The sequence below is a fragment of the Polynucleobacter sp. MG-5-Ahmo-C2 genome (genome assembly GCF_018687735.1).
In the GTDB taxonomy this organism is placed as follows: Bacteria; Pseudomonadota; Gammaproteobacteria; order Burkholderiales; family Burkholderiaceae; genus Polynucleobacter.
On sequence record NZ_CP061304.1, the window covers coordinates 1,136,489 to 1,194,159 of the forward strand.

A 57,671-nucleotide genomic window follows, 5' to 3' on the forward strand; every position below is an offset into this window, starting at 1 on the left:
AGACACAGAAAAAATCTTCGTAAACAAAATGATCAATTTCACTGGCACGCAATACAGGTGGAGTGATGTAACACATTCCCAAGGAAGCCAAATTGGTGGAGATGCTCGTTTCTGCAAAATTAGTCTCAACCCTACTTGGCACTGCCATGATGGCTTGTTTATTTTTGCTGATCAAGGGGCTGTTGCGCAATACATATTCCAAGATAAAAATTTCAGTGCTGGCTAATTCAAATTTTGAGGTTGAGGTTGGCACCAGAATGACATCAAAATCATGCATAAAATTTTCCGCCATATTTGGCGTCCAAGTGAGGTCAGAAATGCTGACATCAAAACCGGTTGAAAATTTACGCAAGGAAGATCTAGCGCTCAATAAAGTCATGCCAGCACTTTGATAAGACATTTCAGCGCGATAGGTCTCTATGCCAATATTTGGAGCCTTCTTAATCCAAGCAGAAGATGAGCTTTGTTCATCGTAATCAATCAATGAAACCTTCAAACCTTTTTGGAGTGCGAGGTACGCAGCAAGATTGGCGGCAATCGTACTTTTGCCAACCCCACCCTTGCGATTTGTTACCAAGACTTTTATTGTTTCCATGACAATCACCCGTTCTGCTTTGCTGAAATTGGACATTCATCCTATTGCTATGCATCACAATTTGCAACAAATTTCTCATAAAAATTAAGCAATTGCAGATCAAACTTCAATATAAAAACCAGCATCGAAGAGTTCAACCATGTAAATGTCAGCATTATCCTTACATAAATCCAATGATCAGGATATTTGCTCGATAAAAATCAGCGCTCTATTACTTAGTGGATGGAAAAGAATCTAGCTCTTGATGACTTACAAAAAACATTTCTTGTTTACTAATAGGATCTACAAAATACAGCTCTTTGGCTAAGAGCTGCAAAGGCTTGGAGAAGTCTAAGTCGTACTCTTGATAAGGGGTAAGAAGCGGATAGATTTGATCATTTCGAATGGGAATGCCTAATGCATTTAAATGACTGCGCAATTGATGTTTCTTGCCACTACCCGGAATTAAGCGATACCGGGCCCAAGGCTTGTCGACTTCAAGTAACTCGATATAGGTATCTGTATTGGGTTCACCCGGCACTTCTTGCATCTGTAAAAAATGCTCAGACTCTACCAATCTACTGCGGTAAGTCATTGGCAATTTGAGGGCTTGTTCCTCGCTATAGGGTGCAATGGCTTCGTATACCTTCTTAACAGCTCGATCTCTAAACAGATTTTGATATTGCGCTCTTTCTTGTGCTTGCACGGAAAAGATTACCAGGCCGGCAGTGTCTCGATCAATGCGATGAATTGGGCTTAAGGTTTGAATGCCAGTTCGCCTTTTGAGTCGATTGAGTAAAGTTTGGTGCAGGTAAAGGCCGCTGGGTGTCACTGGTAAAAAATGGGGTTTATCGGCAACAACAATATGCTCGTCTTGATAGAGAATTTCTTCTGTGAAAGGAATTTCAGGTTCACGGGCTAAACGCCTGAAATACATTAAATGGGTGTTTGCTTGATAAGGATCGCCAGCTCGCACTGGTTCGCCATCCATGGTCATGACTAAACCTTCAGCAAAACGTGCTTCCCACTCACTTGACTGAATGTGCGGAAATGTATGGATAAAGAATTCCAGTAAACCTTGGAATTGTTGATCGCCCGGTAAAAAGACTCGCGACGACGAGACCCCCTCAGCATTGACTTTCATAAATCAGATAGAGAACGGGTAATTGCCATAAGGGGAAACTAGGGGTATTTTAGGTCGTAGATATATCAGGAGAGACTGTCACCCAATGATTCTATTGCATGCTTATACTTAACCCTCATCCAAAGATAAGTGAATCCGTAAAATGAGTCCCATCCTACCAATACGTCTTAGCACTTTTGCAATTTGCGTTGCTGGAACAATAATTAGCGCGGTTGGCCTTTTTATAAATCCCGTTGCATGGTATCCCTTGGCTATTTTTGGTCTCCTGACGATTCTTGGAATTCATGATCGCCTGCAAACAAGACATGCTGTTTTGCGCAACTACCCCATTTTGGGTCACATGCGTTTCTTATTGGAATTTATTCGACCCGAGATTCGTCAATACTTTATTGAGGGCGATAACGACAAAACGCCTTTCTCCAGAAGTCAGCGGACTCTGGTGTACTCACGCTCTAAAGCAGTTTCAGATAAACGTCCATTTGGTACAACGCTTGATGTGATGGCACCTGGTTACCAATGGATTAACCAGTCATTAGCCCCAACCCATCTATCTAACTATGACTTTCGAATCGAGATTGGCAGCAAGGATTGCACTCAAAAGTACTCAGCCAGTATTTTTAACATCTCAGCCATGAGTTTTGGAGCCTTAAGTGCCAATGCAGTCATGGCGCTTAACTTAGGCGCGAAGAAGGGAAACTTTGCACACGACACTGGTGAGGGCTCAATTTCTCGTTATCACCGCTTACATGGTGGCGACCTGATTTGGGAAATTGGCTCTGGGTACTTTGGTTGCCGTACCGAAGATGGCCAGTTCGACCCCAAAAAGTTTGCGGAGAATGCCCTTAAACCCCAAGTCAAAATGATTGAAATCAAACTCAGTCAGGGCGCAAAGCCTGGTCATGGCGGCATCTTACCGGGACCAAAAGTAACCATAGAAATAGCTGAAGCACGAGGAGTAAAAGTAGGCGAAGCCTGCGTCTCGCCATCTTCCCATAGCGCCTTCTCTACCCCATTAGAAATGATGGCGTTTATTCAGCAATTACGCGAACTGTCTGGCGGAAAGCCAGTAGGCTTTAAATTGTGCATTGGCCATCCTTGGGAATGGTTTGCGATTGTGAAGGCCATGTTGAAGACGAAAATTTATCCCGACTTCATTGTGGTAGATGGGACAGAAGGTGGGACTGGAGCATCTCCCGTTGAATTTAGTAACCATGTAGGCACACCATTACAAGAAGGTTTGCGTCTGGTGCATAACTCTTTGGTTGGGGTTAATCTACGTGAGCAAATTAAAATTGGTTGCTCTGGAAAAATTATCAGCGCCTTTGATATGGCGGTTGCTTTTGCTTTAGGAGCTGACTGGTGCAATAGCGCTCGCGGATTCATGTTCTCAGTTGGCTGCATACAGGCACAAGTCTGTGATACGGGCTTCTGCCCTACCGGCGTCACCACACAAGATCCCGATCGACAAAAGGCATTGGTAGTTACCGATAAATCAGAGCGGGTGTATCAATTTCATAAAGAAACACTCAAAGCTCTCAAGGAAATCGTTGAAGCAGCAGGTCTTCAACACCCCGTTGAAATTAACACTCGCCATATTATGCGGCGCGTTAGCGCCAATGAGGTGCGCCTCCTAGAAGACCTCTTGCCAGATATTCCTGCGGGCAGCTTACTGTCAGAGGAAGAAGGCAGCACTTTACCGAAAGTATATGAGTTGTATTGGGATGTCGCTCAAGCGGAGAGCTTTGCTGCCAAACCCCACTAAGCACTGATTGGCCATTATTTAAATTCATGAAAAAAACCGCCCGAAGGCGGTGTAGTGCTGACGCATACCAACTGCTTAGTCTGCGTAGATACCAGCTGCTTTAATAATTGGTGACCATAAATCAATCTGTGCCTTGAGATGTTTTTTCAAGCCTTCAGGTGTTGCATTGGCTTGAGATGGAATCTCTACACCCAATTCAGCCATATGTTGCTTATAGAGCGGATCTTGAATAGCGCCTTGCAATGCCTTAGCAAGCTTATCCATTTCTGCTTTTGGGGTGCCTTTAGGTGCATACACGCCATGCCACACTTTGACCTCAAAGTTCTTTAAGCCCTGCTCATTCAAAGTTGGAATCTTGTCAAACGCTTTGATACGCTGCAAGGTGGTTGAGCCATATGGCTTCACAGCGTTAGTTGCCAGCTGACCAGAAAGGTTGGTAGTCTGATCACACATAAGTTGCACTTGACCACCAATCAGATCTGTCAATGCAGGTGCTGTGCCTTTATATGGCACAGTCGTTAAGTCCAACTGTATACGGCTCATAAAGAGTAGGCCGCACAAATGGCTTGCAGAACCCACTCCGGCATTTGCATAAGCAATCTTGCCCACGTTTGCTTTCATGTAAGGAAGCAGTTCTTGGAAGTTCTTCGGAGGCAGATCTTTGTTGCCAACCAAAATCATTGGCACGTCAGCAACCTGGCCAACATACTCATAATCAGTCATTGGGTCAAACCCAAGGTTCTTATATAAGGCTGGCGCAGTGGACATGCCGATGTGATGAATGAGTAAAGTGTAGCCGTCATTCTTAGAATTAATTACGCGCTTCGCTGCAATCGTGCCGCCCGCACCAGGACTGTTATCAACGATTACCTGGCCTTTCAGTTGCTTGCCCATTGCAAGAGCTAACTCACGCGCCACTTTATCGGTTGGGCCACCTGCTGAGAATGGAACCACCAAAGTAATTGGTCGATCTCCAGGAAAATCAGCGGCATTTGCTGTAGTAGCACCAATACCTAAAATACAAAGCGATATCGCAGCAATGCGAGAAATTGAAAGAGACATTTTCACGGGAATCCTTACTATTCGTGGTTAAAAATACAAACTTAGAGTTTAAAGAAATTTTTTAATTGATGGGAGCTTTTTGCTGGAAAGAACCCATTTAGACATAAAAAAGGCCACCCGAAGATGGCCTTATGGTGCAGCTTCAGCTCCTACTCGCGTGAAGCCTTCTTACGATCATGCTCCTTCAAGTGGCGCTTACGAACACGCACGCTCTTAGGGGTAACTTCAACCAACTCATCATCGCTGATAAATTCAACAGCGTATTCCAAAGTCAAATCAATAGGAGTTACTAAGCGAACCGCTTCATCGGTGCCAGAAGAGCGCACGTTGGTGAGTTGCTTACCTTTAATGGGGTTAACAACTAAGTCGTTATCACGACTATGAATACCAATCACCATACCCTCATATACAGGGTCACCATGCTTGACAAACATGCGGCCTCGATCTTGCAATTTCCAAATAGCATAAGCAACCGCTTCACCGTCATCCTGGCTAATCAATACACCGTTATGACGCTCACCTAAGACACCATCCTTAGCAGGTGCGTAGGCATCAAAGGTATGGCTCATCAAACCATTACCACGAGTCATGGTCATGAAATCGCCCTGAAAGCCGATCAAGCCACGTGCCGGAATGCGGTACTCAAGACGAGTGCGGCCTTTGCCATCACTCACCATATCCTGCAACTCACCCTTACGCTTACCTAAGTCTTCCATCACTGCGCCTTGAGTAGAGTCCTCTACGTCAACTGTTAAGTTTTCGTACGGCTCCATCTTGACGCCATTCTCTTCATGGAAAACTACGCGTGGACGTGAGACAGCCATTTCATAACCTTCACGACGCATGGTCTCAACCAAAATAGTAAGGTGCAGTTCACCGCGACCCGATACTTCAAAAACGGTATCGTCATCTGTTTCTCTGACACGCAAAGCCATATTAGATTTGAGTTCGCGATCTAAACGTTCGCGAATCTGACGACTGGTTACAAACTTACCTTCACGACCAGCCAATGGGCTAGTGTTCACCATAAAGTTCATGGTCAAGGTTGGCTCATCAATCTTCAGCATTGGTAATGCGTCTGGTTTGTCAACCGCACAAACTGTTGTACCAATCGCTAATTCTTCAATACCATTGATCAAGGCGATATCCCCAGCGATTGCCTCTTCAACAACTTCGCGCTCTAATCCCTTGAACTTCAATACCTGATTTACACGACCTTTAAATGGCACACCATCTGGACCATTCATGCAAATCACTTCCATGCCGGACTTAACGCGACCACGATTTACACGGCCAATACCAATTTTTCCTACATAACTGTTGTAGTCAATCGAAGAAATCTGGAACTGTAAGGGACCATCTGGATCATCGTCACGAACAGGAACGTGCTCTAAGACGGCATCGAATAATGGGCGCATATCGCCTTCACGAACATCTTCACTCATACCCGCATAGCCATTTAAGCCCGATGCATAAATGATTGGGAAGTCGAGCTGCTCTTCTGTAGCGCCAAGTTTGTCAAATAGCTCGAAGGTTGCGTTAATCACGTAATCACAACGAGCGCCTGGACGGTCAACCTTATTAATCACAACGATTGGCTTTAAGCCAAGAGCCAATGCTTTCTTGGTCACAAAGCGGGTTTGTGGCATTGGGCCCTCGACCGCATCAACCAAAAGCAATACACCGTCAACCATAGAGAGCACACGCTCTACCTCGCCGCCGAAGTCCGCGTGTCCCGGGGTATCAACAATGTTGATATGCGTGCCGTCGTATTCAACTGCACAGTTCTTGGACAAAATAGTAATGCCACGCTCTTTTTCCAGATCGTTTGAGTCCATGACGCGTTCGGTCATTTTTTCATTAGAGCGGAATGTGCCAGATTGGCGTAAAAGTTGATCAACCAAAGTAGTTTTACCGTGGTCAACGTGGGCGATGATAGCGATGTTACGAAGTGCGCGTTTAGTCATGTGAAGCTTTTGAGGTTAAAAATAGGGTTGGAATAAGGTTAGTAAATAAATAAGTCAGTTTGATTTAATGGACCTGAGAAATCAGACGCCTCGGATGCAAAACCCCAGAGCGCCAGTCAGCAGTTCCAATAAAGTTATGGGGAGCAGCAGTGGCACGGTAAATACGTACCAAAGCCTCAATAGAGGGTAAGTTAAGCGGTACGCGTTGCCCCATCTCTAGACGCTTTGCTTGTTGCTCATCCACTGTCAGGTGGGGCAAGGTTTGGAGTAAAGCATCTACCGGCAAGATGTAACTGGAGCTATTTTGTAAGCCGCTCTGAATCGATTCAATCGTAAATGACTGCTCTAAATTTAAATGCCCTACTTCAGTACGGCGTAAGCCAACCAAATGAGCGCCACAGCCTAGAGCATTGCCAATATCCTCAGCCAAGACGCGGATATAAGTGCCTTTGCTGCAAGATACTTCCAAGGTCGCTTCTGGCCACTGGATATTAGTCCAACGAATGTGATGAATGGTGATATCACGAGCAGTACGCTCTAACTCAACACCAGCACGCGCATATTCGTATAAAGGTTTACCGTCACGCTTGAGCGCTGAATACATTGGCGGAACTTGAGAAATCGGACCAGTAAATTTTGGGAGTAATGCATCTAATCCTTTTTTAAGCTCTACTTCACTTGCAAAGACGGGTAAAGCTAGCTCTTCAATGATGAGGCCTTCCGCATCGCCGGTATCAGTTCGTGACCCAAATTTCACCTGAGCAATATACGTTTTATCAGCTTCCAGTAAATCTTGAGAGTACTTAGTAGCTTCACCCAAGCAAATTGGCAAAAGACCAGTCGCCATGGGATCTAAGGTACCCGTGTGGCCTGCTTTATCAGCATTTAATGCGCGCTTGACAGCGGTAACCGCACCCTGAGAGCTCATTCCCGCAGGCTTATCTAGCAACACTACGCCGTCGATCCGAGTAGCCATGAAATTATTGAGTCTCATCTTGATGATCGCTGCGATCACTATCTACTGCTTGATCGATCAAACGAGACATCTCTATGCCATGCTCCACTGAGCTGTCATAGTGGAAATGTAATGTCGGCACGGTATGAATATGCAAACGCTTAAACAATAAAGAGTGTAGATATCCTGCTTTTTCTTGAAGTGCTTTTAAAGCATGCTCAGGCTCTGCACCTAACACCGTAAAGAAGACTTTTGCATGCGCCAAATCTGGCGTCAGCTCAATACTTTGCAAAGTAATTAAGCCTAAGCTAGGACTACGTAACTCACGGGGAATCAGCTCAGCCAGGTCTCGCTGAATTTGATCGGCGAGACGCTGGTTACGATGCGGACTAGTCTTATGCATGGGGCTGATAACTTAGAGTGAACGTGCTACTTCTGTAACTTCGAACACTTCAAGCTGATCGCCTTCTTTAATATCGTTATAGCCTTTTAATGACAGACCACACTCAACACCGGCACGAACTTCTTTGGCATCATCTTTAAAGCGCTTAAGAGAATCCAACTCGCCAGACCAGACAACCACGTTGTCACGCAAGAGTCGAACGCTTGAAGAGCGTTTAACAACGCCATCAACCACCAAGCAACCTGCAATAGCACCAACTTTAGATACCAAGAAGACTTGACGGATCTCAACGAGACCGGTGATTTCTTCTTTCTTATCTGGAGTCAACATGCCGCTCAAAGCTAATTTCACTTCGTCAACAGCGTCATAAATAATGTTGTGATAACGAATATCGACACCATTATTCTCAGCTAGCTTACGAGCCGCCGCATCTGCACGTGAGTTAAAGCCAATGATGACTGCTTTAGAGGCAACCGCCAAATTGACGTCGGTTTCCGTAATGCCGCCCACAGCCGCGTGAACGATTTGCACTTTCACTTCAGGTGTAGAAAGCTTCATGAGAGATTGTGACAAAGCTTCTTGTGAGCCCTGCACGTCAGCCTTGATGATCAATGGCAACAGCTTCGCCTCAATTGCACCCTCTTCCATGTTTTCCATCATGGTTTCGAGCTTGAATGCTTGCTGCTTCGCCAACTTCACGTCACGGAACTTACCTTGGCGGAAGAGCGCAATTTCGCGAGCTTTACGCTCATCAGGAACTACCTGCACAGACTCACCAGCAGCGGGCACTTCAGATAGACCTTGAATCTCTACCGGAATAGAAGGGCCAGCCTCATTACATGGCTTACCGTTTTCATCCATCATCGCACGCACACGACCGAAGGTTGAGCCTGCCAAGAGCATGTCGCCACGTTTAAGTGTTCCAGATTGAACCAAGATCGTTGCGACCGGTCCCTTACCTTTATCTAAACGCGCTTCGATCACTAAGCCTTGAGCTGGAGCATCTTTTGCGGCCTTGAGCTCCAAGATTTCCGCTTGCAAAAGTACGTTTTCTAACAATGCGTCAATACCCTCGCCAGTTTTTGCAGATACTGGTATGAATGGCACATCTCCACCGTATTCCTCAGGAACTACCTGCTCTGCTACCAACTCAGTTTTTACACGATCAGCATTAGCTTCTGGCTTATCAATCTTGTTAATAGCAACAACTAAAGGCACGCCGCCAGCAACCGCATGGTGAATCGCTTCTTTAGTTTGTGGCATCACACCGTCGTCTGCAGCTACAACCAAGATCACGATATCCGTTGCCTTAGCACCACGAGCACGCATTGCTGTAAAAGCTTCGTGACCTGGGGTATCTAGGAAAGTAATCATTCCACGCGGAGTTTCTACATGGTATGCGCCAATGTGCTGAGTAATACCACCCGCTTCACCCGTAGCGACTTTAGCTGCACGAATCTTATCGAGCAAAGAAGTTTTACCGTGGTCAACGTGACCCATGACAGTTACGACTGGTGGACGTGGTAGCAATTCTGCATCATGACCATCGGTGCCAAGATCTAAATCAGGATCATCCAATTTAGCAGCATGCGCGGTATGACCCATCTCTTCAACGATGATCATTGCGGTATCTTGATCCAGTACCTGGTTGATAGTAACCATCTGGCCCATACCCATTAGCAGCTTAATCACTTCAGCGCTCTTGACGGCCATTGCATGAGCCAACTCAGCAACCGTAATCGTTTCAGGAACATGCACGTCACGCACCACTGGTTCCGTTGGAACCTGGAAGTTTGTATCTACGTTAGCTTCAGCGATTTGGCGTTGTTTTTTGCGACCGCCGCCTGAGCGCCAACCACCAACACCACCAGATGAATCACCGCGAGTTTTCAGACCACCCGGTTTCTTGGCGCCTTCTTCTTGCCAAGTAGAGGATGTCTCTGCAGACTTAATGGTTTTACCCCCAACCTTAGCTGGAGATTTTTTCTTGTCATCTGCACCTTCTGCTTTAGCAGGTTTATGCAAAGTACCCTTTTTCGCTTCTTCAGCGGCTACTTCGCTTGGCGCTTTCAGAACACGGGCAGGCGCACTCATCATGTCACGAATAGCCAAAGCTTCCGCTTCAGCAGCAGCGCGACGAACACGAATCTCAGCCAACTCTTTTTCTTTACTTGCCGCTAGCTCTTTAGCAGCTTTATCGCTCTGGGCTTTCTTTTCAGCGGCAGCTGCGGCTGCGGCAGGAGCCTTGTCCTCAGGTTGAGCTTCAGCAACAGGCTGTGCCACTTCTTTTTGACGAGCCTCTTCAGCCGCCTGCATCTCTGCCTCTTGACGAGCCAATAATTCCGCTTGACGAGCTGCTTCAGCTGCGCGTTTTTCTAATTCCTCTTCAGACAGAATTGACTTAGCTGGTGCAGCAGGTGAAGCTGCTTTTGCTGGCGCCTCTTCGGCTGCAGGCACTTTTTCTCCCGCCTTCACTAGCACACGCTTTTTGCGTACCTCAACCTGAACGGTACGTGTTCGTCCAGCAGAATCCGCCTGACGAATCTCAGAGTTCTCGCGCTTGATTAAAGTAATCTTTTTACGAGCTCCAGCCTCGGTATTACCGTGTGCCTTTTGCAAATGCTCAAGCAGAACAGTCTTGTCCTTCTCGGTAATGCTCTCATCCTCAGAATTCTTATCGATACCAGCCGACTTCAATTGCTCCAAGAGGTCAGCCGCGGTTCTTTTAAGTTCCTTAGCGAGTACTTTTACTGTTGTTGTTGCCATGCACTACTTCCTCTCATGAAGTAAACCAATGTTCGCGCGCTTTCATGATGAGCGTTTTCGCAGTTTCTTCGTCAATTTGTGTCGCCTCAACTAGCTCATCAACAGCTAGTTCAGCAAGGTCGTCACGGGTATGAACTTGATTGTCAGCAAGCTTAGCAATCAACTCAGTTGTCATTCCTTCTAAAGAACGTAAATCTTGAGAAACCTCCCCAATACGCTCTTCTTTTGCTAACTCCATAGTTAACAAGGAATCACGAGCGCGAGTACGCAACTCATTCACAGTATCTTCATCGAATGAATCAATTTCTAACATCTCAGACAATGGCACGTATGCCACTTCTTCCAATGTATTGAAACCTTCTTCAATCAAAATATCAGCCACTTCTTGGTCAACATCCAATTTGTCCATGAACAACTGACGTACAGAAGAAGCTTCTTTTTCTGTTTTCTCAGCAGACTCTTCTGGAGTCATGATGTTGATCTGCCAACCAGTCAAATCGCTTGCCAAACGAACGTTCTGTCCGCTACGGCCAATCGCAATTGCCAAATTCTCTTCATCAACTACTACGTCCATCGCATGACGCTCTTCGTCAACCACGATTGAAGAAACTTGTGCGGGAGCCAATGCACCAATCACAAACTGCGCTGGATCTTCAGACCACAATACGATATCGACTGCTTCTCCAGCAACTTCGTTACGCACTGCAGTAACACGTGTTCCGCGTACACCAACGCAAGTACCAATTGGATCAATGCGTTTGTCGTAAGTCACAACGGCAATCTTGGCACGAATACCAGGATCACGGGCTGCACCCTTAATCTCTAATAAGCCCTGCTCCATCTCTGGAACTTCGTTCTCAAATAACTTGATCAAGAAGTCTGGGCAAGTGCGGGAGAGTTCAATCTGTGGGCCACGTGCTTCACGATCCACTTTCAGGATATAGGCACGAACACGGTCACCGGAACGCAAGTTCTCTTTCGGAATCATTTGATCGCGACGCAATAAAGCTTCAACACGACCTGACTCAATGATCAATCCATTCTTATCAGCGCGCTTCACGGTACCGGTCATGACTTTTTCGCCACGCTCAAGGTAGTCGTTCAAAATTTGCTCACGCTCAGCATCACGAATACGTTGCAAGATCACTTGCTTGGCAGCTTGCGCACCAATACGTCCAAATGCTAAGGATTCAATCTGCTCTTCGATGTAGTCGCCAACTTCCATATCGGCAAGTTGTTCTTGAGCTTCAAATTGCAAAATCTCTTTATCAGGCTCTTGCAAACCAGCTTCATTAGGAACAACCAACCAGCGACGGAAGGTTTCGTATTCGCCTGACTCGCGGTCAATCGATACACGAATATCCACATCTTCGTTGGGATAACGTTTCTTAGTGGCTGAGGCCAACGCCATTTCTAGCGCCTCGAACACAATAACTTGATCAACGTTCTTTTCACGCGCTAGGGCGTCTGCCAACATGAGAACTTCTCGGCTCATGACTTTCTTCCTTTGAAATCAATAACAGGGACCAACCGAGTCTTATCGACCTCGGCTAAAGAAAACTCCAATTGAGAGGGCTGACCATCAGCACCCTCAAACACCAAACCAAATTTCGCATCAGGTGAATTCAATTCACCAGTCAGCAAACCTTGCAACACACCACGAAAATTTTTACGGCCGCCAACGGCAACACGCAATTTCAAATCCACTTCCATTTCAGCAAAACGCTCAAAATCTGCTGCACTCTTCACGGGGCGGTCTAAGCCCGGCGAAGAAATCTCCAAGCGCTCATAAGGAATGTTCTCAACTGGCAAGGTGTAGCTCAATTGATGGCTCACCTTCTCGCAATCGAGGACGGTAATCAAACGCTCATAATCGGGGTTCTCAATCGTGACGCGCAGCAGACCACCGGCTTCACGCTCGATATCCACTAACGTGTAACCTAAGTTTTCCAGCTCTGCAGAAATAACCTGCTGATCCTTCACGACTACCCTTCATACCAAAATGGCAAAAAAAAATGGGCTTCAAAGCCCATATTCTCGAAATTCAGAACAGGCCGACTTACGTTGATCGCAACATCAGTCGGTAATAACTAAAACAAACTAAAAACAGCAGAAACCTGCTGTAAGACCAAAATTATAGCTGATTTTAAGGGAAAACTGTTAGAAATCAGAAGCTTTCGCCTGGATTACGGGGTTTTCTAGGGCCTTTGTTAAAAGGTTTTCGCCCTTTTGGCGCGCCCCGTTTAGGTCCATTCCCAGGAGTTTGAGGGCTTCCAGTTACAAAGGCAGACTGGCCATGATGTACTTTTTTGCCCTTGTTGCGGTTCTGGCCTTGACCATTTCCACCCTGACCACCTTGTCCGGGCTGACCGCCACCCTGACCAGGCCTACCACCTTGGGTGCGACCCCGGAAAGGACCGCGCCCCTCAGCAGAAGTACCGCCACCGCCCGGTTTACCGCCTCTACCCTGATGCGTTAGGCCGTTATGGCCACTAGCAAGGGTTAAGGCATCGCGAGAACCCCAGTAAGAAACCGAGGTTTGCATTGGATCAGGCTGGAAATCTTCTCCCGTAGGACGACGATCGCGATTATTTGGATTAGGGCCACGACCCTTATCTTGCGGCTGCGGCATTTTTAAGCCTGCAGACTTCATCAAGTTATAGATACCGCCGGCCTCAATCTCCTCCCATTTCCCCCGCCTTAAGCGTGGAGGTAATAAGAAAATGCCATAACGAGTTCGGATTAAGCGAGATACTGTATGACCAACCGCTTCAAACATCCGACGCACCTCGCGATTACGACCCTCACTTAATGCAACGTGATACCAACGGTTAGCACCGTCACCACCACCCATTGCTAGGCGTAAGAATTTAGCTTGGCCATCATCAAGCGTAATACCGCTCTTTAGTTGCGCTGTGTTTTCTTGACTCAACTCACCCAAGATACGCACTGCGTATTCACGTTCAACACCATAGCGGGGATGCATTAAGCGATTTGCTAACTCGCCAGAAGTAGTGAATAACAACAAGCCTTCAGTATTGAAGTCTAAGCGACCTACTGCAATCCAACGGCCCTGGCGCGGCTTTGGCAAGCGATCAAATACAGTTGGGCGACCTTCAGGATCGGACTGACTCACGATTTCGCCAGCAGGCTTGTGATACATGATCACACGCGGTGGCTTAGTCTGAATTTTGCGATGCACTGGCTTGCCATTAATACGAACTTGATCAGTTGGTCCAATCCGTTGACCAATATGCGCAGGCAATCCGTTAACCGATACTCGCCCTTGAATAATCAAATCTTCCATATCGCGACGGGATCCCATGCCAACGTCAGCTAATACCTTATGCAACTTAACGGTATCTTCATCATCAGCATCATCATCTAAACCATCGAGGTCAGACCAAACTTCATCACGCAAACTGAGTGGTAAATCATCAACGTTCGCAAACTGCAGGCTACTCATTTCTTCTTCTGTTGGCGCGTCAGGATCTTCATCTTCACGCGAACCTTGTGCGCGTTGCGCACGACGTTCTGCGCCAGTTTGGTGAGAGATATCACTCTCATTCACACCATCAGGATTTTTTACCTCCAAGGCTTCAGGAGCATCCAAAGCTGCATCAAATTCACCAGAAACTACTGAAGCAAATAAGGCTTCGCTTTCTGCTGGATTTGGGGCTAATTTGGCAGCTTGATTGCCTTGACTATTGCCACCCTCACGCGGGCCATTGCTTTCACCGCCTGCGCGACGAGGCCGATCCTTATTGAAAGGGCGCTTCTTATTAAAAGGGTGTTTACTGCCGCCTGCACCTTGACGACGGGGGCGACGCTCTCCACGCTCGCCACCTTCAGTCTTAGGGCCATCAGTATTTGATGGCACAGCATCTGAATTGGGGGGAGTTGCCGATGAATTTACTACCGGGGATGAATCGTTTTCGTTAGAGCTTGTCATTAATTATTATTTTGTTTCGTCTGATGGTTCTTCAGACTCAGGAGTAACTTCTTCTACTACTTCATTGATTGAATCTTCTGCGTTGATGATTACGGTTTCTACAGTGGCATCTGCATCAAATTGAATGATTGCTTGACCTAACTGCTCTGCAGCAGCCATTGGTGCGGCATCCTCCAACATCGGCAGGCTTTGCAAGTTTGTCAAACTCAAGTCATCTAGAAATTGTTTGGTGGTGGCATACAGGCCTGGACGACCGATAGTTTCTTTATGACCAATGACTTCTACCCAACCACGATCTTCCAACTGCTTCATGACGTTGCTACTCACAGCAACACCACGAATCTCTTCAATCTCTCCGCGAGTAACCGGCTGGCGGTAAGCAATAATCGCTAGAGTCTCCATCACTGCACGAGAATACTTAGGCGGCTTCTCAGGAGTGAGACGGTCTAAGTACTCGCGCATTGATAAACGACTCTGGAAACGCCAACCAGTCGCAATATGTACTAACTCCATTCCTTTGTTGTCCCAGGCGCGCTGCAACTCTAGCAATGCCTCCTCGATATCTGCAGTGGTGATGTCCTCAACAAACAAGCGAGACAAATCAGCAACACTGAGTGGTTCCTGTGCGCACAGGAGGGCTGTTTCAATAACGCGCTTGTTGTGATCGTCCATAAAAGTCGGGCTACCAGGAATCTTCCTGATGAGGCTTTAAAAAATGTATTTCAGTAATGGGTTTGTGGTGTTCTCTAGCTACTACGAACAATCCATCTCATTAATTCTAGTTGGGGGATTGGTTCGCGCCGAAACGAAGTCCTTTTCGTTCACCGTGGATCCATTATAAGGTAGGCTCAATACAATAGCCATATGCACAATATTTCATCAAAACCGCAGAATGGACCACTTATGGAGCCAAACTCCCCAGAGCGCCGTCGCCTAATGGGTCTGGGTATAGGTATTGGCGCTCTGATTGGAACAACAGGCCTCTCCTCATGCAGCCTCATTGGAAACAAAAAGCCAGTGCTTGGATTAGTGCTGGGCGCAGGAGCGGCAAGGGGTTTTGCCCATGTGGGCGCCATTAAGGCCCTCGAGGCTCAGGGTATTCGACCCGATATCGTCGTTGGCAGCAGTGCTGGTAGCGTGATTGCCGCCCTTCTGGCTTCAGGCGCTACCGGTAACGAACTCAATCGCCTCGCCTTAAATTTGGATGAGGCCACGATTGCTGACTGGGACTTACCGTTTGTTGGGCGTTTTGGAGGTCTCATCAAAGGGGATGCCTTGCAAAACATGGTCAATCGAGAAGTACAAAACAAAACTATTGAGCAAATGCGCATTCCACTCGGAATTGTTGCCACTGAGTTGCAATCAGGCAAAGGGGTAATGTTTAGAAGTGGCAATACTGGCCAGGCTGTTCGGGCATCGTGCAGCGTACCTGGCGTCTTTCAACCTACTGTAATTGGTGGAAAAGAATATGTTGATGGTGGATTAGTGGCACCAGTACCGGTCAGTTTCGCAAGACAGATGGGTGCAACCATCGTCATCGCGGTCAACATTTCTTCTGAGCCAGTGCATCAAGATGCCAGCGGTACCTTTGGCGTCTTGCAACAAACCATTTCCATTATGCAAAGAAGTATTAACCAATATGAATTGAAGAGCGCTGACATTGTGATTACCCCTCAACTCAAGCAAATGAGCGGCGGTGATTTCAAATCCAGAAATGCAGCCATTCTTGCTGGAGAGGCTGCAGCGCAGGAGCAAATGGTTTTAATTAAGGAAAAGCTAAAGGGCTAGAGAGCCCCTGTCTTACAGGCTGCGCGACTTACGCTTGAGGTTTTTGACTTCATTCAGCAGCTCTTTACGCTCTGCATCACCCAAGTTATCACTGCCATCTAAGCGACGTGCGCCATCAAAACGCTTATCCCAATAGAGACTTCCAAGATCATCAACACGAACAGCTGTTCCCTTGGAGGGAGAGTGAATAAATTTGTTGTCGCCAACATAGATCCCAACATGTGAAAAGGTTAGGCGCATCGTATTGAAAAATACAAGATCACCGGGCTGCAACTCATCACGATTGATCGGTTTACCAACACTGCTCATTTGTGTTGATTTGCGTGGCAGCAAAAACCCGAGCTTGTCTTTGAATACGTAGCCAACAAAACTACTGCCATCCAATCCAGACTGGGGTAACTCAGAATCCCAGCGATAGCGTACGCCAATGACTTCCATGGCGCGATTAATTAACTCTTCTGATTTTCCAGAGACGGTATCAACGAAGCGATCAGAAACACGTGAGATATAAGAGCGCCCTGCCTGAAACATGCTTTCCTTAGGCACCACCACCGCTTCAACAGGGGCGTCATTAGGCGCGTCGACTGCATAAGTCGAGATGGAAACAGTTAAGCCCAGGGCAAGCCGAAGGAACTTAATGAGTAGCGCTTTTTTTAGAGGCATCGAACCAGTTTAACAAAGAATTCTTAAACAACCAAGTCAGACTGTAGTCTTAAGTCCATGTTTATAAACATAATTTATCCTTAAAATAGGGCAAATGCACCAAATTAGCCCATCTAAGGTGGGTTTTGCCGCCCAATTAAGTCAACTCAGCTGCAGCAAAAAGTTCCCGTGTGTAGGTCTGACTTGGGTGCTGAATCAAGGTTTCAGTATCTCCAAACTCCACCACTTTGCCATCCTTGAGCACCATGACCTCATGGGACATTGCCCTTATCACCGCCAAATCATGACTAATCATGAGGTAGGCCAAGTTGTACTTCTTCTGTAATTCAGCAAGCAAGGCCAAAACCTGTTTTTGTATTGAGACATCTAAAGCAGAGGTGGGTTCATCTAGCACCAAAATTTGTGGACGCAAGATGAGCGCTCTCGCAATTGCAATACGCTGTCTTTGTCCGCCAGAGAATTCATGTGGGTAGCGAGTGAGTGCTGAGCGATCAATGCCAACCTCTTTCAAAATATCTACCACACGATTTTCTCGTTCAGTTGCCGAGAGTTTGGGAAAGTGAATATCCAATCCCTCGGCCACAATTTGCATCACATTCATACGGGGAGATAACGACCCAAATGGATCCTGAAAAATGACTTGCAAGCTTGCGCGCATTGCACGGCGCTCTACTGGTTTTAGCTGTTGCCAATTACTCCCTAAAACATCAACCTCTCCAGAGACCAGCGCTGCAGAATCACCTAGCAAACCCAACACTGCCATACCAAGCGTGGTCTTGCCAGAACCTGATTCGCCAATCACACCGATCGTTTGCCCCTGCTTTAAAGAGAAGTTCACCTTTTTTAATACTTGATGGGGTGGCGCTTTTTTAAACCATGAGCCGGTTTCAGAGCTTGGATACGCTACCGATAAATCTTCTGTCTTGAGAAGCACTGGGGCTAGCGGCATGAGAGGAGCTAAGTTACGAACAGGCTTGCTATTAACGAGTGCCTTTGTATAAGGGTCGCTTGGTTGAGTAAAAACCTGTTTAGTTGACCCTGACTCCATTAAGTTGCCTTGGTTTAAAACTGCTACACGCTGGGCAAAGTATTTTACTAAATTCAGATCATGCGTGATCAATAAAATACCCATACCCCCTTGATCTTTAGATTCCTCTTGGAGCTCCTTGAGTAAATCCAAAATCTGCAAACGCAAACTGACATCTAGCGCGGTAGTTGGCTCATCGGCAATTAAAAGGCGGGGCTTACATGCCAATGCCATCGCAATCATGGCGCGCTGTCTTTGGCCGCCTGAGAGTTGATGGGGATAGGAATGAAAACGACGCTCTGGCTCAGGGATGCCAGTCTTTCTGAGTAAATCAATCGCCGCATCGATACACTCAGATTTAGAAATCAAGGGTTGATAAATTTGCACTGCTTCAATAATTTGATTGCCGACAGTAAACAATGGATTTAACGCAGTCATTGGCTCCTGAAACACCATTGCAATTTCTCGGCCCCGGATTTCACGGATATCTTGTATCGGCATTGCAAGTAAATCCACTGTGCCCTGCCCATCCCTTCGATTCCACAATATCTTCCCAGATACTTTGGCCCCTTCTGGCTCTAAACGTAATGGTGCAAGTGCAGTTAAGGTTTTGCCAGAGCCAGACTCGCCAACGAGAGCAACGCGCTCGCCAATACCAATCTCTAAATCGAGATGATTCACGGCAAACTTTTCACGGCGCCCCGATCCAAATGAAATGCAAAGATCTTCGTAACGCAGCAAACTCATGAACGGCCTCCGCTCATCGCGCCTGATTTACGAGAATCAAAAGCATCCCGTAATGCCTCACCCATAAAAGTGAGCAATAGCAAAGTCGCCACTAAAACTACGAATGTTGATAGTGAAATCCACCAAGCATCCAAGTTACCCTTACCCTGAGAGAGTAGCTCACCAAGACTTGGCGTACCAGGCGGCACACCCAAACCCAAGAAATCTAGACTTGTCAGCGACAAAATAGCCGCACTCATACGAAATGGTAGAAAAGTAATCACTGGGGTCAAGCTATTTGGCAAAATATGCCGCCACATGATTTGCACATTAGTTAAACCTAGCGCTCGTGCCGCTCGCACATACTCTAAGGCACGATTACGAAAAAACTCTGCACGCACGTAGTCAGATAAGCCCATCCATCCAAATGCAGCGAGCAGAATAATCAATAAGGAAACGCTAGGATTAAAGATCGAGGCAAAAATAATCAGCAGGTAAAGCTCTGGCATTGCTGACCAAATTTCAATCAACCGTTGTGAAACTAAATCAAATTTACCGCCAAAGAATCCCATCAGAGATCCAGTAATGATGCCCACACTCACACCCACAATTGTGAGCGCCAGACCAAATAAGATTGATAAGCGGAAACCATAAATCAGACGTGCCAGTACGTCACGCCCGCGATCATCCGTACCCAACCAGTTTTCCCACGAAGGCGGCGCTGGATTGGGAACTTTTGAGAAGTAATTCAGAGTCTCGTAGCTGTAGTGCACTGGCGGATAGATTGCCCAATTGCCATTACTGGTAATGTTTTGACGAATATCGGGATCCAAGAAATCAGTTGGGGTCGAGAAGTCGCCACCAAATACAGTTTCCGCCTGGTTCTTGGCAATCGGAAAATAAAAATGCCCCTCATAACGCACCACCAAGGGCTTGTCATTGGCAATGAGCTCTGCACACATTGATAAGCCAAATAGGATTGTGAAGATCCACAAGCTCGCATAGCCGATTCGACTCTGTTTAAAGCGCTGCCAACGACTCATGACCCGCCCCCTGCGCCAAACTGAATGCGAGGATCAATATAAACGTAACAAAGATCTGAAATGAGCTTAGTAAACAAGCCAATCAGCGTAAATAAATACAAAGTACCAAATACCACTGGGTAATCTCTGCGCATCACAGACTCATAGGAGAGTAAGCCAAGTCCATCCAATGAAAAAAGCGTCTCAATCAGGAGTGAGCCAGTAAAGAATGCGCCAATGAATGCTGCAGGAAAACCTGTCACAAGGGGTAATAGCGCATTACGGAATACATGCTTCCAAAGAACTTGTTTTTCAGTGAGTCCTTTTGCTCTAGCGGTCAAAACATATTGCTTGCGAATTTCTTCCAAAAAAGAGTTTTTAGTGAGCATGGTGACAACAGCAAAACTACCGAGCACAGAGGCTGTAATTGGCAGAACCAAATGCCACAAATAGTCCATTATTTTGCCAATTAAACTGAGATCGCTCCAATTATCAGAAGTAAGACCTCGCAAAGGGAATATCTGCAGGAAGCTGCCTCCACCAAAAACCACCAGCAATAAGATACCTAAGACAAATCCGGGAATGGCGTAACCAACCAAAATGATGCTGCTGCTAACAGCATCAAAGCGAGAGCCATCACGTACTGCCTTCGCTATGCCCAAAGGAATAGAAACTAAATAGGTGATGAAGAAAGTCCACAAGCCAATACTGATAGACACCGGCAATTTAGAGACCACTAAACCCCAAACGCTTTCATGTTGGTAATAGCTTTGGCCTAAATCGAATCTTGCAAAACGTCCGAGCATCATGAAGTAACGTTCTAACGGTGGCTTATCAAATCCATAGAGCGCCTTGACCTCCTCTAGGCGTTGCCCATCAACGCCTTGGCGCCCACGATAGGTTGCTCCAGCACCAGATGACTCAGATCCTCCAGTTGCACCAGCACCCTTCCCCTTTAATTCGAGCACCATTTGCTCCACTGGACCGCCTGGGACAAATTGCACTACTGCAAAGGTCAGAGTCAAGACGCCCAATAGGGTTGGGATCATCAAGAGTAGCCGCTTAAAAATATAGGCGCGCATTTGACCTTGCATTATTTAGACTCTTCTTTCCACCAATTTTGCATAATCCAGGGCTCTGCTGAATAGTACAGAGGAGGCTCGGGGTAATGCATCTCTTTGCGATATGCCACGCGATGAGTTGGGTTGTACCACTGTGGAATAACGTAATAGCTATTCCAAAGAACACGGTCTAAGGCTCTTGTTGCAGCCCGTAACTCGTCACGATTTTGTGCCTTCGTAATCTCCTCAACCAAGGCATCTACCACTGGTGATTGCACTCCAATGACATTATCAGAGCCTTTTTCCTTGGCCGCTTGACTACCAAAACGATCCCACAGCTCGTTGCCAGGATTTTGCGAATCTGGAAAGCGAATAGTTGTCATATCAAAGTCGTACTCATCCATACGCTTTTGATGAAGCGCGAAATCACTTGTCCGAATATCAACCTGAACACCCAACTTCTCCAAATTACGGATGTAAGCGGAAATGACTCTTAAAAAGAATCCTCCGTCTTCAACAATCTCAAAACGAAATGGTTCACCCTTTTCATTACGCAGAGCGCCATCACGATACTGCCAGCCAGCATGCATCAAGAGCTCGCGGGCTTTCTTTAAGTTCTGGCGCAAAGTCGCTGGTGGCTTAGTAGATGGCGCTGGAGGCATTGGACCGAATACAGCATCAGGCACCCATTGTGGGTACCTTGCCTTTAATGGTCTCAACAGCTTCAACTCGGCTTCAGTAGGTTTGCGTGGACCGTCAAAATTTGCACTCAAATCGCTATTCTGAAAATAGCTGTTAATACGACTATATTGATCATAAAAAATTTGACGGTTGAGCCATTCAAAATCTAGGGCATAACCCAAAGCTTCGCGTACTCGCACATCTTTAAAAATAGGGCGGCGCAAATTCATTGCAAAGCCTTGCATCCCAGCCCCATTGTGATTTAGGAATGCCTTCTTTAGCAAAGTGCCCTTGTCAAACTTCGAGCCAACATAACCCTTAGCCCAGATTTTGGCGCGATACTCGACGATGGCATCGAACTCCCCTGCCTTAAAAGCCTCAAGGCGGACAGCGTCATCACTGTAAAGTTTGTAAAGCACGCGATCAAAGTTATAAAAACCCACACGCACATTGAGGGGGTTACTTAATTGATCAGCCCAGTACTCAGGGTTGCGCTTGTAGACAATCGATTTGCCTGCCTTAAAAGATTCAATTAAGTAGGGGCCGCTGCCAATAGGAGTCTCAAACGCAAGCTTATCAAACGCAATCATCGTGCCGTCAGGACGCTTACCCCAGTTTCGAGAGAAGATGGGGAGCGTTCCTGCCAAGATCGGTAGTTCAGCATTGTTATTCTTGAAATCAAACCGCACTAATCGATCTGAAAGTACGACCGCTTCACTAATATCAGCAAAAGTAGTTTTGTAACGCGGGTGGGCTTTACCGCTCATCAAGACATCAAAACTGTGTTTCACGTCTGCAGCCAATACAGGTGTGCCATCAGAAAATTTTGCCTCTGGACGAATCCGAAATGTCACGGACTTACGATCCTTGGCTACCTCAATATCCTCAGCAAGCAGACCATAGATGCTAGAGACTTCATCTGCACTCCCCTCAGCTAAAGATTCAAACATCAAATCGATACCTGGGGCAGTGACTCCACGCAAAGTATATGGATTGAACTTATCAAAACTGGTTCTTTGCCCCGGGTTGGGTAAAGTCAGGGTGCCGCCCCTGGGCGCATTGGGATTAACGTAATCAAAATGGGCAAATCCATCGGCATATTTTGGTTTGCCGTACTGGGAAATCCCTTGAGCCGCACCTGCCGTATTGGCCCCAAGCCCCACTAGCATGGTCAGCAGCAAGAATCGGGCGATTTGGTGAATGGGCTTTAAGGTAGGCATATATGCAACAATTGTAGATAGCTAATCATATTTGAAGCAAAGGACACAACATGGGCTTTCTCTCCGGCAAAAAAATCCTCATTACCGGCCTCCTCTCCAACCGCTCTATTGCCTATGGTATCGCCAAAGCATGTCACCGCGAAGGCGCCGAATTGGCCTTTACCTACGTAGGTGAGCGCTTCAAGGACCGCATTGTGGATTTCGCGAAAGAATTCAATACCGAGCTCATTTTTGACTGTGACGTTGGTAGCGACGAGCAGATTTCAGCACTCTTTAAGGATTTATCCAAATCTTGGCCGCAATTTGACGGCTTCGTCCACGCGATTGGTTTTGCACCGCGCGAAGCAATTGCCGGTGATTTTTTAGAGGGCCTCTCTCGTGAGGGCTTCAAGATTGCCCATGACATCTCTGCATACAGCTTTCCAGCGATGGCAAAAGAAGCCTTACCAATGTTGCGTGACAAATCTTCATTACTCACATTGACCTACTTAGGTTCAATGAAGAATGTTCCAAACTACAACACCATGGGTTTGGCAAAGGCCTCTCTAGAAGCATCTGTTCGCTACCTTGCTGGATCAGTGGGCCCCAAAGGCATTCGTGCTAACGGTATTTCTGCTGGCCCAATTAAAACTCTGGCTGCCTCTGGCATTAAGGGCTTTAGCAAAATATTGGAGGCAGTTGAGCAAACGGCTCCACTGCGTCGCAACGTCACGATTGATGACGTTGGTAATACCGCCGCTTTCTTGTTATCCGATTTAGCCAACGGCATTACCGCTGAAATCATTTACGTCGATAATGGCTTTAGTCAAGTCGTTGGCGGAATGGAAGACGCTTGAGCATTCCGCTGCGTGAGGCTTTAAAGTTTTGGGCCAAACTCGGCTTTATTAGTTTTGGTGGGCCTGCAGGGCAAATCGCTGTTTTGCATCAAGAGTTGGTTGTGAAGCGTCGCTGGATTTCTGAGCGGCGCTTTTTACATGCTCTGAACTACTGCATGTTGTTGCCAGGGCCGGAAGCGCAACAGCTAGTGACTTATATTGGCTGGCTGATGCACCGCAGCTGGGGTGGCATTCTGGCCGGAAGTCTATTTGTCTTGCCATCACTATTTATTTTGATTGCTCTATCCTGGATTTATCTCACCTTCGGACAGGTGCCCTGGATTGCCGCAATCTTTTTTGGCATTAAGCCGGCAGTGGTCGCGATTGTTTTACATGCAGCTGTTCGCATTGGTAAGCGTACGATTCATAACCCAGCGTTGAAATGGATTGCGCTGGTTTCTTTTTTGGCTATCTTCCTTCTGAACTTAGCCTTCCCAATTATTGTCATGATCGCTGCTGCAGTGGGTTACTGGGGCGGTAAGCGCTACCCACAATATTTTCAGCAAATGGGCTCTCACGGAAATTCCCAGGAGAAAAATTACGGTAGCGCCATCATTGATGACAACACCCCCACCCCTGAGCATGCGCAATTCAATATTCAAAAAACGATTTTTCACAGTGTGGTGGCACTTGCTTGCTGGTTACTCCCGATTGCAGCCTTAATAGCAATCTTTGGATGGAACACACTTTATCCTGAAATCGCCTGGTTCTTCACCAAGGCCGCGCTGCTGACCTTTGGTGGCGCTTATGCAGTCCTGCCTTATGTATATCAAGGTGCGGTCGATCATTTTCATTGGCTAAGCGCCAATCAAATGATTGATGGTTTAGCGCTTGGAGAAACAACTCCTGGGCCACTCATCATGGTGGTTGCTTTTGTTGGCTATTTGGCTGGCCATATTCAGCATCTCATTGGCAACAGTAATCCATTTTGGTTTGGTGTCATTGGCGCCTGCGTTGCTACTTGGTTTACCTTCCTACCATCTTTCTTTTTTATTCTCGTTGGTGGCCCTTTAATTGAATCGACTCATGGCAAGTTAGGCTTCACCGCACCACTTACTGCCATTACCGCAGCAGTCGTTGGCGTTATTGCTAATTTAGGACTCTTCTTTGCATACCATGTGTTTTTACCAGGTGGCCTGAGTGGCTCAATTTCCTGGGTATCGATGATCATCTGCCTGTTAGCTGGATTAGCTCTGTTTAAGTTCAAAAAAGGGGTAATGACAGTATTGGGAGGGTCTGCATTAGCTGGACTTCTTACTTACCTCGCTGCCGTTTTGATGAACTAAGCTTTTTTCCAAGATTGGCATAATGGAACTTATGCGAATCGAACCAGAAACCATCACCCACTTACAAGAATGGCTTGGCAAAACCGAGTCTTTTCAAGATCTTGTAACAGCAGCGCCAATGCGCGCCCTTTCGGCAACGCTGGATCGGGATGATCCGGCTCCAACCAGAAGTACTTTTCTGCCTGAGCTTTGGCACTGGCTCTATTTTTTACCGCATGCTCGCGAATCTGAAATTGGGCCAGATGGTCATCCCAAGCGCGGTGGCTTTCTTCCTCCGGTCCCGCTACCACGTCGCATGTGGGCAGGTAGTCGCGTGCAGTGGTTAGCGCCACTTTCTGTTGGCGATGAAATCGAGCGTGTCTCTAAAATTGAATCTGTTACCCATAAGGCAGGTCGCAGTGGTGATTTGATTTTTGTCTTGGTCAAACATGAGGTCTCCAATCAAAATGGTCTAGCAATTATCGAGGAACACGATATCGTTTATCGCGATGCGCCAGGGCCCGATGACAAACCAGTCCCCCCTACTCCGGCGCCAAGCGAGGCCAAGTGGACAAAGACTATTGCTCCTGATGATGTGCTGCTCTTTCGTTACTCAGCTCTTACCTTCAATGGCCATCGCATTCATTACGATCGCAAATACGTTACCGAGGTGGAAGGCTATCCTGGGTTAATAGTTCATGGCCCATTGATCGCGACTCTGTTGGTCGATCTCGTTCGGCAAAGCATTCCAGGCTGCAAGTTGAAGAGCTTTGAGTTCCGCGCAATTCGACCGACTTTTGACATCAACAACTTTAAAGTATCAGCCAAACCGGATTTAGAGAAAGATCCGAGCGGCAAAACAATTGCTATTTGGGCGCAAGATCACGAAGACTGGCTCACCATGCAAGCCACTGCTATTTTGGCTTAATGCATCAGCCCTGAGGAGAGAATATTTTTATGCAGAATCAACATTTATCGCGCGAACTGGCTAGCTTTGCTGCTAATTTAAAAGTCAGCGACATTCCAAACGATGTAATGAGTCGCGCCGAGGATTTATTAGTTGATTGGTTTGGTTCAGCAATCGCAGGCAAGGGCTCTCGCCCCGTTGAAACCATTACCCAGTTCGCCCAAACCATGGGTGGCTTTGATGACGCACATGCTGGCCCCTCTGAAATTCTGATCACCCGCAAACGCTCAAGCCCTTTTTTGGCAGCCATGGCTAATGCAGCCGCTTCACATGTAGCAGAGCAAGACGATGTTCATAACGGTTCAGTCTTCCATCCCGCTACGGTGGTATTTCCACCGGCCTTAGCTTGTGCTCAAGCAATCGGGGCTTCTGGTGAAGATCTTTTAGTGGCATCTGTAGCTGGTTATGAAGTTGGTATTCGGGTTGGTGAGTTTTTGGGTCGCTCACATTACAAAGTCTTTCACACTACCGGTACTGCAGGCACCCTTGCTGCTGCTGCTGCAGTAGGGAGACTTCTGAAGCTTTCTCCTGCGCAAATGCTTCACGCCTTTGGTTCTGCTGGCACACAATCTGCTGGTCTCTGGGAATTTCTGCGTGATGCTGCAGACTCTAAACAATTACATACTGCCCACGCTGCGGCAACAGGCTTGATGTCAGCCTATATTGCTCAAGCAGGTTTTACGGGCGCCGAGCATATCCTCGAAGGCAAGCAGGGACTAGCTGCCGGCACATCAAGTGATGCCGATCCTAGCAAATTAGTCGATCAATTAGGTGCTCGCTGGGCTTTAGCAGAAACAAGCTTTAAGTACCACGCCTCGTGCCGCCACACCCACCCTGCTGCTGATGCACTATTGCAAGTGATGCTGACTAATAAACTAAAGCCTAGCGATATCGCCAAAGTCGAAACCCTAGTGCACCAAGGTGCGATCGATGTCTTGGGTCCTGTTATCAATCCTGCGACCGTACATCAATCCAAATTTTCGATGGGCACTGTTCTTGCCTTAGTTGCACACTATCAATTCGCTGGGCTGCAAGAATTCGATGCGCATTTTCATGATGATGCAATTTGTCTATTCCGCGATCGAGTCACGATGACCCTTGATCCCGAGGTGGATGACGCCTATCCACAGCGCTGGATTGGTAAAGTGAAAGTGCACTTAAATAACGGCGACATTTTAGATGGTCGTGTAGATGAGCCTAAGGGCGATCCCGGCAATACTTTAAGCCGCCATGAAATTACCGATAAAGCTCTGCGCCTTGCTGCCTTTAGTGGTGGCGCTAGCCCTGCTGAGATGACTAAAGCGATTGACCTCTTGTGGAATATCCGCAAACAGGCCAAGATAGGCTCTTTACTTCCAAGCAATGAATCGACTCCACCCTTATGAATCCACTTGATACGCCTTTAGGTTTTTGTAGTAACTTTTTATTTGTACCAGGCACCCGTTCTGAGCGTTTTGTTAAAGCACTTGATAGCGGCGCCAGTGGAGTCATCCTTGATTTGGAAGATGCGGTTGCTCCGGAAGATAAAGAAGTTGCTCGCAACGCAATTCGAACCGCTTGGCCTAGCTTTACTGCTGAACAACAGAAACGTTTAGTCATTCGCAGCAACTCACCAGGTAGTCAGTTTTATGCTGCTGATTTAATTCTGGCACAAGAGCTCGATATTGCTTGCCTACTCATACCAAAGAGTGAGTCCGCAGATGAGATGAATGGTGCTGCGCTCGTTTTGCCGAATACCGCTCTCATCCCCATGATTGAAACTGCTATTGGACTAGATCATCTTCGCGAAATTGCTAATGCCAACCAAGTGATTCGCCTTGCCTTAGGTAACCTAGATCTTCAAGCAGACCTTGGTATGGTTTGTGACCCACAAGAAACCGAACTACAAACTGCGCGCTATCAAATCGTCTTGGCATCCCGAGTGGCCCAGATTGCCCCTCCTGTTGATGGGGTTACGCCTTCTACTGATGATGTAGTGCGCATTCAGGATGATGCTGAACGGGCAAAACGCATGGGCTTTGGCGGAAAACTTTGTATCCACCCAAAGCAAGTGGGTATTGTGAAGTCAGCCTTCATGCCTTCAGAGGAAGAGCTTGCCTGGGCTAAGCGAGTCATTGAGGCCGATAAAGCATCTAAAGGAGGCGCAGTAAAGCTCGATGGACGCATGATTGATCGACCAGTGGTTTTGCTGGCCCAAAGAACCATTGCCATTGCTGGTAAACACTAGGTATCTCCCTATCCCTAAAAAGCTCTAAAACTGGCAGAATTGGTCAACATAACTAAATCATGGAGACCAAAGTGAAAATGAAGAATTTCTTATTTTCCGGAATAACCGCAGCGCTCACTGCTAGCGCACTACTGAGTGGCAATGCCATCGCTCAAAAAGATTGGCCAAACAAATCCATTAGCCTGATTGTGCCGTTTGCTGCTGGCGGCCCAACGGATACTGTTGCGCGCTTAATTGCAGTACCAATGGGACAGGCTTTAGGGCAAACTGTTGTTGTCGAGAATGTGAATGGCGCAGGTGGAACCATTGCATCAACTAAAGTGGCGCGCGCCGCTCCTGATGGTTACACCATTTATTTACATCACATGGGAATGGCAACGGCTAATGCGCTTTACGATAAGCTCCCATACGACCCGCTGACCAGCTTTGAATACATTGGCCAAGTAGCTGATGTGCCAATGGTGCTTTTGGGTAAAAAAGATCTGCCGCCAAATAACTTCAAAGAGTTGGAGGCCTATATCAAAGCAAATGGCTCAAAAGTCACGATGGCTAATGCCGGCCCAGGCGCCGTTTCACAGCTTTGCGGTTTACTCTTTCAGAGTCGTATGGGCGTCAAACTGACAAACGTCCCCTATAAAGGAACTGGCCCGGCTCTGACAGATCTATTGGGCGGACAAGTTGATTTACTTTGCGACCAAACTACCCAAACAATTCCTTACATTAAGGATGGTCGCATTAAAGCCTATGGCACCACCACCTTAAAACGCTTGCCTGCAATTCCAAATGTGCCTACTTTGGATGAACAAGGTCTGAAAGGTTTCGAAGTCAAAGTTTGGCATGGCATGTACACACCAAAAGGTGTTCCAAAGCCTATCTTAGATAAGCTTAATGCAGCCTTAAAGAAAGCCTTAAATTCCCCAGATGTTAAGAAGCGTTTAGAAGACGCCAATATCGACATCGTTTCACCAGAGAAGATGACGCCCAATGGCCTAAAGTCTCACCTTGAAGCAGAAGTGAATAAATGGGGTCCGATTATTCGTAAATCGAATATTCCAGACTAAGCCTTTAGGCTATGAAATCAAAAGCCAGCGATCTGCTGGCTTTTTTCTTGCTAAAGGAATAATGCTAATGAGTCTTAACCCGGTCTAAATAAATAACCTGAGCGGGCTTTATCTCTGCGCTTTCTATAAAACGCCCCGATCAACGCAATCAAAGCCCAGATCACCAATAAAGGATCGAGTAAGTAGTCCCAAAGATTGGCAGACTCATGCCATTGGGCCGCCCAAGCAAGAATGGCGATGGCTATGATCCATACACCTTTATTCCAATTAGCCAAACCGCATACTAGGGCGAAAAATAAAACCGCAATAAAAAATACGATGGAGCCATAGCCCCAAGCATAGGGATCCACCATGCTAAACCCTAAGGCAAACGGATAAAACCCAATGGCGATGAAGACAATAGCAAACTTGAAAGTCAATGGCGCTGGCTTACCCCCTGGCAGCAATGATGCCCATAGCAATAACATGGTGACGATACTAAGATCACCAATAACAGCTCTTACATAAGCAGCAGGCGGCAACTCCATGCCGAATCCGAAAGGCCAATAGAAGAGATTGCCAATAAAGAAGACCAAAAGTACTTTAGTACTCAATGAGAATTCTTGTGGAAAGGTTTTTTGCAGCAGCAAAGTAATCAGGGCTGCGCAAGTAAGAGACATTTCTATCAGGGCAACAGTTTGCATAAGGTTATTCATTATTTAGCCTCCTGATAGAGTGGATCTGTTGGTAGGATAGGCAGTTGGTTCTGGGCATACTTTAACCAAGCACCAGAAAAATACCGGTGACGAATCTTCTTGCGATCCCAGGTGTAAACCAAATGGGCATCATTGCCATCAACACTCATGAGGTATGGATACGAAAACTCTTTGCGCTGATCATCCGGCAACGCCTCATCATCTTCCAATACTTCTACCGTATGCCATGCTCCGGATTTGCTGTTGCTCATCATCAAGACCAAGCGATAACGACCAGTTTCAATATTATTGAGAACCAAAATGCGTGTGCCATTATTTAACTCTAAACCAGTAAGCGCAGAATTGGGGTTAGCAATTGCTAAGTCTGTGGTTAACTTCCATGATTGGCCAGCATTTTGTGTTTGACTGACAGGCACCTGCTTTGCTTGACTGGCGCCTCTCGTCTGTCGGAAATACGCAGTTGCATCTTGGGCATCATTTACAAAAACCACTGGCTGAATCGCACTTCGACCTGAACTCATACGGCGCTTATCAATCACCTGACCTGCATCGATTCTCAGAAATTCGCCAAAGCGCCCAATCCATTCGTGATAAGCGGGCAAGCCAAGCCGGCCATCTGCAAACAAAACGCTTGGCGATTTGACTAGGGTGCTGAGATTCACCAGGGGTGAACTAATCAAGCGCTGAGGATTTTTCCACGTTAAACCTTCATCATCAGAAATCACACTGGAGATAGAGCTACCTGCCCAACCACCAATCGATACCGTGACAAAGAATAATTGCAGACGACCATCCGACATTCTGGCTGGAACCGGATTGCCTAATTTAGCGATATATCGGGATAAACCTTTTTCAGCGCTCACTCTATCCATCACGACAGTAGGCGTACTCCAGCTTGATGACTTGGGATCAAAGACAGCGCTATTAATCACAACATCTGCAGCGCCTTCACGACTTCCAGCGAACCAAAATGCCCGTATTGCACCATCTTTTAATGCAATCAAAGATGCCGCATGCACTGAAGCAGCGCCCGTCTCAGGCAACCAAGTGCTGATCGGATTTGCAATGCCCAACTTATTCGGGGTATTTTGGTTTTTAGATTTTAAATTTACAGGGGACTCCAATTCCACCTCAGCTGGAGCTGGCGCATTGGTTGCAAACGGGGCCCAAACTGGACGGCTATCAATATGTAAAAAGCCAATCACTGCAGCTAAAAATAGAAAACAAAGGGCGATCACACGGCTCATCTACAAACATCCTTTACATTAGAAAGATCTGGTGCGATCACTGGTGTTGCAACTAAATACTCATTCACAAAAAGATGCTTTCCGATTTGACCTTGCAACATCTCGATGATTTCTTCCTGAGAGTGTCGAGCGCGCATTTCCATTCTCCGCCCTACTATTTGGCAGGAATTACATAGCTCAGGTGGAGAGTCGAGTGAAGTGTGTACAGCAACCAAAGGGTAAGTACTTGTTAGGCCAGCAACATCAGTAGCATCTTTTGCTAAATAACCATGCAGCTTGGCGCCAGGCAGCAGCAATCGATACTCTTCATCCTTAGCGCGATAGTCGCAAGGAATCCAGACATTTTTACCTTGTATTTGAGCAATTGTCGCAGCTGAGTAACGCCCTAGGTCACCCTCCAATGGAGCTAGGCTACTCGTCAGTACACAATACGTCAGAAAACATCCCGCCAATGCTAGCGTCTTTGTCTGATTGATCCTGAATAAACCTATTAAAGCAATCAGGAGGCTGGCAGAGATCAATATCCAATGGCCATAAGAATAGCTCCATGCGCCCACCTCCCCGGTAAGGCCAGAGAGCTGCAGATTGGCGCCTATCCACAAAAACAGTGAAAGAATCATGAGCTGAAGAAATAAGGCGAGCCGAAATCCCCACAAAGGCAAGCGCTCCCAATGTAGCGCAATGAGTACAGCAAATGCTGGCATCACTGGTAACAGATAACGACCAGAGCGCTGGCTAGGTAAGGCAAACACGATCAAAAATGCAGCAATCAACAATAGCAAGAGAACTTCTTCCACATCTAAGAAGCGGCGCCCACGCCAGCATTGCAACAAGGTGGAGGCCAAGACAAAAGTAAATAAGCCTGCATTAGCTAAGGTGGTTAAAAGGAGTAGCCAAATGCTATCGCCGCCACGCAGAAGATCCAGCACATAGTTAGAGTTGCGGGCGGCAAACTTACCGGCATTCTCACCAAGCACGAATTCTTTCCAAACCGCCTCAGGATTTGGATCAAAAGCAAACCATAAAGCAAATACTGATAAAGCCAATATGCCAGCAATAAAAATCTTATAAAGATCACGCGTCAATGTGTTTGGAATACTCCATTGCCGCCAGCGCCAGTAGCAAAGGCCTAGAGCGAATGTGGCAGGAGCGATATAAGCAAAGGATTTAGCGAAGAGCGCCAGACCAAAACAGATGCCAGCCAATAACGGGAACAAGAGTTTGGATTCAAATGCGCACCGCCCCCAATACAAAAGGGCCATGAATGGCAAACTTATCCAAAAAACTTCTGGGGGGTCGGCTAGAAAAGGGCGTCCATAGCGATAGGTCGCGAAAAATGAAAGCCATACCAGAGCTGCCAATACACCGGTTTGGGTTTTACCGCTAAATCGACGTACCGCCAAAAACAAGAAAAATGCAGTAAGCCCCGTATAGAGCACGCTAGGCCAACGCAAATTCATTAGCGACCATTTGCTAGCCCAATGACTGCTAGCTATGCCCTGCCAAAAAATAAGTGGTGGCTTAGTATTCTTGATTCCGTCCATCTCGGACTGCAGGGGAAGCCAATTGCCTGTCTGTGCAGTCATACGCACTATATGCATGTAGGGATACTCATCCCCGTTTTTAGGGGCAAATCGACTATCTAAGCCGTAGAGATAGGTAAATACACCTAAAAAGAGGATTAAGAGGGCAGAACGGTAAGAAAATGAACCTCGCATACCTATAGTTTATAGGGCTTGCATGAAGGCTTGAAAAAAATGAATTGATCCACTTTTTCGAATGAGCTTATGAAAAATGAATCTGAGGAAAAACTCACTTTTTAGAACTTCTTGTTTAAGATGCTATCAAGCAAAAATAAAATGCTTTACCTAGAAATAAACTAAATGGAGATGGACCCGATGCGAGCAAAGTTTCTCAAACCCGCAATCCTAGCAGTGCTTTATATCGGCTTTAGCCAGTGGAGCGGGGTTGCCCTTGCGCAAAATGCTGAAGCCAGTAATTTATATAAACGCGGCCTGGCTGCCACTTGCGCCAACTGTCATGGCACCGATGGCAAAGGTGTAGTTGACGGCGGAATGCCATTAATCAATACCCTCACTAGCGAACAAATGCTGACTCAATTAAAAGCATTTAAATCTGGCGCTCGTGAAGGAACAATCATGCCGCAGTTAGCCAAAGGCTATTCTGATGAGCAACTTGAAACTATCGCCAATCAACTTGGCAAGAAACAATAAGGAAGCCATGATGGATCGTCGACACTTTATTGGTCAAAGCGCAGCAGCGCTTGGTTTGCTTGCGGGATTTTCCGGACAAGCTCGCGCTAATTTACAAAAAGCAGAAATTTTAGTTATTGGCGGAGGTTATGGCGGGGCCACTGCTGCCAAATACTTGCGCCTATTTTCCAACAACACGGCCAAAGTAACCCTCATTGAACCAAATGCTTCTTTTGTTTCTTGCCCGCTATCGAATTTGGTTGTCGGTGGCTCACGCACTCTCGCAGAGATCACCACTCCTTACGATAATCTAAGCAAACGTCATGGCATCAAAATCATGCAAGATAGTGTTGCCAGTATTAATGCAGATAAAAAGACGGTCACACTTGCATCAGGCAAAACCTTACGCTACGACAAAGCTATTGTTTCACCAGGCGTTACCTTGATGATGAATAGCATTGAAGGATTAGCGCAAGCAAACAAGGCCGGCGTAACATTGCAAGCCTGGAAAGCTGGCCCTGAAACAGTTGCACTTCACAAACAACTTGCCGCAATGCGCGATGGCGGTACTTTTGCAATTAGCATCCCAGAAGCTCCTTATCGCTGCCCTCCTGGCCCTTATGAGCGGGCTTGCCAAGTAGCAAACTATCTCAAACACAACAAGCCTAAATCTAAAGTTTTAATTTTGGATGCGAACCAAGATGTGACATCGAAGGGTGCGCTCTTTAAGAAAGTGTGGGCTGAGCAGTATTCTGGAATCATTGAGTATTTACCAAAGCACAATGTCACCGCTGTTGATGCAAAAACCAAAACAATCAAGCTTGAAGTTCAAGATGACATCAAGGCTGACGTATTGAATTTACTTCCCGCAATGAGTGCCGGTGAGATTGCAGTGAAAACAGGCTTGGCGAATTCAAATGGGCGTTGGGTCAATGTGAATTTTATTAACTTTGAATCCACAGCCCAAAAAGACATTCACGTCTTAGGCGACTCTATTCAAATTGCGCCAGCAATGCCCAAGTCTGGTCACATGGCCAATCAACACGCCAAAGTGGCAGCTGCGGCAATTGTTGCTGAACTCAGTGGCTGGGAAGTGAATCCTGCTCCCGTCCTCACTAATACTTGCTACAGCTTCGTCAACGACCGTGAAGTTGTTCACGTTGCTAGTGTCCACCAGTACAACGCCACTGAAAAAACCTTCAAGACTGTTCCCGGCTCTGGAGGGCTATCGCCAGCACCATCCACCCTTGAAGGGGTGTATGCCTGGGGGTGGGCCCACAACATTTGGGCTGATAGTTTGGGTTGATCAAAGTCAACACTTCAGAAAAAAGGGGCCTATGGGCCTCTTTTTTTATTCTTCTGAGCGCAATTGAGAAATATACTGAGAAAGATAGATCAGCAAACAGGAGACTTTATGAACATGACCCCTCACTCGCCAAAAGATGCATCCCAATTAGAAGATGCCATTGAAAAATGGACGGTACCAATCGGCAACTTATTTGTATCTCTCTTTCATCGCATCGCCTTGTTTGGAATTGGTGCTGCAACAGTCTGGTCAGCAGCAGTTGCCTTTTTAGGAATGGTTAACAAAGGCTCGGCCTCGATTGAAGACCTGCTCTTGCTATTTATCTACCTTGAAATTGGCGCGATGGTTGGTATTTATTTCAAGACCAACCATATGCCAGTACGCTTTTTGATCTATGTCGCCATCACTGCTGTCACCCGTCTCATTATTGACCTGGTGAATACTAAGCATGAGGCAGATATGGCCATCCTCCTCATGGGTCTCACAATCTTGATTCTGGCACTAGCTAATGCAGTGGTTCGTTATGCCTCTTTCAAATTCCCCAGTCGATCTGGTGAGAGTGAATAGCCTATAAAAGTAGCTCGGGTTTAGGGGGTTGTTCATCCCCTGGGCCTGTTTTAGCTTGGGCTGCTTGCTCTGCCTCAGAGGCCTGAAGTGGCTCTACCTTGCTTAGTACCTGCCCAGCAAGGGTAATGGATGTCTCGTCAATTTGATAGGGCTGAACCCCTCGGTTGAGGCAGTTGCGCACATAGTCGATGCTAGTGCGCAATGAATAGCACTCACTTGCTAAGCGCCTAGATACTTGAATCGTGAGCGCCTGATACTCAAGTGCATCCAGCCTCTTCAAATATTCATCGAGTCGACCTAAATCAAAATTCACAAGCAATTCTTGTTCAAAACTCTTTAGATCTGAATACACTCGATTAATTTTGTTTTGCATTCTCCTGGTTCTGTAGCCAGGTAGAGCTTGTAATAAGGGGTAGCTAACCAGTAGAAATGGCAGCAAGATGAAGACCAGTCTATTGACTAACTCTGCAAGCCAGAACGGCAAGTAAGCCACTAAGAAGGGATAGCTATTCTTCTCATAATGAATGGCTACCGGACTCTCTGGGAGCATTGTATTTTTAAACGACGGGAACTCTCCACGATGAGCAAAGAAAGTTGCTTTGCCATTGATTTCTCTCGCCGCCTCCAAAAATAAATACTGAATGGCAGGATGCATGCGATCATCAATTAAAAGATTGGTGGTGGTTGCCAGGAGTTTTAGATCTGATTTTGGGAAGTTGCGCTTTAAATCAAACGCACCTTCAGGCACTTTTAATATGCTCAGATAGGGAATTAATTTTGCATAAGCCTCGGCTCGTCCAAATGTACCCAGTTGTAAATTAGGATCATTCAATAAGGCCTGCACGTTTGGAGAGTAGTAGGTATCCACGATAAAAATGCCATCAATCTCCCCTTTCTGAATTGCCTTTACACCTTCATTCCCAGGTAAATTTACAAAACTTGGCCCAGGCTCGTAACCTGAAAGCTGTAATATTTTGATTGCCTGCGCGTGCGTACCGCTACCTTCAACGCCAATTGAAATCTTTTGGGTAAGAAAATATTGAAAGCGGCTATCTACACCCTGAAAATCTTTTGCATTGAGTTCGGGGCCACGATGGAAAAACCAAATAGGATCATAAGCAATCACACCCAACGATTGAATACCTGTCACATCTTTAGTAGGCACCACGCCCGCTTGAACAAATGCTGCTTGCAAAGGATCATTGCGATCTGACAAACGATCAATATTTTCTTGTGCCCCATTTGTCGAAATCAACTCCAGAGTAATACCCTTCTTGGCAAAAAACTCTGCATACTGTTCGCCAAGCATCTCGTTAGAGCTACCTTTGGTTCCAGTTGCCATCATGACGTGTCGCGGGGGCGGCGGATCTACATACCACCAAATACCCATGAGAATGGCCAAAAGCAAAAACAAAATTGGCCAAGTCTCTTGTAAAAATTGGGTGAAGTCTGTCCACCACTCCTGAGCACTCTCAGAAAGGCCTAGAAAGGTTTCTTGAACATTCTGTTTAAAGCTTCCCATGCACTACCTATTAGCAAAAATAGCAAAAGCTAATGATAATGTGCTTATTGAATATTTCCTGCAGAAAAACCTAAATCCATGCTCCAACTGAGAAAATCCCTCGATAGAGGCTATGCTGACCACGGCTGGCTCCAAAGTTTCCACTCCTTCTCCTTTGCCGGATATCACGACCCCCAATTTATGGGTTGGGGGAACTTAAGAGTCATCAACGATGATCGCGTTGCGCCAGGAATGGGCTTTGGCAAACATGGTCATCGCAATATGGAAATTATTAGCTATGTTCTCTCTGGTGAGTTGGCCCATCAAGATAGCATGGGTAATGTGGAAAGCATTCCACCTGGAGATGTGCAGCGCATGAGTGCTGGCTCTGGCGTGATGCATAGTGAGTTTAATCACGCTCAGGATCAAACAACCCACCTCTTGCAAATCTGGATTGAACCCAATGTTTTAGAAATTGAGCCCAGCTATGAGCAAAAGACTGTCCCAATCTCCGACAAAGAAGGCAAGCTATGCTTGATTGCCTCACCTGATGGTAAGGATGGTTCTGTCAAGATATTTGCAGATGCGAAGTTATATGCGGGCTTATTTAATGGCTCACAATCAGCACAAATAGAACTTGATCCAAAGCGTAAAGCCTATGTTCACCTCATCAAGGGATCCTTAACTGTCAATGATCAAACACTAGAAGGTGGCGATGCACTCCTAATAGAACATGAATCTTCTATAAAAATAAATGATGGCATTGATGCTGAAGTGCTATTTTTTGACCTGAGTCATTAAATAAATAGCAAGCTAGGTTTACGATAAGCCCATCAGAAGGACTCTATAAGATCATGATTGAAACATCTGGCAAAAAACTCGCTGGTCCCATTATTCGCCTCCACCCAAACGACAATATTGTGGTTGCAAGAATTGACGTAGGTATCGGTGCAGAAGTTCCTAGTGAGAATTTCACGAGCCGTAGCCAGGTTCCAGCAGGCTACAAAATTGCTGCCAAGAAAATATTGAAAGGCGAGCCAATTCTGAAGTACAACGTGACCGTTGGATTTGCAAATACCGATATTGAAGCCGGCACGATGGTTCATAGTCACAACACTGAGTTTCGTGAATTTGATCGAGACTACGCCTACGCTAGTGAATTTCAACCAACGCAAATGCTGCCAGAGTCTGAGCGCGCTACCTTTCAAGGCTACGTTAGATCAAACGGTAAAGTGGGCACGCGCAATTTCATTGGGATCTTATCGACCGTGAATTGCTCGGCTACAGTAGTGAATAAGATTGCCGACTGGTTTACACCAGAGAGATTAAAAGATTTTCCAAACGTGGATGGGGTGGTGGCATTTAGCCATGACATCGGCTGCGGCATGGAAATGAGCGGTGAACCGATGGAACTGCTGCGCCGGACGATGGCTGGCTATGCGCGCCACCCTAACCTTGCTTCTGCACTCATTGTCGGTCTTGGTTGCGAGCGCAATCAACTTAAAGGATTGATGGAGCAGGAAGATTTAACGGCAAGTAAAAACCTGCACACCTTCATCATGCAAGAGTCGGGTGGCACTCGCAAAACCATTGAAGCCGGTATTGAGGCAGTGAAAGCTTTGCTTCCAGAGGCCAATAAAGCTGAACGTGAAACCGTTTCTGCAAGTCACCTATGCGTTGGCTTGCAATGTGGTGGCTCGGATGGTTTCTCATCGATCACAGCCAATCCGGCATTAGGCGCTGCCATCGACATCCTCTCTCGCCATGGCGGCACTGGGATTTTGTCTGAGACTCCAGAGATTTATGGCGTAGAGCACACCCTCACGCGCCGTGCAGCAAGTCAAGCTATTGGTGAGAAGCTCATTAAACGGATTCGCTGGTGGAAAGATGAATACTCTGTTGGCAGAGATGTACAGATCAACGGTCAAGTCAGCCCCGGCAATCAAATTGGCGGGCTTGCCAACATCTTCGAAAAATCCCTAGGCTCCTCCATGAAAGGCGGCACCGGTCCGCTAATGGAAGTCTATAAGTATGCTGAGCCCGTCACCACTAAAGGCTTTGTCTTTATGGATACCCCAGGATTTGATCCCGTCTCCGCTACTGGGCAAATTGCTGGTGGTGCAAACTTAATTGCCTTTACGACTGGTAGGGGTTCCATGTTTGGCTCCAAACCTGCGCCATGCATCAAACTAGCCACTAATACCCCAATGTATATGAGACTGACCGAGGATATGGATATTAATTGCGGGGAGATTTTGGATGGGACAGTTTCCGTTCAAGAGATGGGTCAGCGCATATTTGAGCTTTTCCTGCGTACAGCCTCTGGAGAGTCATCCAAGAGCGAATTACTTGGCCTAGGTGACTATGAGTTTGTACCCTGGCAAATCGGGGTGATGAGCTAATAGGATTGTAGAATTCATCATTAGCTCTGTCAGAATGCATGAGGATTAATACAAGCTTATGAAATTTAGGGATTACTACGAAACTCTCGGAGTCGCTCGCTCTGCTACTGAAGCAGAAATTAAAGCTGCCTATCGCAAGCTTGCTCGCAAATACCATCCAGACGTCAATAAAGACCCGGGCGCTGAAGAGCAATTCAAAGAAATCGGTGAAGCCTATGCCGTTCTGAAAGATACTGAGAAGCGCGCAGCCTACGATCGTTTTGGTGCCAACTGGAAAAATGGCCAAGACTTCACCCCTCCCCCAAATTGGAATGAAGGTTTTGAATATTCTGATAATGGTTTTAATGCCGGTCATCCAGGCTATGGCGGCGGCTTTGAAGGTGACCAAAGCGAATTCTTCGAATCCCTCTTTGGAAGAGGCAAACATCGACAAGGCGGCCGGAGTGGGCAATCCCGTCAAGGCATGAACTTCAAAGGACAGGATCATCATGCCAAAATTTTGATTGATCTTGCAGACGCCTATAACGGCGCTAAGCGCACGATTGCACTACATATGCCAACGCAAGATGCTAGCGGTCATGTGAGCACTCAAGAACGCAAATTAGATGTGAGCATTCCAAAAGGGATTAAGGCTGGTCAAAATCTGCGCCTCTCAGGGCAAGGTGGTCCTGGTATTGGTGAAGGGCTGCCAGGAGATCTCTATTTAGAAATTGATTTTCACCCGAACCCTATTTATAGAATCGATGGCAAAGATGTATTCATTGACATTCCATTGGCACCCTGGGAAGCAGCCCTAGGCACCACTGTCAATGTACCAACGCCAGCAGGTTCAACTTTAGAATTAAAAATTCCAGCAGGCACTGTTGCTGGTCGCAAGATGCGCCTTAAAGGCAGGGGAATTCCGAGTGCTGAGCCTGGTGACTTATATGTAGTTCCTACGATTGTTTTACCACCCGCGGAAACAGATGCTCAAAAAGAGGCCTATCAAAACTATGAGAAGGCTTTTGATTTCAATCCTAGATCTCACTTGAAGGGATGATGAACATGACAAAGATAAATACCACATGGATTGAAGCCAGTGTTGTAGAAAATGAAGTGTATATGAGCATTGTGGAACTCTCTCACGCTTCTCGCACTCCACAAGAATTAATCATGTCTTGGGTATCAGAAGGTGTACTGAGCCCTACCGGCTCATCTCCTGAGGATTGGCGCTTTAGCGGCAATTCCCTCAGCAGGGCTAAAACTGCAGCACATCTCACGCATGATCTGGAGTTAAATGTTCCAGGGGTTGCCCTGGCTCTCGAGCTCTTAGATGAAATCGCACAACTGCGCGCACGCTTAAAAGTAAAATAAAGGGCTTAAGATTCTGAGCGGCTGAGCAGCAACTCCCAGCGCAATAGCTTTTGGTCTAGCTGCGCAGTAATCTCCGTTAACCGAGCTTGCATACTAGCTGCTAACTCAGGTTCATTCTTGTAAAGATCTGGATTACTCATCTCAATGCCGATATCGGCCTGCTCTGTTTCAAGCTCTTCAATTTGTAAAGGCAAAGCCTCTAACTCTTGGCGCTCTTTCCCATTGAGTTTTTGTACCCCACCCTTCACTGCTGGCTTTACTTCAACTTTTGCTTCTTGCTTGGCTTCAGCTTTAGCTTCTGTCTTACTTACGGGTTTTGCATTATTGGCACGAATTTTTTCTGAGCGGGCTTTTTGAATCTTCCAATCCTCATAGCCGCCTTCATACTCACGCCAAAATCCATCGCCTTCATGAGCAATGATGCTGGTCACTACGTTATCCAAGAAGTAACGATCATGACTTACCAAGAAAACAGTGCCTTTGTAGTCTTGTAGCAATTGCTCAAGCAAGTCTAGGGTATCAATATCCAAGTCATTGGTTGGCTCATCCAAAACCAAGACGTTTGCCGGCCTGGCAAACAAACGTGCGAGCAGTAAACGATTGCGCTCGCCACCAGATAAAGTGCTCACTGGTGAATTGGTGCGCTCTGGCGCAAACAAGAAGTCGCTCAAATAACTTTTGACATGCTTCTTATTGCCATTGATTTCAATCCATTCACTACCTGGGCTAATGTAGTCCTCAAGTGAGGCATTGAGATCCAAGGCTTCACGCATTTGATCAAAGTAGGCCACTTCAATACGCGTACCCATCGTCGCAGTTCCCGAATCTGGGGCAATAGTGCCGAGAATCAATTTCAGCAAGGTTGTCTTGCCAGCGCCGTTAGGCCCAAGTAAACCCACTTTATCACCACGCAAAATGGTTGCTGTGAAATCCTGCACAATTGGCCTGTCGTAAGACTTGCTGACGTTTTGTAGATCAGCCACGATCTTGCCGCTGCGATCACCCGCTGAGACAGCTAACTTCACTTGCCCCATTGCATCTCTGCGCTCAGCACGGCTAGTACGAAGTTTTTCAAGACGAGCGATACGGGCCACACTACGTGTTCGACGCGCTTCTACACCCTTCCGAATCCAAACCTCTTCTTGGGCGAGTAATTTATCTGCTCTAGCATTAGCCAAAGACTCTGCATTGAGTTCTTGCTCTTTAAGAACTTCATATTGAGTGAAGTTGCCAGGATAGCTGCGCAAAATACCGCGATCCAGCTCCACAATTTGTGTGCAGACGTTATCCAAGAAGGCGCGATCATGGGTAATCAGAATGACAGAGCCTTGGTATTCTTTTAAGAGTTCTTCTAACCAAGCAACGGAATCTAAATCCAAATGGTTGGTTGGCTCATCTAAGAGCAATACATCAGGCATTTCCACTAAAGCACGTGCAAGTGCTACCCGTTTTTTAGTTCCGCCCGACAGAGTACTGATTTTGACGTCCGCCTCTAAATGCAAGCGATCGAGAGTTTCGTGAACGCGCTGCTCCCAGTTCCAACCGCTGAGTGCCTCTAATTGAGACTGCACCTCATCTAGGCGATGATGAGACGCATCATCCCAGTCGCCAACGCTAAGCGCCTCATACTCTTCACGCAGTGCCTTAGCTTGAGCTACGCCCTTGGAGACGGCATCAAATACTGTTTCCTCGGCATCAAAGATCGGCTCTTGAGGAACATAAGCAATTCTGAGGCCCTGCTGATATTGCAGAAGCCCATCATCCATTTTTTCAATCCCAGCCAGGATCTTCAGCAAGGAAGATTTGCCGGTGCCATTACGCCCAATTAAACCCACACGTTCACCGGATTCCAGTGAAAAAGCGGTATTTGCGAGGAGGTCTACGTGGCCGAAAGCCAGTTTTGCATCAGTAAGTACGATTAAAGCCATGGCGACATTATCGTCACTTCCGCAAAAGAGCGGATATTTCCGGAATTGCCCAAAAAAATAGGGCCCCTTAGGGGCCCTACCTCAAGAGCTAAGAACTGAATTCTTAGAACTTGTAAGTCACACCTACTGCAGGCATCCAAGGATTTAAAGTTAACTTACCGATGTTGCCAACCCCAGCCAAGGCATTTTGTCCGGTTACGTTAGTACTCATAGTTGCGTATTTAACGTCAACGTTCATACCCCAATGCTTGTCAAACATGTAGTCAGCACCAACTTGGCCAACAAAACCAAAGCTAGACTGGTCAACTGTCAGGGCATTGCTATTGCCGCCAACTGAGAAGTTGTTTCTGTTGCCAAATATTGTGTAGTTCACGCCAGCACCAACATAAGGCTTGATCGCACCCAACTCTGTAAAGTGGTACTGCAACAAGAGTGAAGGTGGCAATGCGGTAATTGTGCCTGTTGGACCTGGGGTTAAATTAGAGTAAACATTCACGCGTTGCGGATATGTCAGCACCAATTCAGCAGCAATATTCTTTGTGAAGAAGTAAGAAATATCAAATTCGGGAATGATTTCATTCTTGGCGCGCACATTATTGATCTGCACACCTGCGGCAGTGGATGCACCATTGGACTGACCGTTCTGGAATAAAAGATCTACAGCACGTACGCGAACCATCCAAGGATTCTCTTCTGCTGATTGCGCTTGTGAAGCGATTGGAGCTAAAGATGCTACGGTAGCCATTGCCACCACTAGTGATTTGAGACGCATGATGATTCCCTCTTTCTATTATCAATTTCGATGAGACTATTTTCGAATTGACACTTAGAGGGCAATTTGATGTAAATCAAATGCAATGAGCTTGTGAATTTTTTATTGGTTAAAAAGCAACAGTGTTTTATTGCTTCTTTGATCTAGATCAAATGCCTGCGGATTTGCCCTGATGAACGAATTTAAAGAACCTTTGAATACGTACCTTTGGCTTGGGATTCTCTAAGATGGCGATCAAAAGTCATAGCTACTCTCCTTGCTAGAAGCCTGCCTTTGATGGGTACCTGCATATTGGAACCCTGCCACTCTAACAAGCCGGCCTCCTCCAAACCTTTCAGCTCTTCAATTTCTGTTTTGAAGTAATTTGAGAAATCGAGTTGATAATCCTTGGCAAAGGTTTGTGTATTGAGCGCAAATTGACACATCAACTCACCAATGAGTTCACGGCGCAATAAATCATCTTGATCTAATTGCATACCCCGTAGCACCGGGAGGTGGCCATGATCCAAGGATTCGTAGTACTCGTCTAGCGTACGAACGTTTTGAGAGTAGCAATCATCAACCTTTCCAATTGAAGATATTCCGAATGCCAGAAGATCACACTCTGCTTGCGTGGAATAGCCTTGAAAGTTGCGATGCAGCTTACCTTCTTTTTGCGCGATCGCTAATTCATCATCGGGTTTTGCAAAATGGTCCATGCCAATAAAAACATAGCCGGCTTCTGTGAGGTGCTCAATCGTATTCGAGAGAATATTTAACTTATCAGCGGCTGGCGGAAGATCTGCTTCAGAAATACGGCGTTGTGGTTTAAAGATGTGGGGTAAATGTGCGTAGTTGTAGACCGATAAACGATCCGGGCTCATTGCCAATACCGCATCTACTGTTTCTTTAAAGGTTTCAGGCGTTTGCTTCGGTAGGCCATAGATCAAGTCCACGCTTCTGGACGTAAAGCCATACTTTCTGGACCAGTCCATCACCGCTTGAGTCTCTTCAATGGTCTGCACCCGATGCACAGCCTCTTGCACGGCCAGATTAAAGTCTTGCACGCCTAAGCTAATACGGTTAAAGCCAAGCTCAGCTAATAAAGCAATGTCTTTTTCTGTAACTCTTCTCGGATCAATTTCAATCGAGTATTCACCGCCGGGCAATAAGTCAAAATGCTCACGAGTGTGCTGCATCAACTCAATCATCTCTTCATGAGACAGAAAGGTTGGCGTACCACCACCCCAGTGCAACTGAGTAATTGGAATCCTTTTCTGTGCACCCATGGCGTTACACACCATTGCCATCTCTTTGGCTAGATACTTAATGTACTTGGCGCTGCGTCCATGGTCTTTGGTAATAATCTTATTGCAGCCACAGTAGTAACAAATATTGGGGCAGAATGGCAAATGGAAATACAAAGATAGTGGCTCATTTGCTTTAGCAACACGCTTTAAGGCACCTAAGTAGTCAGCTTCAGAAAAGTCATTATGAAAACGGTCGGCACTTGGATAAGAGGTGTAACGCGGGCCATTGATGTCAAACTTTTGCAGCAACTCAGGATGAAATAGCACTTCCTTTTCTTCTGATGAGCAAGAGTTTGTTGCAGAGTTCATAGATGGCTAATGAAAAATATAGGGGTTTACTTTGATAAGTAATCTAGTGCAAGTGCTTCTGCTACTTTAATCCCATCAACGCCGGCAGACAAGATTCCTCCGGCATAGCCAGCGCCCTCACCTGCGGGAAAGAGACCTTTGATATTCAGACTCTGAAAATTCGGCCCACGAGTGATTCTGAGAGGTGATGAGGTTCTAGTCTCTACGCCAGTTAAGACTGCATCTTTCATTGAAAAACCTTTGATCTGCTTTTCAAATGCCGGCAAAGCCTCACGAATTGCCTCAATGGCATACGCAGGCAAGCTTGGAGCTAAGTCAGTTAAATGCACGCCAGGCTTATAAGAAGGCAGGACGCTACCAAACTCTGTTGAAGGCTTTCCCTCCAGAAAGTCTCCAACCAGCTGTCCTGGGGCTTCGTATGTTCCGCCCCCCAACTCAAAGGCCTTAGATTCAATCGCGCGCTGAAACTCAATTCCTGCCATAGCGCCGCCAGGGTAATCATCCGGAGTAATGCCCACCACGATGCCAGCATTGGCATTACGCTCATTGCGCGAATATTGACTCATCCCATTGGTAACCACTCGATTTGGCTCTGAAGTTGCAGCCACTACCGTGCCACCAGGGCACATACAGAAGCTGTAGACAGAGCGACCATTCTTAGCATGGTGGACTAATTTGTAATCAGCAGCACCAATTAAGTCGTTGCCAGCATGGGGGCCAAGGCGCGCTCTATCGATGAGTGATTGCGGATGCTCAATACGAAAGCCTACCGAAAATGGCTTAGCTTCCATGAATACGCCAGCATCATGCAAGGCCTGGAAGGTGTCACGTGCGCTATGGCCAAGTGCAAGCACCACATGGCCAGCAGGTAAGTCGTCATGACCTTCAATTTTCACGCCAGTAATTTGCTCATTCTGGATATCAAAGCCAATTACTTTTTGTGAGAAACGAATCTCGCCGCCAAGATCAATAATTTCTTGGCGCATTTTTTCTACTACACCCACTAAACGGAAGGTACCGATATGAGGCTTTGCAACATACAGGATTTCTGATGGTGCGCCTGCTTTTACAAACTCACTGATCACTTTACGACCATAAAACTTGGGATCTTTAATCTGGCTATATAGCTTTCCATCTGAAAAGGTACCTGCCCCGCCCTCACCAAACTGCACATTGGATTCTGGATTGAGCACATTCTTGCGCCACAAACCCCAAGTGTCTTGAGTGCGCTCTCGCACTTTCTTGCCGCGCTCCAGCACAATCGGCTTAAATCCCATTTGTGCCAGAACCAGTGCAGCAAATATGCCGCAGGGGCCAAAACCAATGACTACGGGACGCAATGACTTACCGGTGGCAATTGACTCCGGAGCCTGAGCTTTGAAGTGGTAACTTGTATCAGGCGAAGGTCTTACATGAATATCACCATCAAACTTTTGCAGAATGGCTTCTTCATCTTTCACAGAAAGGTCTACCGTGTAGATAAAAGAGAGTGCCACGTTTTTTCTGGCATCGTAGCTACGTTTAAAGACCTCAAAGCCAATCAAGTTCTTAGCGGACAAATGGAGACGCTTGAGAATCGCTGCTTCCACAGCTTCTGGAGCATGGTCAATGGGTAGACGCAGTTCAGTAATACGAATCATGGGGCTCTTGGCTAGCTATATTCAGTCTCTAGAGACAAATAATACTGGTTAAAGGCCAGGCCGCGTCAGCTTGTTAGCCATAAAGGCGATAATGCGTCATGGCTCTACGCGCAACTATCCACAAAGCCGACCTTCACGTCGCAGACGCTGACCGCCACTATTACGGTAGTCACTCCCTCACTATTGCTAAGCACCCTTCTGAAACCGAGGAGCGGATGATGATCAGAATCATCGCCTTTGCTTTGCAAGCAACTGAGGATTTAGCCTTTACCAAGGGCTTAAGCGACACCGATGAGCCCGATCTCTGGATTAAAGACCTGACAGACGCGATTAAGCTTTGGATTGAGATTGGTCAACCGGACGAACGCCGTATCCTCAAAGCCTGCGGTAGATCTGATCAGGTCATTGTGTATTGCTATGGTGGGCACACGAGCAAGATTTGGTGGGATGGTATTGCCAATAAACTCACACGTGCTCGCAATCTCCAAATCATTTCCATTCCGGCTGCACAAGCAAGCGAACTTAATAAATTAGTCGAGCGCAGCATGGTTATTCATATCAACATCCAGGATGGCGAAGTCTACGTTTCTTCTGATCAGGGGCAGGTCACGATCACACCTGAAATTTGGCGTAGTAATCAAGAGTAAGCCATTATTCTCAGATGAAAGTAGTCGTCTTTGACACCAATGTTCTGTTAGACCTATTTGTCTTCAATGACTTCAAAGCAGTGCATTTAAAGCAAGCGTTGCTTGAGAAACAAATTGATGCACTTGCTAGTCCTAAAACTTTAGAAGAGTTTGCAGATGTTATCTCTCGCCCGCTATTCTCGATAGAGGCAGCAGATCAAGAGAAGATCTTGCTGCAGTGGAAATCGTTAGCCCGAGTGTTGGATGATCAAGGCCTCTTGCCATCTCCTTGGTGCTGCCAAGATCCTGATGATCAAGTCTTTTTAGACTTGGCCTTTACAGCAAAGCCTTGCACTCTGATGAGCAAAGATAATGAAGTATTAAAGTTTGCCGCTCGCGCTGCAAAAGAAAATATCTTCATTTCCGCTGACTACAAGTCTTTAGCCTTATAAAGATTGGGCAGCCTCCGCTGCAATTTCAAACGATCGCAAGCGGGCCTGGTGATCAAAGATCTGCCCAGTAAACAAGATCTCATTTGCACCGGTAGCATCCAACCAATGACGCAGCTCTTTTTTAACGGTCTCTAAAGATCCGACTACTGAGCATTGCAACATCTGGGTGACAGCAGCTTTTTCATGGGGCTCACAGAAGGTGTCTAGATTGTCGATGGGTGGTGGCAGTTGCCCCCGAGTATTGCGACGCATTCGTATAAAGTGTTGCTGCAGGCTGGTAAATAGATGCTGCGCCTCTTCATCTGTGCCAGCGGCCACCACATTCATGACAAATGCCGAGTATGGATCTGCCAATTGGGCTGACGGCTTAAAGAGTTCACGATAGATCTTCATTGCCTCCAATAATTGCTCTGGCGCGAAATGTGAAGCGAAGGCATAAGGCAAGCCAAAATGGGCAGCCAACTGTGCCCCATAAAGACTTGAGCCTAGGATCCAAATCGGTACATTGGTATCGGCCCCTGGAATAGCTCTCACAGACTGTCCTTCCTGTATTGGGCCAAAGTAATGCTGCAACTCACGGATATCTTGTGGAAAGCGATCATCACTACCCATCAGATCACGACGCAATGCTCTAGCTGTCATCTGATCAGTACCGGGGGCTCGGCCTAAGCCCAACTCAATCCGGCCGGGATATAAAGATTCCAATGTTCCAAACTGTTCAGCAATGACCAAAGGGGCATGATTGGGCAGCATGACCCCACCAGAACCAACCTTAATAGAAGCAGTGCCTGCAGCTAAGTAGCCAATCAAGACAGCAGTAGCTGAACTCGCATTACCTGTCATATTGTGGTGTTCAGCAACCCAATAACGGGTATAACCCCATTTTTCTGCATGCTGAGCAACATCCAAGGAATTACGTAAAGCATCCTCCGCAGTAAAACCTTGCGGAATAGGAGATATATCTAGAATGGAGTACGGGATGGAATTTGCCATCACCAGATCATACTGAGAAAGTGCATTATCGACATGACTAAGTCCAAAATGGCAGCCCCTGATGAAGGCTTATTTAAGCCTGGCAGCAAACTCAAGCACAAAAAGAGCGGCGGCTTTTATAAAGTAGTTTTACTGGCAAATATTGAAGCCTCTCTTGCGCCAGCTTACGTTTATGAATCAATGCAATCTCATGATTTTTGGATTAGACCAAAAGCAGAAATGGAAGATGGGCGCTTTGAACTCGTCTCAGAATAAAAAGGCAAATCAAATGACTGATGACCGCATTACCAATCTAGAAATTAAATTAAGCTTTACTGAGGATCTCATCGAAAAATTAAATGAGACCGTTTACAAACAACAGCAGCAAATTGAATTTCTGTATCGAGAACTGAAAGCCATTAAAGAGCAGGCAAGCAGCTCTAGCGGCGGAGGCGGCAGCCTCAAAGATGAAATCCCTCCGCATTACTAATACGACTGATAAGATGAATCTGCAAGCATCATCCTCTACAAGCTTCTGATCAACATAAAAGGAAGAAAATCATGGGTAACTTAACACCATTTTTAGTTCAGTGGGGCCTCACTTCTTTGTCTCTTTGGGTAGCGAGCTACATCTTTAGCGGCTTACGCTTTGCGGATGGTGGCTCGCTCATCATTGCCGCCCTACTATTAGGATTTGCCAACGCCATCGTTAAGCCTTTACTAATCTTATTCACATTGCCTTTAACGGTAGTAACGATGGGCTTATTTTTATTAGTGATTAATGCTTTGGTCTTGATGCTGGTATCAGCAGTTGTTAGTGGCTTTACGATCTCTAGCTTCTGGACAGCCTTCTTTGCCAGCATCTTTATTTCTTTGTTCAGCCTCTTTGTGAGTGGCTTGGTTTTTTAAAGGCTAGGCCTTAATTAGACCCAGGATAAATGTCGGCCCAAGAGTGCATTGCCGTTTTACAAGGCTGCCTCTTGGTGCTCATAGATTTAGCATTCTCAGCAGCAAGACTAATTCCACCAGTCAAAAAGCCCAATCCAATCGATACGGCGCTATTCACAAGCCCTTCTTTATTCACCCCAGCTTTAGGATTTTGCAAGGTGCCCTCTAGCTTTACCAGGCTGCCCAGATCAACTCCAGTAGTAAAGCCTGATTTTTGATGGGGATCAATCTTCAAATTAATTACTTCGGTATTCAAATTCACCGTTCCTGATAAAACGATATCCAACTTATCGGTTTCCACCCCAACCGAATCCCTGATGTTGACCATGCCATTACTCACCGGCAAATAAGCCACCGCACACTCCAAGACGGTGTGATTGCTCTGCTTGCGCATGGGATTTAAGGTATCCATGATGGTGATAGCTAAATCGCCGGCAGTGTTTAATAGCTTTGAGTCTAAGCGAGCTTGACCCACAGTGATTTGTACTGCGCCATTAGCATTCCCAATCAGCTGATGCAAACTTTTTCCTCTGCCCGATAAATTTGAGGCAATTTGGGCATCGCCCCCACTCATCTTGGCGCTTGAGTCACTGCTAACAATGACCTGCTCCAAGGTAAAGCCTTTGGCAATGGCCTTCATAGACATAATAGGCATGCCGCTGTGAATTTGCGACAGTGAAATTTGCGCTTGGGCCCGCCCTTTGCCTAAGTCAAATTTCAGATCACGAACATCAATCACGTCGCCTTTAAAGGCAATGGTGCCGCTCACGTCCTTTAAGGGCGCTTGATCTGGTACCCCAAGCTGAGCAATATTGAATGCAATCTTTCCATTGGCGTTTGGCAGTAAACCAAATGGCAAAGGGTCGTCACTAAAAAAATATTTATTTTGACTGACTACGGGTTTTGCAAGGGCGGTAGCTTTTTTACCTGAAGACACAAGAGATGCTGCCGCCAAAGGAATGAAGTCAAACGACTTAGAATCCAGTTTGATATCAAATTGCGGCAAGGCCTTCGGGGCCTTATCAATCTTGCCCGTAATATCCAGAGACTTTCCATTCAGAGTCAGCGTCAAATCCAAATTCGTCGTCACAGGATTTTGATTCCAATCAGTGATGGCCTGACGGAGTGAACCCGTCTTCCCCTTGAGACCTACTTTGTAATTACCATATTGAAGATCAAGCAAGATGCTAGTCTTATTCCCGTCACCACTGATTGAGAGCTTGGGGATCTCTATTAACCGAACCGGGCTAGCACCATCTTGGTAGGAAATGCGCGCATCCGAAATATGAATAGTCTGGATTGCAATGAAGGTACGGTCACTAGATTCGGTTTTAGGCGGTACGCCGCTGGCAACACCCGGTGAATTTACAGGATCTACTGGAGGCGCTACATGCCAATTGCTTTGTCCAGCTTTATTAAGCTGCAAATGAGCATCCAGTCCAGCAAGATTGATGCTACTAATTTCTACGTTTCCTGAAAATAAGGGGAGTAACTTCACCTCGAGCTCAGCGCGCTTTAAAGATAGCATTTGAGCATCGCTCGCCCACGAAGCATTACTTAAGCTTACCTGCTCAGCCTTAATGCCGATGGACGGAAAGATGCTTAGGCTTACTGGACCCGCAATGTTGAGATCTCGTCCAGTTGACTCTTTGACTGTCGAGCTGAGTAATTGAGTGAATTGCGCTGGATTAATGGATGAGGCAATATACCAAACGCCCAGGCCAGCAATGACAAAGATGGCAGCAAAAACGATTAGGATAATTTTTAAGGCTTTACTCATGGCATATTCATTCTATATTGGGCTCACAGAGACAGCTAGCCCCCACTACATTAAAGGTGGGAACCAAAATCAAAGGAATTCGCTTAGTCTCAGAAGATCATGAGGTGGACTGCAAAACAGAAGCAGGCAATATGTTACTCAAAGCCTGTTTCCTTAAAATACTTGGTTGCTCTCTTAGTTGCTTGCTTTTTTTAGCACAGCGTAGATTTGATCCTTTAATAACAACTTCTCTTTTTTCAAGATTTCGATTTCTTCTGGAGTGCTTGGCTCTGCATGGGCTTCCATTCTTTGAATTTTTTGGTCCAAATGATTGTGCTTATCAAACAAATGAGAAAAGTGGCGATCAGAGGTTTTTAACTTGGTAATCAATTCGCGATATTCTGGAAACATAGGGCCTCTTTGTATTTGGGTTTTAACGAGCTACCGAGCTTTAGTGTAGCCCTGGCCCAAGAATAGGACAATGGCTATAGCAGTATTTATATCCCATAACCCCCTCTTACAATGAGCGGGATAAACCCCTATCGACTGTAGTAAAACTGCAAGGAACTTGCAGTAATATCTAAAGCACTGAAGCATATTTAAACCAAATGAAGGGTAAAAAAACCATGGCTACAAAGAAATCTCCAGCAAAAAAGAAAGTAGCTACCAAGGTGGTTAAAAAAGCCCCTACAAAGAAGGTAGTCAAAAAAACTGCGCCGAAGAAGGTAGTCAGTAAGAAGGTCGCCAAAAAGGCGGTGAAGAAAGTGGTAACAAAGAAAGCGCCCACTAAGAAGCCAGCAGTTAAAAAGCCAGCCGCTAAGAAGCCGACTAAAAAAGCGCCCAAGAAAGCATCGATTAAATCTGCAAAAGTAGACCAATATGGACTCGAGAAAGATGATGAGTTTTATGGCCTGTACTTTGCTAAATCCACTAACAAAGGTTTGGTAGAGGTAAAGCCTTGCACCTTCTCTCTCATGTATTGGTGGAAAGGCTTGCTTGGCTATCCTGACATGATTGAAATCTCAAAAGGCAGCAACACTGCGATGCTGCAATTTGAGTCTACCTTTGGTGGTGGTGATTCTGGTGAAACAGAGTTAACAGAACAAGATGTTTTGGATATTGATCACATCATTGAAGTGGATGAACAAGAAATGCTAATCTCACTCTACTCTTATGTACCAATCCCTGTTCCAGAAAATCTCATCGGCGCATTGGGTCTGGCGATCTTGAATATCAACCCAGAAACCCGCTATGGCAGTCTTGAGCTCTGCTCCACTGAAAATGAAGCAGGTAAAACAGAGCACTTTTTACGTTATCGTGCAGCAACTTACTTGCGTGGAATTAAGTCTGGCAAGGTAGAGGCGATTGAAAGCATGGTCACCAATGGTTCCGAGTTCTTCGGTCTTGCCCTAGATGCAATGTGCGTGAATAAGTCGATTAAGAAGTGGTTGCTAAGCTAAGTAGACACCTTAGCAAAGTTCATCTACACAAATAAATGTAAGTCATAGGAAAACGGTCATTGACCGTTTTCCTGCTTTCGACAGCCACTGCATTCTGCTTTCCTAGCTTCTTGCATTCTGCAAGCGCCATCTCTTGAGTCTCGGACTCTTTTGAACCTTTTGGAGCATGAACTCCAATCGCGCCATCCGATTGTTTATAGACTCCGAATTCACTATCGGGGGTTCCACAAGCTACTAATCCAAGAATTAAAACTAAGGAGAGGTAAGAGGTAATTTTCATGAGAATGATAGGCAGATAGAATATGCCCATTCTATTCTAGGATGCTTATAGCTATGCCCTAATGGCTTTATAGTAATGCAATGCCTCGTCGAAATCGTTCCATCAAGATCTTAAAAAAGTCTTTTTTATTGCTGGCCATACTGAGTGCCAAGCTAATGGCCGCTCCGTTTGAAATCAAGGTCCACGATGAACTGATTGCCGAACTGCACCAGTCTAGTTATGAAGTTGAGACCAACCTCTATCAGCCCAGTGCAGCACAAGGCATCAGCTCAAATGTATTTCAGACGCGCCTAGAATATGCCTATGGCATTGCTCACAACAATGAAGTTGCCGTCAATGCTTTCCTTAGTAAATACAACGGTATTTCTTATGTGAATGGCGGCAAAGTAGGTCAAATGTATATTCCCACCCATGACGAAGAGGGTATTTGGCATTACGGCATTAAAAATGAAATTGTTTATCTAAAAGATATTGGTGGAGATAATCAGATCTTTTATGAAATGACGCCAATCTTAGCCCTGCAAATGGCTAAGTGGCGTTTTACAGTAAATCCATCCGTTGATTTTGGTTTAAACAAAAGTGGCGGCGCTACTTTTGCACCGAGCGGAAAAATTGCGTATTCAGTTACGCCAAATACCTCAATTGGTAGCGAGTATTACAGCGAAATCAGCAACACAACCAATGCCTTTCCTATTGCACAACGCTTCAATACTGCCTATCTGGTCTTGGACACCAAGATAGATAAATCGAGCATTAACTTTGGTATTGGCAAGGGGACCAATCTCAATAGCGATAACTGGGTTGTGAAGTTGATTGCAGCCGTTAGCTTTTAACACTAACCATTTATAGAGTACATAAATACATCTCTTTAAGATGTCTATTTAGATATCTATTCCGCTATATAGCTGATAGAGTCCAAGGATGTTTAGTGAAACTCATGAATTAATGATTGGTGGCATTTTTGCCTTACGGTCTTGGTGCAAAGATAACCTGCCAATAGAAAATTCTCTCATTGCATATGATTTAATTCTTGTTTTAGCCATCAACAACTACGCTAAAAACAATATCTCCATCAAAGAACTTTTTGCGTCAGTACCCCATTCCTATACTGCCGTAAGAGGGCACTATTTAAGATTTGTGAATGATGGCTGGGTTGAGCACTACCTAGATGAGTCAGATAAGCGCATCAAGTATGTTCGACCAACCCCAATGTTGGTTAAAACTATGAATCAGTATGCTGAAGCAGCTAACAAAATCTTAATGAAAACCATTGACTAGTTTTTGGCGGAGAGGGAGGGATTCGAACCCTCGGTAGGTTTGACCCTACGCCTGATTTCGAGTCAGGTACATTCGACCACTCTGCCACCTCTCCGAACCGAAGTGCAATTATAGCTTTGGGGTATTTGTTTGGTTTTTACTTAAACAGGCTTCAGCACTGTTAAGCCACCCAAATAGGGTTGCAGTGCTTTTGGAATAGCGATACTGCCATCGACCTGCTGCTTATTCTCAATAAGCGCAACTAATGCTCTACCGACAGCAAGACCCGAACCGTTTAAGGTATGAACTAGCTCTGGTTTGCCTTGGCCTGCTTTAAATCTAGCCTGCATGCGTCTTGCTTGAAAGTCCCCCATGCTGGAGCATGAGCTAATTTCCCTGTATGCCCTTTGTGAAGGTACCCACACTTCTAAGTCATAAGTCTTAGTACTACCAAATCCCATATCACCCGTACAGAGCAATACCTTTCTGTATGGCAACTCCAGTAGCTCCAGAATGCTTTCTGCATGGCCAGTTAATTCCTCTAAAGCTTGCATAGAGTCCTCTGGTTTTGTGATCTGCACCAATTCCACCTTCTCGAACTGGTGCTGACGAATCATGCCGCGCACATCACGACCATAACTACCCGCTTCGGAGCGGAAGCATGGCGTATGCGCAACAAATTTCAATGGGAGCTTGTCAGCATTCACAATCTCGTCTCTTACCAAATTAGTCACAGGAACTTCTGCGGTTGGTATCAGGTAGAAGTTTTCTATTTTTGCTTCGCCCGCATTTATGCCCTTCGCATCTTCGCCACCCATCTGGCGAGGAACCTTAAAGAGGTCTTCTTCAAACTTCGGTAACTGGCCAGTGCCGCGCATGGAAGCTGCATTGACCATATAGGGCGCATAGACCTCTTGATAATCATGAGTTGTTGCATGGGTATCAATCATGAATTGCGCTAAGGCACGATGCAATCTCGCAATCGGCCCTTTGAGTACCACAAAACGTGAACCACTAATCTTGGCTGCTACTTCAAAATCTAAGCCCAATGGTCCACCAAGATCCACGTGATCTTTAATTTCAAAGTCAAAAAACGGCTCTTCACCCCAGCGCTTGATTTCTGTATTCTCAGTCTCGTCTTTACCCGTTGGCACAGACTCATCCGGAAGATTGGGGATGCCCATTAAGAAATCAGAAATCTCCACCTGAAGAATGGCTAGTCTTGCCGCGCCAGATTCCATATCCACATTAATCTGACTAGCCTCTGACATCTCCGCAGAAGCATCCTCGCCCTTACCTTTTTTCATGCCAATGGCTTTTGCCAATTGATTGCGCTTAGCTTGCAATTCTTCTGTGCGGGTTTGTAAAGATTTACGCTCAGACTCTAAGGCGTTGAATTTCTCGACGTCAAGCTGAAATTTACGAGTAGCCAAGCGTGCTTGAACTGCAGCGATATCTTTGCGGAGTAATTGCGGATCAATCATATATTGCTCTGGTTGGGTATTTAGACTCTAGTTTAAGCGTAAGACTTCAGCGCCGGCGGGTGGCGTGAAAGTAAAGCGATTTGCGGGTAGATTGACGTTCAGCTTGATCTTGTCCAGGGTAACTAAAACCACACTTCCAAGACCGTCTATCAGCTCCAGGGCTTTGGGGAGGCCATTAAGCATTCCTACCGAAATCTTTGTGTAGGGAAGATCATTGCCGCTGTTTGCATTGGGATTTTTCTTGGGAGATAAGGTTACCCACTTCATGCCTAAGCGCTCGTCACCCTCCACTAAATCAAAGTGCTGATCTAATGAGGTTTGACCGAATAAAATAGCCGCCGGTGTAGCAGCCAATGCTTGTCCTGCAGGACGAATAGTGGCTTGATTTAAATCCTTATCCCACAAAATGAGTTGCTTACCGTCGGCAATCAGTTTTTGCTCGTATGGTTTTTGTGTGTCCCAAATAAATCGTCCTGGACGCTCAAATACAAAGTGACCTTGTGTCTGGCGAACTACTTTTAAGCCTTTGTCTTGTGACTCGCCTGCCTTAGGAGCGCGCAGTTGCTGTTGCAAGAAGTCACCTTCGGCTGTTTTGGAGTTCCGCACAAACTGACGTAATTGATCAGCGCCACTTTCGCTTTGAGAAATGGCCGCATTCGAAAACAAAATGGCTGCTGTAACGATTGCTGCTGATAGGAATCTTTGCAAAATGACTGCCTTATTCCGAAGGGCGATGCAAGATTTCGCGATTGCCGCCATTGCCCATCTTGGATACGAGTCCTGCTTTTTCCATATCCTCTAGCAAGCGGGCTGCGCGGTTGTAACCAATGCGCAAATGACGTTGCACTAAAGAAATGGATGGGCGCTTGTTTTCAAGAACGATGGCGACCGCTTGATCATAAAGTGGGTCTGCTTCACCGCCACCCTCACCAGTCAAGGCGTCAACATTAGATTCATCAGCGCCTTCGAGCACACCATCAATGTAATTGGCTTCGCCCTTCTCTTTAAGCCACTCCACCACGCGATGTACCTCATCGTCCGATACAAATGCGCCATGCACACGCACCGGTAAGCCAGTACCTGGCGCCATATACAGCATGTCACCCATACCCAGAAGCGCTTCTGCGCCTTGCTGATCCAAAATTGTGCGGCTGTCGATTTTGCTACTAACCTGGAATGAGATGCGGGTTGGTACGTTCGCTTTAATCAAACCAGTAATCACATCCACACTTGGACGCTGTGTTGCAAGTACGAGGTGAATACCGGCAGCACGCGCTTTCTGTGCAATACGCGCAATCAACTCTTCGATTTTCTTACCAGAAACCATCATCAAGTCAGCCAACTCATCGATGATCACAACAATCACTGGCGCCTTGTAAATTGGCTCAGGATCATCCGGAGTTAAGCTAAATGGATTGGTGAGCTTCTCGCCTTTTTCTTCTGCCTCTAAAATTTTCTTATTAAAGCCTGCTAAGTTACGCACACCAAACTTACTCATGAGTTTGTAGCGGCGCTCCATTTCATTTACTGCCCAATTGAGAGCGTTGTAAGCCTGCTTCATATCCGTCACTACTGGACATAAGAGGTGTGGAATCTTGTCATAGATTGCCATCTCTAGCATCTTTGGATCAATCATGATCAGACGCACCTCATCAGGCTTAGCCTTAAAAAGCAATGACAAAATCATGGCATTAATACCAACTGACTTACCAGCACCAGTAGTACCAGCAACCAAACAATGTGGCATCTTTGCCAAGTCTGCAACCATTGGGCTACCAGAGATATCTTTACCTAAAGCTAAGGTCAGTAATGAATGGTTGTCGTTGTATACCTGTGAAGTCAGAATCTCAGACAAATATACCGATTGACGAGTTGGATTTGGTAATTCCAAAGCCATACAAGTCTTACCTGGAATGGTCTCGACAACCCGCATACTCACAACGCCGAGTGAACGTGCAAGGTCACGTGAAAGATTGACAATCTGACTACCCTTTACACCAATCGCTGGATCGATCTCATAACGAGTCACTACTGGGCCAGGAT

54 protein-coding genes, 1 tRNA gene and 1 pseudogene (2 of these 56 running past the window's edge) are annotated in these 57,671 nt (G+C 46.2%); 24 read left to right on the forward strand and 32 right to left on the reverse strand.

The annotated features are described in order from the left end of the window. Window positions 1-595, reverse strand: partial view of an AAA family ATPase gene (locus C2740_RS05940; RefSeq protein ID WP_215292279.1) — the 5' portion only. 275 nt of this gene lie to the left of the window's left edge; the window shows 595 of its 870 coding nt (coding positions 1-595); the start codon lies at window positions 593-595; its stop codon lies beyond the left edge, outside the window. A gap of 211 nt (window positions 596-806) precedes the next feature. Beyond that, window positions 807-1,718 (reverse strand): pseudouridine synthase, encoded by a 912-nt coding sequence (locus tag C2740_RS05945; RefSeq protein WP_215292281.1) that lies wholly within the window; start codon window positions 1,716-1,718, stop codon window positions 807-809. 142 nt (window positions 1,719-1,860) lie between these two features. Here C2740_RS05945 and C2740_RS05950 point away from each other — a divergent pair, with 142 nt between their 5' ends. Further along, window positions 1,861-3,480, forward strand: coding sequence for an FMN-binding glutamate synthase family protein (locus C2740_RS05950; protein WP_215292283.1), 1,620 nt, complete (start codon window positions 1,861-1,863; stop codon window positions 3,478-3,480). Window positions 3,481-3,555: 75 nt separating this feature from the next. On the opposite strand, the gene C2740_RS05955 is transcribed toward C2740_RS05950, so the two are convergent. From C2740_RS05955 to scpB, 9 genes are all read right to left on the reverse strand, one after another. After that, window positions 3,556-4,542 (reverse strand): tripartite tricarboxylate transporter substrate-binding protein, encoded by a 987-nt coding sequence (locus C2740_RS05955; RefSeq protein WP_215292285.1) that lies wholly within the window; start codon window positions 4,540-4,542, stop codon window positions 3,556-3,558. Between the two features lie 149 nt (window positions 4,543-4,691). Next, window positions 4,692-6,509 (reverse strand): translational GTPase TypA, encoded by a 1,818-nt coding sequence (gene typA / locus C2740_RS05960; RefSeq protein WP_215292287.1) that lies wholly within the window; start codon window positions 6,507-6,509, stop codon window positions 4,692-4,694. 64 nt (window positions 6,510-6,573) lie between these two features. After that, window positions 6,574-7,485: a tRNA pseudouridine(55) synthase TruB gene (gene truB, locus C2740_RS05965; RefSeq protein WP_215294333.1), complete on the reverse strand. Its 912-nt coding sequence runs from the start codon at window positions 7,483-7,485 to the stop codon at window positions 6,574-6,576. Window positions 7,486-7,489: 4 nt separating this feature from the next. Continuing rightward, on the reverse strand, window positions 7,490-7,867 hold the full coding sequence (gene rbfA / locus C2740_RS05970) for a 30S ribosome-binding factor RbfA (protein ID WP_215292289.1): 378 nt from the start codon (window positions 7,865-7,867) through the stop codon (window positions 7,490-7,492). A 12-nt stretch (window positions 7,868-7,879) separates the two neighbouring features. Beyond that, complete coding sequence (gene infB / locus C2740_RS05975) at window positions 7,880-10,633, reverse strand: translation initiation factor IF-2 (RefSeq protein ID WP_215292291.1); 2,754 nt, start codon at window positions 10,631-10,633, stop codon at window positions 7,880-7,882. A 13-nt stretch (window positions 10,634-10,646) separates the two neighbouring features. Then, window positions 10,647-12,128 (reverse strand): transcription termination factor NusA, encoded by a 1,482-nt coding sequence (nusA, locus tag C2740_RS05980; RefSeq protein WP_215292293.1) that lies wholly within the window; start codon window positions 12,126-12,128, stop codon window positions 10,647-10,649. Next, the gene (gene rimP, locus C2740_RS05985) at window positions 12,125-12,616 is read right to left on the reverse strand and encodes a ribosome maturation factor RimP (RefSeq protein ID WP_215292295.1); all 492 of its coding nucleotides are present in this window, start codon (window positions 12,614-12,616) and stop codon (window positions 12,125-12,127) included. The genes nusA and rimP overlap by 4 nt, the downstream gene beginning before the upstream one ends. Window positions 12,617-12,800: 184 nt before the next feature. Beyond that, window positions 12,801-14,585: a pseudouridine synthase gene (locus tag C2740_RS05990; RefSeq protein ID WP_215292297.1), complete on the reverse strand. Its 1,785-nt coding sequence runs from the start codon at window positions 14,583-14,585 to the stop codon at window positions 12,801-12,803. Window positions 14,586-14,591: 6 nt separating this feature from the next. Next, a complete protein-coding gene (scpB, locus tag C2740_RS05995; RefSeq protein WP_215292299.1) occupies window positions 14,592-15,257 on the reverse strand; it encodes an SMC-Scp complex subunit ScpB in 666 nt (221 codons plus the stop codon). Between the two features lie 231 nt (window positions 15,258-15,488). Here scpB and C2740_RS06000 point away from each other — a divergent pair, with 231 nt between their 5' ends. Further along, window positions 15,489-16,373 carry a patatin-like phospholipase family protein gene (locus C2740_RS06000; protein ID WP_371818565.1) on the forward strand — a complete coding sequence of 295 codons (885 nt, stop codon included), beginning with the start codon at window positions 15,489-15,491 and terminating at the stop codon, window positions 16,371-16,373. A gap of 12 nt (window positions 16,374-16,385) precedes the next feature. On the opposite strand, the gene C2740_RS06005 is transcribed toward C2740_RS06000, so the two are convergent. The 5 genes from C2740_RS06005 to C2740_RS06025 all read right to left on the reverse strand — a co-directional run bounded on the left by C2740_RS06005 (window position 16,386) and on the right by C2740_RS06025 (window position 22,773). Then, complete coding sequence (locus tag C2740_RS06005) at window positions 16,386-17,036, reverse strand: C40 family peptidase (RefSeq protein ID WP_215292301.1); 651 nt, start codon at window positions 17,034-17,036, stop codon at window positions 16,386-16,388. 136 nt (window positions 17,037-17,172) lie between these two features. Beyond that, entirely contained in the window at window positions 17,173-18,810 is a 1,638-nt protein-coding gene (locus tag C2740_RS06010) for an ABC transporter ATP-binding protein (RefSeq protein WP_215292303.1), read from the reverse strand. Next, a complete protein-coding gene (locus C2740_RS06015; RefSeq protein WP_215292305.1) occupies window positions 18,807-19,832 on the reverse strand; it encodes an ABC transporter permease in 1,026 nt (341 codons plus the stop codon). The genes C2740_RS06010 and C2740_RS06015 overlap by 4 nt, the downstream gene beginning before the upstream one ends. Further along, window positions 19,829-20,893, reverse strand: coding sequence for a microcin C ABC transporter permease YejB (locus tag C2740_RS06020; RefSeq protein ID WP_215294335.1), 1,065 nt, complete (start codon window positions 20,891-20,893; stop codon window positions 19,829-19,831). The genes C2740_RS06015 and C2740_RS06020 overlap by 4 nt, the downstream gene beginning before the upstream one ends. An 11-nt stretch (window positions 20,894-20,904) precedes the next feature. Then, a complete protein-coding gene (locus tag C2740_RS06025) occupies window positions 20,905-22,773 on the reverse strand; it encodes an extracellular solute-binding protein (protein WP_215292307.1) in 1,869 nt (622 codons plus the stop codon). 50 nt (window positions 22,774-22,823) lie between these two features. Between C2740_RS06025 and fabI the strand changes: the two genes are divergently transcribed. The 6 genes from fabI (at window position 22,824) to C2740_RS06055 (ending at window position 29,168) form a co-directional block, all read left to right on the forward strand. Further along, window positions 22,824-23,609 (forward strand): enoyl-ACP reductase FabI, encoded by a 786-nt coding sequence (fabI, locus tag C2740_RS06030; protein WP_215292309.1) that lies wholly within the window; start codon window positions 22,824-22,826, stop codon window positions 23,607-23,609. Then, window positions 23,606-24,934, forward strand: coding sequence for a chromate efflux transporter (chrA, locus tag C2740_RS06035; RefSeq protein WP_215292311.1), 1,329 nt, complete (start codon window positions 23,606-23,608; stop codon window positions 24,932-24,934). The genes fabI and chrA overlap by 4 nt, the downstream gene beginning before the upstream one ends. A gap of 22 nt (window positions 24,935-24,956) precedes the next feature. Further along, a complete protein-coding gene (locus C2740_RS06040) occupies window positions 24,957-25,841 on the forward strand; it encodes a MaoC family dehydratase N-terminal domain-containing protein (RefSeq protein WP_215292313.1) in 885 nt (294 codons plus the stop codon). A 29-nt stretch (window positions 25,842-25,870) separates the two neighbouring features. Then, window positions 25,871-27,265 carry an MmgE/PrpD family protein gene (locus C2740_RS06045; protein ID WP_215292315.1) on the forward strand — a complete coding sequence of 465 codons (1,395 nt, stop codon included), beginning with the start codon at window positions 25,871-25,873 and terminating at the stop codon, window positions 27,263-27,265. Beyond that, window positions 27,262-28,107: a CoA ester lyase gene (locus C2740_RS06050; RefSeq protein ID WP_215292317.1), complete on the forward strand. Its 846-nt coding sequence runs from the start codon at window positions 27,262-27,264 to the stop codon at window positions 28,105-28,107. Before C2740_RS06045 ends, C2740_RS06050 begins: the two co-directional genes overlap by 4 nt. A gap of 77 nt (window positions 28,108-28,184) precedes the next feature. Further along, complete coding sequence (locus C2740_RS06055; protein ID WP_251369716.1) at window positions 28,185-29,168, forward strand: tripartite tricarboxylate transporter substrate binding protein BugD; 984 nt, start codon at window positions 28,185-28,187, stop codon at window positions 29,166-29,168. Between the two features lie 74 nt (window positions 29,169-29,242). On the opposite strand, the gene C2740_RS06060 is transcribed toward C2740_RS06055, so the two are convergent. From C2740_RS06060 to C2740_RS06070, 3 genes are read right to left on the reverse strand one after another with little or no spacing between them, the layout of a single operon-like run. Next, window positions 29,243-29,863: a hypothetical protein gene (locus C2740_RS06060; RefSeq protein ID WP_215292321.1), complete on the reverse strand. Its 621-nt coding sequence runs from the start codon at window positions 29,861-29,863 to the stop codon at window positions 29,243-29,245. Continuing rightward, window positions 29,863-31,110: an exo-alpha-sialidase gene (locus tag C2740_RS06065; protein ID WP_215292323.1), complete on the reverse strand. Its 1,248-nt coding sequence runs from the start codon at window positions 31,108-31,110 to the stop codon at window positions 29,863-29,865. The genes C2740_RS06060 and C2740_RS06065 overlap by 1 nt, the downstream gene beginning before the upstream one ends. Further along, window positions 31,107-32,828 (reverse strand): glycosyltransferase family 39 protein, encoded by a 1,722-nt coding sequence (locus C2740_RS06070; RefSeq protein ID WP_215292325.1) that lies wholly within the window; start codon window positions 32,826-32,828, stop codon window positions 31,107-31,109. The genes C2740_RS06065 and C2740_RS06070 overlap by 4 nt, the downstream gene beginning before the upstream one ends. 180 nt (window positions 32,829-33,008) lie before the next feature. Here C2740_RS06070 and C2740_RS06075 point away from each other — a divergent pair, with 180 nt between their 5' ends. The 3 genes from C2740_RS06075 (at window position 33,009) to C2740_RS06085 (ending at window position 35,196) form a co-directional block, all read left to right on the forward strand. After that, a complete protein-coding gene (locus tag C2740_RS06075) occupies window positions 33,009-33,344 on the forward strand; it encodes a c-type cytochrome (protein WP_215292327.1) in 336 nt (111 codons plus the stop codon). 10 nt (window positions 33,345-33,354) lie between these two features. Continuing rightward, a complete protein-coding gene (locus C2740_RS06080) occupies window positions 33,355-34,629 on the forward strand; it encodes an NAD(P)/FAD-dependent oxidoreductase (protein WP_215294336.1) in 1,275 nt (424 codons plus the stop codon). A 108-nt stretch (window positions 34,630-34,737) separates the two neighbouring features. After that, window positions 34,738-35,196, forward strand: a complete 459-nt coding sequence (locus C2740_RS06085) for a phosphate-starvation-inducible protein PsiE (protein ID WP_215292329.1) — start codon at window positions 34,738-34,740, stop codon at window positions 35,194-35,196. A 1-nt stretch (window position 35,197) separates the two neighbouring features. Here C2740_RS06085 and C2740_RS06090 read toward each other — a convergent pair whose 3' ends face one another. After that, window positions 35,198-36,718, reverse strand: coding sequence for a TAXI family TRAP transporter solute-binding subunit (locus C2740_RS06090; protein ID WP_215292331.1), 1,521 nt, complete (start codon window positions 36,716-36,718; stop codon window positions 35,198-35,200). Window positions 36,719-36,796: 78 nt separating this feature from the next. Between C2740_RS06090 and C2740_RS06095 the strand changes: the two genes are divergently transcribed. Genes C2740_RS06095 through C2740_RS06110 form a run of 4 tightly spaced genes read left to right on the forward strand, consistent with a single transcriptional unit; the run spans window position 36,797 to window position 40,452 of the window. After that, entirely contained in the window at window positions 36,797-37,498 is a 702-nt protein-coding gene (locus C2740_RS06095; protein ID WP_215292333.1) for a pirin family protein, read from the forward strand. Between the two features lie 53 nt (window positions 37,499-37,551). After that, the gene (locus tag C2740_RS06100; RefSeq protein WP_215292335.1) at window positions 37,552-39,099 is read left to right on the forward strand and encodes a UxaA family hydrolase; all 1,548 of its coding nucleotides are present in this window, start codon (window positions 37,552-37,554) and stop codon (window positions 39,097-39,099) included. Window positions 39,100-39,157: 58 nt separating this feature from the next. After that, entirely contained in the window at window positions 39,158-40,138 is a 981-nt protein-coding gene (locus tag C2740_RS06105) for a DnaJ C-terminal domain-containing protein (RefSeq protein WP_215292337.1), read from the forward strand. A gap of 5 nt (window positions 40,139-40,143) precedes the next feature. Beyond that, on the forward strand, window positions 40,144-40,452 hold the full coding sequence (locus tag C2740_RS06110) for a chaperone modulator CbpM (RefSeq protein ID WP_215292339.1): 309 nt from the start codon (window positions 40,144-40,146) through the stop codon (window positions 40,450-40,452). Between the two features lie 5 nt (window positions 40,453-40,457). Here the strand turns inward: C2740_RS06110 and C2740_RS06115 are convergent, their stop codons facing one another. The 4 genes from C2740_RS06115 to C2740_RS06130 form a co-directional block, all read right to left on the reverse strand. Next, the gene (locus C2740_RS06115) at window positions 40,458-42,380 is read right to left on the reverse strand and encodes an ATP-binding cassette domain-containing protein (RefSeq protein ID WP_215292341.1); all 1,923 of its coding nucleotides are present in this window, start codon (window positions 42,378-42,380) and stop codon (window positions 40,458-40,460) included. Between the two features lie 103 nt (window positions 42,381-42,483). Beyond that, window positions 42,484-43,152 carry an OmpW family protein gene (locus C2740_RS06120; protein WP_215292343.1) on the reverse strand — a complete coding sequence of 223 codons (669 nt, stop codon included), beginning with the start codon at window positions 43,150-43,152 and terminating at the stop codon, window positions 42,484-42,486. A 182-nt stretch (window positions 43,153-43,334) separates the two neighbouring features. After that, complete coding sequence (gene hemN, locus C2740_RS06125; RefSeq protein WP_215292345.1) at window positions 43,335-44,750, reverse strand: oxygen-independent coproporphyrinogen III oxidase; 1,416 nt, start codon at window positions 44,748-44,750, stop codon at window positions 43,335-43,337. Between the two features lie 26 nt (window positions 44,751-44,776). Then, window positions 44,777-46,390, reverse strand: a complete 1,614-nt coding sequence (locus C2740_RS06130; protein WP_215292347.1) for an NAD(P)/FAD-dependent oxidoreductase — start codon at window positions 46,388-46,390, stop codon at window positions 44,777-44,779. A 98-nt stretch (window positions 46,391-46,488) separates the two neighbouring features. Here C2740_RS06130 and C2740_RS06135 point away from each other — a divergent pair, with 98 nt between their 5' ends. Together C2740_RS06135 and C2740_RS06140 are read left to right on the forward strand one after the other, a co-directional pair. Next, entirely contained in the window at window positions 46,489-47,037 is a 549-nt protein-coding gene (locus C2740_RS06135) for a YaeQ family protein (RefSeq protein ID WP_215292349.1), read from the forward strand. A gap of 14 nt (window positions 47,038-47,051) precedes the next feature. Further along, complete coding sequence (locus C2740_RS06140; protein ID WP_215292351.1) at window positions 47,052-47,468, forward strand: putative toxin-antitoxin system toxin component, PIN family; 417 nt, start codon at window positions 47,052-47,054, stop codon at window positions 47,466-47,468. On the opposite strand, the gene C2740_RS06145 is transcribed toward C2740_RS06140, so the two are convergent. Further along, on the reverse strand, window positions 47,463-48,461 hold the full coding sequence (locus tag C2740_RS06145; protein WP_215292354.1) for an LLM class flavin-dependent oxidoreductase: 999 nt from the start codon (window positions 48,459-48,461) through the stop codon (window positions 47,463-47,465). The two genes, C2740_RS06140 and C2740_RS06145, sit on opposite strands and share 6 nt — an antisense overlap. 33 nt (window positions 48,462-48,494) lie before the next feature. Here C2740_RS06145 and C2740_RS06150 point away from each other — a divergent pair, with 33 nt between their 5' ends. From C2740_RS06150 to C2740_RS06160, 3 genes are all read left to right on the forward strand, one after another. Then, window positions 48,495-48,716: a hypothetical protein gene (locus C2740_RS06150; RefSeq protein WP_215292356.1), complete on the forward strand. Its 222-nt coding sequence runs from the start codon at window positions 48,495-48,497 to the stop codon at window positions 48,714-48,716. A gap of 13 nt (window positions 48,717-48,729) precedes the next feature. Further along, window positions 48,730-48,930, forward strand: a complete 201-nt coding sequence (locus C2740_RS06155; protein WP_215292358.1) for a SlyX family protein — start codon at window positions 48,730-48,732, stop codon at window positions 48,928-48,930. Window positions 48,931-48,998: 68 nt separating this feature from the next. Next, window positions 48,999-49,349: a phage holin family protein gene (locus C2740_RS06160; RefSeq protein ID WP_215294337.1), complete on the forward strand. Its 351-nt coding sequence runs from the start codon at window positions 48,999-49,001 to the stop codon at window positions 49,347-49,349. Between the two features lie 10 nt (window positions 49,350-49,359). Here the strand turns inward: C2740_RS06160 and C2740_RS06165 are convergent, their stop codons facing one another. Further along, entirely contained in the window at window positions 49,360-51,168 is a 1,809-nt protein-coding gene (locus C2740_RS06165) for an AsmA family protein (protein ID WP_215292360.1), read from the reverse strand. A gap of 17 nt (window positions 51,169-51,185) precedes the next feature. Here C2740_RS06165 and C2740_RS06170 point away from each other — a divergent pair. Continuing rightward, window positions 51,186-51,314, forward strand: a pseudogene (locus C2740_RS06170) (PhnA domain-containing protein); the annotation flags it as partial. A gap of 28 nt (window positions 51,315-51,342) precedes the next feature. On the opposite strand, the gene C2740_RS06175 reads toward C2740_RS06170, so the two are convergent. Continuing rightward, the gene (locus tag C2740_RS06175) at window positions 51,343-51,558 is read right to left on the reverse strand and encodes a YdcH family protein (RefSeq protein WP_215292362.1); all 216 of its coding nucleotides are present in this window, start codon (window positions 51,556-51,558) and stop codon (window positions 51,343-51,345) included. Between the two features lie 215 nt (window positions 51,559-51,773). On the opposite strand from C2740_RS06175, the gene C2740_RS06180 reads away from it, so the two are divergent. Beyond that, window positions 51,774-52,607, forward strand: a complete 834-nt coding sequence (locus C2740_RS06180; protein WP_215292364.1) for a hypothetical protein — start codon at window positions 51,774-51,776, stop codon at window positions 52,605-52,607. A 19-nt stretch (window positions 52,608-52,626) separates the two neighbouring features. Here C2740_RS06180 and C2740_RS06185 read toward each other — a convergent pair whose 3' ends face one another. Then, a complete protein-coding gene (locus C2740_RS06185) occupies window positions 52,627-52,887 on the reverse strand; it encodes a hypothetical protein (RefSeq protein WP_215292366.1) in 261 nt (86 codons plus the stop codon). An 80-nt stretch (window positions 52,888-52,967) separates the two neighbouring features. Between C2740_RS06185 and C2740_RS06190 the strand changes: the two genes are divergently transcribed. Together C2740_RS06190 and C2740_RS06195 are read left to right on the forward strand one after the other, a co-directional pair. Beyond that, window positions 52,968-53,720 carry a hypothetical protein gene (locus tag C2740_RS06190; RefSeq protein ID WP_215292368.1) on the forward strand — a complete coding sequence of 251 codons (753 nt, stop codon included), beginning with the start codon at window positions 52,968-52,970 and terminating at the stop codon, window positions 53,718-53,720. An 88-nt stretch (window positions 53,721-53,808) separates the two neighbouring features. Next, a complete protein-coding gene (locus C2740_RS06195; RefSeq protein WP_215292370.1) occupies window positions 53,809-54,165 on the forward strand; it encodes a hypothetical protein in 357 nt (118 codons plus the stop codon). A 4-nt stretch (window positions 54,166-54,169) separates the two neighbouring features. On the opposite strand, the gene C2740_RS06200 is transcribed toward C2740_RS06195, so the two are convergent. The 4 genes from C2740_RS06200 to C2740_RS06215 all read right to left on the reverse strand — a co-directional run. After that, window positions 54,170-54,259 (reverse strand) — tRNA-Ser (locus C2740_RS06200). 46 nt (window positions 54,260-54,305) lie between these two features. Next, complete coding sequence (gene serS, locus C2740_RS06205; protein WP_215292372.1) at window positions 54,306-55,628, reverse strand: serine--tRNA ligase; 1,323 nt, start codon at window positions 55,626-55,628, stop codon at window positions 54,306-54,308. Between the two features lie 27 nt (window positions 55,629-55,655). Further along, window positions 55,656-56,387: an outer membrane lipoprotein carrier protein LolA gene (locus C2740_RS06210; RefSeq protein ID WP_251369610.1), complete on the reverse strand. Its 732-nt coding sequence runs from the start codon at window positions 56,385-56,387 to the stop codon at window positions 55,656-55,658. Beyond that, a protein-coding gene (locus tag C2740_RS06215) for a DNA translocase FtsK (RefSeq protein WP_215294338.1) crosses the window boundary here: on the reverse strand, window positions 56,347-57,671 show its 3' portion. 931 nt of this gene lie beyond the right edge of the window; 1,325 of the gene's 2,256 nt are visible here — the last part of the coding sequence; its start codon lies off the right edge, out of view; the stop codon is at window positions 56,347-56,349. The genes C2740_RS06210 and C2740_RS06215 overlap by 41 nt, the downstream gene beginning before the upstream one ends.

Excerpts from the sequence above, each read along its gene's own strand:
- C2740_RS05945 (WP_215292281.1), bottom strand. The coding sequence starts at position 1,718 with ATGAAAGTCAATGCTGAGGGGGTCTCGTCGTCGCGAGTCTTTTTACCG.
- C2740_RS05950 (WP_215292283.1), top strand. The coding sequence starts at position 1,861 with ATGAGTCCCATCCTACCAATACGTCTTAGCACTTTTGCAATTTGCGTT.
- C2740_RS05955 (WP_215292285.1), bottom strand. The coding sequence starts at position 4,542 with ATGTCTCTTTCAATTTCTCGCATTGCTGCGATATCGCTTTGTATTTTA.
- typA (WP_215292287.1), bottom strand. The coding sequence starts at position 6,509 with ATGACTAAACGCGCACTTCGTAACATCGCTATCATCGCCCACGTTGAC.
- truB (WP_215294333.1), bottom strand. The coding sequence starts at position 7,485 with ATGGCTACTCGGATCGACGGCGTAGTGTTGCTAGATAAGCCTGCGGGA.
- rbfA (WP_215292289.1), bottom strand. The coding sequence starts at position 7,867 with ATGCATAAGACTAGTCCGCATCGTAACCAGCGTCTCGCCGATCAAATT.
- infB (WP_215292291.1), bottom strand. The coding sequence starts at position 10,633 with ATGGCAACAACAACAGTAAAAGTACTCGCTAAGGAACTTAAAAGAACC.
- nusA (WP_215292293.1), bottom strand. The coding sequence starts at position 12,128 with ATGAGCCGAGAAGTTCTCATGTTGGCAGACGCCCTAGCGCGTGAAAAG.
- C2740_RS05990 (WP_215292297.1), bottom strand. The coding sequence starts at position 14,585 with ATGACAAGCTCTAACGAAAACGATTCATCCCCGGTAGTAAATTCATCG.
- scpB (WP_215292299.1), bottom strand. The coding sequence starts at position 15,257 with ATGGACGATCACAACAAGCGCGTTATTGAAACAGCCCTCCTGTGCGCA.
- C2740_RS06000 (WP_371818565.1), top strand. The coding sequence starts at position 15,489 with ATGGAGCCAAACTCCCCAGAGCGCCGTCGCCTAATGGGTCTGGGTATA.
- C2740_RS06005 (WP_215292301.1), bottom strand. The coding sequence starts at position 17,036 with ATGCCTCTAAAAAAAGCGCTACTCATTAAGTTCCTTCGGCTTGCCCTG.
- C2740_RS06010 (WP_215292303.1), bottom strand. The coding sequence starts at position 18,810 with ATGAGTTTGCTGCGTTACGAAGATCTTTGCATTTCATTTGGATCGGGG.
- C2740_RS06015 (WP_215292305.1), bottom strand. The coding sequence starts at position 19,832 with ATGAGTCGTTGGCAGCGCTTTAAACAGAGTCGAATCGGCTATGCGAGC.
- C2740_RS06020 (WP_215294335.1), bottom strand. The coding sequence starts at position 20,893 with ATGCGCGCCTATATTTTTAAGCGGCTACTCTTGATGATCCCAACCCTA.
- C2740_RS06025 (WP_215292307.1), bottom strand. The coding sequence starts at position 22,773 with ATGCCTACCTTAAAGCCCATTCACCAAATCGCCCGATTCTTGCTGCTG.
- fabI (WP_215292309.1), top strand. The coding sequence starts at position 22,824 with ATGGGCTTTCTCTCCGGCAAAAAAATCCTCATTACCGGCCTCCTCTCC.
- C2740_RS06040 (WP_215292313.1), top strand. The coding sequence starts at position 24,957 with ATGGAACTTATGCGAATCGAACCAGAAACCATCACCCACTTACAAGAA.
- C2740_RS06045 (WP_215292315.1), top strand. The coding sequence starts at position 25,871 with ATGCAGAATCAACATTTATCGCGCGAACTGGCTAGCTTTGCTGCTAAT.
- C2740_RS06050 (WP_215292317.1), top strand. The coding sequence starts at position 27,262 with ATGAATCCACTTGATACGCCTTTAGGTTTTTGTAGTAACTTTTTATTT.
- C2740_RS06055 (WP_251369716.1), top strand. The coding sequence starts at position 28,185 with ATGAAGAATTTCTTATTTTCCGGAATAACCGCAGCGCTCACTGCTAGC.
- C2740_RS06060 (WP_215292321.1), bottom strand. The coding sequence starts at position 29,863 with ATGAATAACCTTATGCAAACTGTTGCCCTGATAGAAATGTCTCTTACT.
- C2740_RS06065 (WP_215292323.1), bottom strand. The coding sequence starts at position 31,110 with ATGAGCCGTGTGATCGCCCTTTGTTTTCTATTTTTAGCTGCAGTGATT.
- C2740_RS06070 (WP_215292325.1), bottom strand. The coding sequence starts at position 32,828 with ATGCGAGGTTCATTTTCTTACCGTTCTGCCCTCTTAATCCTCTTTTTA.
- C2740_RS06075 (WP_215292327.1), top strand. The coding sequence starts at position 33,009 with ATGCGAGCAAAGTTTCTCAAACCCGCAATCCTAGCAGTGCTTTATATC.
- C2740_RS06080 (WP_215294336.1), top strand. The coding sequence starts at position 33,355 with ATGGATCGTCGACACTTTATTGGTCAAAGCGCAGCAGCGCTTGGTTTG.
- C2740_RS06085 (WP_215292329.1), top strand. The coding sequence starts at position 34,738 with ATGAACATGACCCCTCACTCGCCAAAAGATGCATCCCAATTAGAAGAT.
- C2740_RS06090 (WP_215292331.1), bottom strand. The coding sequence starts at position 36,718 with ATGGGAAGCTTTAAACAGAATGTTCAAGAAACCTTTCTAGGCCTTTCT.
- C2740_RS06095 (WP_215292333.1), top strand. The coding sequence starts at position 36,797 with ATGCTCCAACTGAGAAAATCCCTCGATAGAGGCTATGCTGACCACGGC.
- C2740_RS06100 (WP_215292335.1), top strand. The coding sequence starts at position 37,552 with ATGATTGAAACATCTGGCAAAAAACTCGCTGGTCCCATTATTCGCCTC.
- C2740_RS06105 (WP_215292337.1), top strand. The coding sequence starts at position 39,158 with ATGAAATTTAGGGATTACTACGAAACTCTCGGAGTCGCTCGCTCTGCT.
- C2740_RS06110 (WP_215292339.1), top strand. The coding sequence starts at position 40,144 with ATGACAAAGATAAATACCACATGGATTGAAGCCAGTGTTGTAGAAAAT.
- C2740_RS06115 (WP_215292341.1), bottom strand. The coding sequence starts at position 42,380 with ATGGCTTTAATCGTACTTACTGATGCAAAACTGGCTTTCGGCCACGTA.
- C2740_RS06120 (WP_215292343.1), bottom strand. The coding sequence starts at position 43,152 with ATGCGTCTCAAATCACTAGTGGTGGCAATGGCTACCGTAGCATCTTTA.
- hemN (WP_215292345.1), bottom strand. The coding sequence starts at position 44,750 with ATGAACTCTGCAACAAACTCTTGCTCATCAGAAGAAAAGGAAGTGCTA.
- C2740_RS06130 (WP_215292347.1), bottom strand. The coding sequence starts at position 46,390 with ATGATTCGTATTACTGAACTGCGTCTACCCATTGACCATGCTCCAGAA.
- C2740_RS06135 (WP_215292349.1), top strand. The coding sequence starts at position 46,489 with ATGGCTCTACGCGCAACTATCCACAAAGCCGACCTTCACGTCGCAGAC.
- C2740_RS06140 (WP_215292351.1), top strand. The coding sequence starts at position 47,052 with ATGAAAGTAGTCGTCTTTGACACCAATGTTCTGTTAGACCTATTTGTC.
- C2740_RS06145 (WP_215292354.1), bottom strand. The coding sequence starts at position 48,461 with ATGGCAAATTCCATCCCGTACTCCATTCTAGATATATCTCCTATTCCG.
- C2740_RS06150 (WP_215292356.1), top strand. The coding sequence starts at position 48,495 with ATGACTAAGTCCAAAATGGCAGCCCCTGATGAAGGCTTATTTAAGCCT.
- C2740_RS06155 (WP_215292358.1), top strand. The coding sequence starts at position 48,730 with ATGACTGATGACCGCATTACCAATCTAGAAATTAAATTAAGCTTTACT.
- C2740_RS06165 (WP_215292360.1), bottom strand. The coding sequence starts at position 51,168 with ATGAGTAAAGCCTTAAAAATTATCCTAATCGTTTTTGCTGCCATCTTT.
- C2740_RS06175 (WP_215292362.1), bottom strand. The coding sequence starts at position 51,558 with ATGTTTCCAGAATATCGCGAATTGATTACCAAGTTAAAAACCTCTGAT.
- C2740_RS06180 (WP_215292364.1), top strand. The coding sequence starts at position 51,774 with ATGGCTACAAAGAAATCTCCAGCAAAAAAGAAAGTAGCTACCAAGGTG.
- C2740_RS06185 (WP_215292366.1), bottom strand. The coding sequence starts at position 52,887 with ATGAAAATTACCTCTTACCTCTCCTTAGTTTTAATTCTTGGATTAGTA.
- C2740_RS06190 (WP_215292368.1), top strand. The coding sequence starts at position 52,968 with ATGCCTCGTCGAAATCGTTCCATCAAGATCTTAAAAAAGTCTTTTTTA.
- C2740_RS06195 (WP_215292370.1), top strand. The coding sequence starts at position 53,809 with ATGTTTAGTGAAACTCATGAATTAATGATTGGTGGCATTTTTGCCTTA.
- serS (WP_215292372.1), bottom strand. The coding sequence starts at position 55,628 with ATGATTGATCCGCAATTACTCCGCAAAGATATCGCTGCAGTTCAAGCA.
- C2740_RS06210 (WP_251369610.1), bottom strand. The coding sequence starts at position 56,387 with ATGGCGGCAATCGCGAAATCTTGCATCGCCCTTCGGAATAAGGCAGTC.